Annotated in this window: 43 protein-coding genes and 2 pseudogenes (1 of these 45 running past the window's edge); 34 read left to right on the top strand and 11 right to left on the bottom strand. The window is 46.9% G+C overall.

The features are described from left to right. A protein-coding gene (locus AC58UW_RS29050; RefSeq protein ID WP_497424045.1) for a stalk domain-containing protein crosses the window boundary here: on the bottom strand, positions 1-190 show its 5' portion. Its footprint begins 452 nt before the window's first position; 190 of the gene's 642 nt are visible here — the first part of the coding sequence; the start codon lies at positions 188-190; its stop codon lies beyond the left edge, outside the window. A 334-nt stretch (positions 191-524) separates the two neighbouring features. On the opposite strand from AC58UW_RS29050, the gene AC58UW_RS29045 reads away from it, so the two are divergent. From AC58UW_RS29045 to AC58UW_RS29030, 4 genes are all read left to right on the top strand, one after another. After that, positions 525-6,299, top strand: coding sequence for an S-layer homology domain-containing protein (locus tag AC58UW_RS29045; RefSeq protein WP_497424044.1), 5,775 nt, complete (start codon positions 525-527; stop codon positions 6,297-6,299). A 197-nt stretch (positions 6,300-6,496) separates the two neighbouring features. Beyond that, entirely contained in the window at positions 6,497-7,036 is a 540-nt protein-coding gene (locus AC58UW_RS29040; protein ID WP_497424043.1) for a GNAT family N-acetyltransferase, read from the top strand. Between the two features lie 439 nt (positions 7,037-7,475). Then, positions 7,476-10,625, top strand: a complete 3,150-nt coding sequence (locus AC58UW_RS29035) for an alpha-mannosidase (RefSeq protein ID WP_497424042.1) — start codon at positions 7,476-7,478, stop codon at positions 10,623-10,625. 39 nt (positions 10,626-10,664) lie between these two features. Then, positions 10,665-11,666, top strand: coding sequence for a phosphotransferase enzyme family protein (locus AC58UW_RS29030; protein WP_497424041.1), 1,002 nt, complete (start codon positions 10,665-10,667; stop codon positions 11,664-11,666). A gap of 138 nt (positions 11,667-11,804) precedes the next feature. Here AC58UW_RS29030 and AC58UW_RS29025 read toward each other — a convergent pair whose 3' ends face one another. Then, a complete protein-coding gene (locus AC58UW_RS29025; RefSeq protein ID WP_497424040.1) occupies positions 11,805-13,091 on the bottom strand; it encodes a galactokinase in 1,287 nt (428 codons plus the stop codon). Between the two features lie 186 nt (positions 13,092-13,277). Between AC58UW_RS29025 and AC58UW_RS29020 the strand changes: the two are divergent. Then, a pseudogene (locus tag AC58UW_RS29020) lies at positions 13,278-13,589 on the top strand (DUF4256 domain-containing protein); the annotation flags it as partial. A gap of 159 nt (positions 13,590-13,748) precedes the next feature. Here the strand turns inward: AC58UW_RS29020 and curA are convergent. The 3 genes from curA to AC58UW_RS29005 all read right to left on the bottom strand — a co-directional run bounded on the left by curA (position 13,749) and on the right by AC58UW_RS29005 (position 16,113). Next, entirely contained in the window at positions 13,749-14,762 is a 1,014-nt protein-coding gene (curA, locus tag AC58UW_RS29015) for an NADPH-dependent curcumin/dihydrocurcumin reductase (RefSeq protein ID WP_497424039.1), read from the bottom strand. A gap of 385 nt (positions 14,763-15,147) precedes the next feature. Beyond that, the gene (locus AC58UW_RS29010) at positions 15,148-15,345 is read right to left on the bottom strand and encodes a hypothetical protein (RefSeq protein ID WP_497424038.1); all 198 of its coding nucleotides are present in this window, start codon (positions 15,343-15,345) and stop codon (positions 15,148-15,150) included. 126 nt (positions 15,346-15,471) lie between these two features. Then, on the bottom strand, positions 15,472-16,113 hold the full coding sequence (locus tag AC58UW_RS29005) for a sterol desaturase family protein (RefSeq protein ID WP_497424037.1): 642 nt from the start codon (positions 16,111-16,113) through the stop codon (positions 15,472-15,474). 174 nt (positions 16,114-16,287) lie between these two features. Between AC58UW_RS29005 and AC58UW_RS29000 the strand changes: the two genes are divergently transcribed. The 13 genes from AC58UW_RS29000 to AC58UW_RS28940 all read left to right on the top strand — a co-directional run bounded on the left by AC58UW_RS29000 (position 16,288) and on the right by AC58UW_RS28940 (position 28,674). Continuing rightward, the gene (locus AC58UW_RS29000) at positions 16,288-16,893 is read left to right on the top strand and encodes a TetR/AcrR family transcriptional regulator (RefSeq protein WP_497424036.1); all 606 of its coding nucleotides are present in this window, start codon (positions 16,288-16,290) and stop codon (positions 16,891-16,893) included. 77 nt (positions 16,894-16,970) lie between these two features. Continuing rightward, entirely contained in the window at positions 16,971-17,294 is a 324-nt protein-coding gene (locus tag AC58UW_RS28995) for a DUF5713 family protein (protein WP_497424035.1), read from the top strand. Positions 17,295-17,445: 151 nt separating this feature from the next. Further along, positions 17,446-19,077, top strand: coding sequence for an ATP-binding protein (locus AC58UW_RS28990; protein WP_497424034.1), 1,632 nt, complete (start codon positions 17,446-17,448; stop codon positions 19,075-19,077). A 113-nt stretch (positions 19,078-19,190) separates the two neighbouring features. Then, positions 19,191-19,475 carry a YjcN family protein gene (locus AC58UW_RS28985; RefSeq protein ID WP_497424033.1) on the top strand — a complete coding sequence of 95 codons (285 nt, stop codon included), beginning with the start codon at positions 19,191-19,193 and terminating at the stop codon, positions 19,473-19,475. Positions 19,476-19,946: 471 nt separating this feature from the next. Further along, entirely contained in the window at positions 19,947-20,375 is a 429-nt protein-coding gene (locus AC58UW_RS28980; RefSeq protein ID WP_497424032.1) for an NUDIX hydrolase, read from the top strand. Positions 20,376-20,500: 125 nt separating this feature from the next. After that, positions 20,501-20,830 carry an HIT domain-containing protein gene (locus tag AC58UW_RS28975; RefSeq protein WP_497424031.1) on the top strand — a complete coding sequence of 110 codons (330 nt, stop codon included), beginning with the start codon at positions 20,501-20,503 and terminating at the stop codon, positions 20,828-20,830. A 313-nt stretch (positions 20,831-21,143) separates the two neighbouring features. Continuing rightward, a complete protein-coding gene (locus AC58UW_RS28970; protein ID WP_497424030.1) occupies positions 21,144-22,343 on the top strand; it encodes an ROK family transcriptional regulator in 1,200 nt (399 codons plus the stop codon). Next, a complete protein-coding gene (locus tag AC58UW_RS28965; RefSeq protein WP_497424029.1) occupies positions 22,336-23,325 on the top strand; it encodes a Gfo/Idh/MocA family protein in 990 nt (329 codons plus the stop codon). The genes AC58UW_RS28970 and AC58UW_RS28965 overlap by 8 nt, the downstream gene beginning before the upstream one ends. Next, on the top strand, positions 23,322-24,317 hold the full coding sequence (locus AC58UW_RS28960) for a Gfo/Idh/MocA family protein (protein ID WP_497424028.1): 996 nt from the start codon (positions 23,322-23,324) through the stop codon (positions 24,315-24,317). Before AC58UW_RS28965 ends, AC58UW_RS28960 begins: the two co-directional genes overlap by 4 nt. A 65-nt stretch (positions 24,318-24,382) precedes the next feature. Next, positions 24,383-25,351 (top strand): ABC transporter permease, encoded by a 969-nt coding sequence (locus tag AC58UW_RS28955; RefSeq protein WP_497424027.1) that lies wholly within the window; start codon positions 24,383-24,385, stop codon positions 25,349-25,351. A gap of 15 nt (positions 25,352-25,366) precedes the next feature. Then, on the top strand, positions 25,367-26,248 hold the full coding sequence (locus AC58UW_RS28950; RefSeq protein ID WP_497424026.1) for a carbohydrate ABC transporter permease: 882 nt from the start codon (positions 25,367-25,369) through the stop codon (positions 26,246-26,248). Positions 26,249-26,282: 34 nt separating this feature from the next. Beyond that, positions 26,283-27,908, top strand: coding sequence for an extracellular solute-binding protein (locus AC58UW_RS28945; RefSeq protein WP_497424025.1), 1,626 nt, complete (start codon positions 26,283-26,285; stop codon positions 27,906-27,908). 22 nt (positions 27,909-27,930) lie between these two features. After that, positions 27,931-28,674 carry an endonuclease/exonuclease/phosphatase family protein gene (locus AC58UW_RS28940; RefSeq protein WP_497424024.1) on the top strand — a complete coding sequence of 248 codons (744 nt, stop codon included), beginning with the start codon at positions 27,931-27,933 and terminating at the stop codon, positions 28,672-28,674. 627 nt (positions 28,675-29,301) lie between these two features. Here AC58UW_RS28940 and AC58UW_RS28935 read toward each other — a convergent pair. Beyond that, positions 29,302-29,919, bottom strand: coding sequence for a TVP38/TMEM64 family protein (locus AC58UW_RS28935; RefSeq protein WP_497424023.1), 618 nt, complete (start codon positions 29,917-29,919; stop codon positions 29,302-29,304). Between the two features lie 305 nt (positions 29,920-30,224). Between AC58UW_RS28935 and AC58UW_RS28930 the strand changes: the two genes are divergently transcribed. Both AC58UW_RS28930 and AC58UW_RS28925 read left to right on the top strand, forming a co-directional pair. Beyond that, positions 30,225-30,764: a hypothetical protein gene (locus AC58UW_RS28930; RefSeq protein ID WP_497424022.1), complete on the top strand. Its 540-nt coding sequence runs from the start codon at positions 30,225-30,227 to the stop codon at positions 30,762-30,764. A 168-nt stretch (positions 30,765-30,932) separates the two neighbouring features. Continuing rightward, a pseudogene (locus AC58UW_RS28925) lies at positions 30,933-31,118 on the top strand (GNAT family N-acetyltransferase); the annotation flags it as partial. On the opposite strand, the gene AC58UW_RS28920 reads toward AC58UW_RS28925, so the two are convergent. Next, positions 31,053-32,402 carry an MATE family efflux transporter gene (locus tag AC58UW_RS28920; RefSeq protein ID WP_497424021.1) on the bottom strand — a complete coding sequence of 450 codons (1,350 nt, stop codon included), beginning with the start codon at positions 32,400-32,402 and terminating at the stop codon, positions 31,053-31,055. The pseudogene AC58UW_RS28925 and the gene AC58UW_RS28920 overlap by 66 nt on opposite strands. A 185-nt stretch (positions 32,403-32,587) precedes the next feature. Here AC58UW_RS28920 and argC point away from each other — a divergent pair, with 185 nt between their 5' ends. The 10 genes from argC (at position 32,588) to AC58UW_RS28870 (ending at position 41,517) form a co-directional block, all read left to right on the top strand. Next, positions 32,588-33,295, top strand: a complete 708-nt coding sequence (argC, locus tag AC58UW_RS28915; protein ID WP_497424020.1) for an N-acetyl-gamma-glutamyl-phosphate reductase — start codon at positions 32,588-32,590, stop codon at positions 33,293-33,295. 71 nt (positions 33,296-33,366) lie between these two features. Further along, entirely contained in the window at positions 33,367-33,954 is a 588-nt protein-coding gene (locus tag AC58UW_RS28910; RefSeq protein ID WP_497424019.1) for a glycerol-3-phosphate responsive antiterminator, read from the top strand. Positions 33,955-34,167: 213 nt separating this feature from the next. Beyond that, positions 34,168-35,490, top strand: coding sequence for a sugar ABC transporter substrate-binding protein (locus AC58UW_RS28905; protein ID WP_497424018.1), 1,323 nt, complete (start codon positions 34,168-34,170; stop codon positions 35,488-35,490). A 73-nt stretch (positions 35,491-35,563) separates the two neighbouring features. After that, on the top strand, positions 35,564-36,493 hold the full coding sequence (locus AC58UW_RS28900; RefSeq protein WP_497424017.1) for a carbohydrate ABC transporter permease: 930 nt from the start codon (positions 35,564-35,566) through the stop codon (positions 36,491-36,493). Next, complete coding sequence (locus tag AC58UW_RS28895; protein WP_497424016.1) at positions 36,490-37,461, top strand: carbohydrate ABC transporter permease; 972 nt, start codon at positions 36,490-36,492, stop codon at positions 37,459-37,461. The genes AC58UW_RS28900 and AC58UW_RS28895 overlap by 4 nt, the downstream gene beginning before the upstream one ends. Positions 37,462-37,481: 20 nt before the next feature. Next, a complete protein-coding gene (locus AC58UW_RS28890) occupies positions 37,482-38,855 on the top strand; it encodes an alkaline phosphatase family protein (protein WP_497424015.1) in 1,374 nt (457 codons plus the stop codon). Next, entirely contained in the window at positions 38,833-39,711 is an 879-nt protein-coding gene (locus tag AC58UW_RS28885; protein ID WP_497424014.1) for an HAD-IIA family hydrolase, read from the top strand. The genes AC58UW_RS28890 and AC58UW_RS28885 overlap by 23 nt, the downstream gene beginning before the upstream one ends. A gap of 68 nt (positions 39,712-39,779) precedes the next feature. Further along, on the top strand, positions 39,780-39,917 hold the full coding sequence (locus tag AC58UW_RS28880) for a hypothetical protein (protein ID WP_497424013.1): 138 nt from the start codon (positions 39,780-39,782) through the stop codon (positions 39,915-39,917). Between the two features lie 206 nt (positions 39,918-40,123). After that, on the top strand, positions 40,124-40,657 hold the full coding sequence (locus AC58UW_RS28875; RefSeq protein WP_497424012.1) for a TetR/AcrR family transcriptional regulator: 534 nt from the start codon (positions 40,124-40,126) through the stop codon (positions 40,655-40,657). Positions 40,658-40,836: 179 nt separating this feature from the next. Next, the gene (locus AC58UW_RS28870; protein ID WP_497424011.1) at positions 40,837-41,517 is read left to right on the top strand and encodes a YjgB family protein; all 681 of its coding nucleotides are present in this window, start codon (positions 40,837-40,839) and stop codon (positions 41,515-41,517) included. A gap of 57 nt (positions 41,518-41,574) precedes the next feature. On the opposite strand, the gene AC58UW_RS28865 is transcribed toward AC58UW_RS28870, so the two are convergent. After that, the gene (locus AC58UW_RS28865; RefSeq protein WP_497424010.1) at positions 41,575-42,615 is read right to left on the bottom strand and encodes an S-layer homology domain-containing protein; all 1,041 of its coding nucleotides are present in this window, start codon (positions 42,613-42,615) and stop codon (positions 41,575-41,577) included. Positions 42,616-43,117: 502 nt separating this feature from the next. Between AC58UW_RS28865 and AC58UW_RS28860 the strand changes: the two genes are divergently transcribed. Together AC58UW_RS28860 and AC58UW_RS28855 are read left to right on the top strand one after the other, a co-directional pair. Continuing rightward, the gene (locus AC58UW_RS28860) at positions 43,118-46,429 is read left to right on the top strand and encodes a S8 family serine peptidase (protein WP_497424009.1); all 3,312 of its coding nucleotides are present in this window, start codon (positions 43,118-43,120) and stop codon (positions 46,427-46,429) included. A gap of 45 nt (positions 46,430-46,474) precedes the next feature. Beyond that, positions 46,475-50,701, top strand: a complete 4,227-nt coding sequence (locus AC58UW_RS28855; RefSeq protein WP_497424008.1) for a S8 family serine peptidase — start codon at positions 46,475-46,477, stop codon at positions 50,699-50,701. Between the two features lie 214 nt (positions 50,702-50,915). Here the strand turns inward: AC58UW_RS28855 and blaOXA are convergent, their stop codons facing one another. Beyond that, entirely contained in the window at positions 50,916-51,707 is a 792-nt protein-coding gene (gene blaOXA / locus AC58UW_RS28850) for a class D beta-lactamase (protein WP_497424086.1), read from the bottom strand. A gap of 147 nt (positions 51,708-51,854) precedes the next feature. Between blaOXA and AC58UW_RS28845 the strand changes: the two genes are divergently transcribed. Then, a complete protein-coding gene (locus tag AC58UW_RS28845) occupies positions 51,855-53,234 on the top strand; it encodes an aminotransferase-like domain-containing protein (protein ID WP_497424007.1) in 1,380 nt (459 codons plus the stop codon). A 70-nt stretch (positions 53,235-53,304) separates the two neighbouring features. Here the strand turns inward: AC58UW_RS28845 and AC58UW_RS28840 are convergent, their stop codons facing one another. Then, entirely contained in the window at positions 53,305-54,675 is a 1,371-nt protein-coding gene (locus tag AC58UW_RS28840; protein ID WP_497424085.1) for a catalase, read from the bottom strand. Between the two features lie 529 nt (positions 54,676-55,204). Here AC58UW_RS28840 and AC58UW_RS28835 point away from each other — a divergent pair. Next, complete coding sequence (locus AC58UW_RS28835) at positions 55,205-56,815, top strand: extracellular solute-binding protein (RefSeq protein ID WP_497424006.1); 1,611 nt, start codon at positions 55,205-55,207, stop codon at positions 56,813-56,815. Between the two features lie 274 nt (positions 56,816-57,089). Here the strand turns inward: AC58UW_RS28835 and AC58UW_RS28830 are convergent. Continuing rightward, on the bottom strand, positions 57,090-57,671 hold a 582-nt coding region (locus AC58UW_RS28830), incomplete at its 5' end, for a transposase (RefSeq protein ID WP_497424005.1).

The following is a 57,671-nucleotide window of genomic DNA, read 5'->3' as shown; positions in this document are numbered from 1 at the left end:
GAGCACGTACCGGTAAATAAGAAGTGCCGTCTACAACAATAGCCGGGGTTGTCAGAGTTTTGCCTTCGATCTGGAGGGGGAAAGCTCCCTGAATCTTTCTTCCTATTAAACTAGTGATTTCTTCAGCATGTGCAGATAGTGTTGTAGCTAAGAGAAATCCTGCGATACCGCCGATTATATACTTTTTCAATTGATGCACCGCCTTTTATAAAGATTTAATAATTCTATGATTAATGATACGCTATGTTGTTTTTGGCTTGCAACTGTCGAAAAAACTGGACGAAGGTAAGCCATGCGGTACGTGACCTTCCAGGTTGTGACCGTGTGGCTTTTTACCATTTCGTACCGGATGCCGGAGTATCCAATTGATTGAAATTTTCAAAATATTAACAAATAACTTGATTGTTTCTTACAAAATGAAAATATAATTTATGAACAGACGCGGAGTGTGAAATAAAATTACAGAAAATTCGACATGGAAGCGCCCCGACATGAACCCAAAGAAACAGGAGGTAAGCGACAGAATGAGCAAGACAAACCGAAAAATTCTCCATGTACTGCTTAGCTTAAGCATGGTCTTTGCCATGTTGGTGCCGCTGCAGATGGTACAAGCAGAGGGCAGCGACCCGTCGACTGCGCAAGTACTGGACACAAGAAGTATGGAAATTGCACCGAACGCAACCTACAACTGGTACAGTATGAAGATGCCAAGAGGATTGGAGAAGGTCCACAGTGTGGAGTTCAGCCCGACTGATCCAAATTTGCAGTTGATAGCAGGCACCAAGGGTGGAAAAGTATACGGGATGCAAGGGGTCACTGATATGGCCAAATATTACGACAAACCCGGTCAAAGGGTAATTGCAGGCATAAATGGCGATTTCTATGATTTGACCGACTACGGAACCGGGGTCCCTGGCGGATTGTTCATGGGCGATGGCAAAATCCTTAATACGCCGGACTCGAACTACGCTGTCTTCCTTATGGATTACGACGGTACGACGCGTTATGTGCCTAATCCGAAGCTGACGCGAACGGTAACCATTAATGGAACGACAAGCAACATTACGCATATTAATCGTTACCGCGAGAATAATCAGCTGCAACTATACACGTTTGACTACGCGGATTCAACGAAGACGAACGAGTTCGGCGACGAAGTAGTGCTCGATGTGCTCGAAGGGGAAGTAAAGAGCGGGCAAACAATGAAGTTGAAGGTTGCGGAAGTGCGGAAGGATGCGGGCAACACTCCGCTCGCAGTTGGCAAAGTCGTATTGTCTGCAAGCGGAACGGCAAGACCCGTTCTTGCTGGGCTCAAAGCCGGCGATGAGATAACGGCGAGTTTCAGCTTTCCGGCAGGGTTCGAGAACGTGAAAGTCGCCATGAGCGGGTACCTGCTTATGCAGAATGGCGAAGTTCTGAGCAACGTCGCGCCTGCGGGTATTCACCCGCGAACTGCGATTGGCTCTAAAGCGGATGGGACTATAGTGATGATTGAGATTGACGGACGCCAACCGGGCTTTAGCGAAGGGGTGGAGACGTCAGAGCTCGGTGATATCATGAAGAACATGGGTATCGTGAACGCGATTAACCTCGACGGTGGCGGCTCCTCGACTTTCATCGCCAGACTGCCTGGTGAGTCGCAGTTCAAGCTGCTCAATACCCCTTCTGACGGTGGCGAGCGGCAAACCGGCAACTCACTGCTGCTCGTGAACAAGGCATCGGAGGGTGCGGCGGCCAAGCTTGTCGTGCAGCCTCAGCTAGAGCGCGTACTGGCCGGCACGAAGCTGCCGTTGAAGGTGGCGGCGGTTGATGCAGCAGGTCATCCTGCAGCCATGCCGGCGGGAACGCCGACCTGGTCTGTTGATCCGCAATTCGGAAGCATTGACGAGGCAGGTGTGTTCACCGCAAGCACGAAGGCAGGCATGGCGCCCGTCCAAGTGGCGGTGGGTGGCCTAACCGGTTCTGGCAATGTGGAGGTTGTCACGGTGCTGACGGAGCTAGCGTTTCCAGATGTGGAAAAGGCCGTAGATACGGCAGCCTCCGTCCCTTTGAAGGTAAAGACACTCCGCAATGGACAGCAGATCCTGGCCGAGAATCGCTTGCTCGAATGGAGAGTTGAGGGCGACATCGGTACGATCGATGCGAACGGTGTATTAAAGACGACAAATGAGAGTGGCAAGAACGGTAAAATTTTCGTCAAATATGGTTCGTTAGAAACCTCCATGACGGTTAACGTCGGCACACCGCCGGTCATTTTGGAGGATTTCGAAGGGGGTCTAAGTAAGTATTTGACGACGGCAGGAGCCAGCTATAATAAAGCTATAGCCAGCATTACGAACGAAGATGAATTTGTGCGCTTCGGGGCGAATGCGTTGAAGCTGGAGTACGATTTTACAGGTAAGCCAAGCACTTCAGGGGTGTACTTGCAGTCGACGAATGCGTCGAACTACATTGATATTCCTGGCTATCCGAAGAAAATCAGCATGTGGGTGTACGGTGACGGCAGCGGCTACTGGCTGCGATCGCAGCTGCGTGCAAACAAAGGTGCCGCGAGTGGTACGCCGATCAACTTCACGGACGAAGTGACTGGCGTTAACTGGAAAGGCTGGAAATATGTCGAGGCGGATGTACCTGCCGGATTATCTCCGGGACTTAAGCTGGACATGCCGGTTCGTCTAATGGCCACGACCGCTAAAGTAAAGGGAGCAGGCGCTATCTATGTCGATAACATTCAGGCGCTTTACGGACCTTCGACTGACGACATCGATCCTCCTATTATCAAAAATTTAGAGCCCGCAGAGGGCAGCGCCATTACTACGAATCTTCCGAACATTCGAGCAATCGCCGAAGATTTCGGGTACGATCGAACACAGCATCCGGGTACGACGCTGATTGATCCTGATAAGATTGCCTTTTTCATCGACAACAATCAAGTGACGCATACGCTGTATCCTCCTGAAGGACGGATTACTCACAAGGTTGACGTACCGCTGGTGGACGGCCTGCATAAGGCGAAAATCCAAGTTCGAGACTTATCCGGGAATCGCACGGAGAAGGAATGGACCTTTAACGTTGATACTGGCTCGGCCAAATTCCTATACAGCGCACCTGCGGTAACGAATGCCGGAGGCACGTATTCGGTGGACATCAAGGGCAGCAATGTCGGACTGATCGGAGGAGGCGAACTGCAGTTCAAGCTCGATCCTTCTAAAGTAGAGGCGCTGCAATTCATTCCAGGCGGCAAACTGACCGGGGGCCAGGCACAAGCGACTGTGGATTCGGTTAACGGTACGGCCAAAATTACATTTACAGGACTGAATAGCGTTGCGCTAACGAGTTCCGATCTGCTCGGCAGTTTGCAATTCCATGTGAAGTCGGATGCAGTCGGCAAGCATATCATTCAGTTTCAATCGGGCACGATCACGCTGGCGTCGGATCCGAGCCGCTCTTGGCCATTCTTCGGACTTCCGCTCGAGGCAGATATTCAGTACGGTCTGCAGGTTGGGTGGGATGAGCTCGGAGTCGTTCAAGGTAATCCGACAAATTTCACGGTCACGAGTGCATCCGGGACGGCGGCTCCCGGGGCTACACTATTGGTAGACGGAGTGGACCGGGGTACCGTGGACGGTGCAGGCAAGCTGACGCTGACCGACCTGACCGGTACGCTGAAGACGTACAGAATTCAAGCGGTTAAGGATTCCGTTTACAGTCAAGTAATGACGCTGGCGGTATCGAAGCTTTTCGGCACGACGACGCCGTACAACGTGAACGTAAGTATGGGCGCTGATCCGAAGAGCGAGCGCGGCTTTACGTGGCATACGCATCCGAGCGTTGAGGGCACGGTAGTCGAACTGGCAAAGAAGGACGGGTTTACTGGTTTTGATCAAGCAGGTGTTACGAAAGTGGAGGGCGACAGCTCGCTGTTCGTCACGTATGATATTGGTACTGTTCGCGTGCATAAAGCGGCGGTAAGCGGTCTGGAACCGGGAACGACGTATGTGTACCGGGTTGGCAATGGCAACGGCAGCGATGTTAGCGGCCAAGGCACATTCACAACAGCGCCGGAAAGCGGCGATCATCTGAAGTTTGTATTCTTCGGCGACTCACAAGCGGCGGACAGCGCGGGTTACGACAAGTGGGCGGCCACCTTGAACAAAGCGGTGGCAGAGCATCCGGATGTCGATTTCCTAGCACATGCCGGTGACATGGTAGATTCCGGTCACTTGGAAGCGCAATGGAATATGTTCTTTGACAAGGTAAAAGATCCGCTTATGAAGACAACATTGGTGTCTGTTCTCGGCAACCATGAGGTGACGGGAACGAAGGGCATCAGCGATTTCATGCAGCATTTCAATCAGCCGAGTAATGGGCTCAATACACTCAAAGGGACTCATTTTTCCTTTGATTATAAAGATGCGCACTTTGTTGTTTTGAACAGTGAATATCAATTTGAAGAGCAAAAAACATGGCTGCGCCAAGATCTCGCGGCGACAGACAAGAAGTGGAAAGTTGTTATGTTCCACCGTGGTCCCTACGGCAGCATCTATGATACGGTGGAAACGCGTGAGCAGTGGACGCCGGTATTCGATGAGTTTAAGGTTGACTTGGTACTGAACGGGCACGATCACATTTATTTGCGCAGTTACTTGAAGAACAACCAGCCGGTAGCTGCCGGTGAAGGTACGGCTTATGTGACGGCAGGTTCGACGGGGCCGAAGTTTTATGATTTGGTGCCGAAGCCTTGGACACAATTCACCGATGGTGAACAAACGCAAATGTACGTAACAGTAGAAACGAATGGCGATGAAATGTCGGTTGTGACGAAATCAGTCGGCGGCCGTCTGGTGGATTGCTTTACCCTGCCTCGGAAGGCAGTGGCTAAGACACTCCAGGTACACGGACCATCGGAGCTGGAAGTTGGCAAAAGCGGGTTTTCCGTAACGGAAGCAGTGTATGCCAATGGCAGTGTCGAAGTGTTGACGGAAGGGGTAACGTATGAGAGCAGTCAACCGGAAGTCGCTTCCGTTGACAGCCAACTTGGTATCGTCAGGGCCCATGCAGAAGGCAGCACGGTCATCACGGCCACTTACGGTGAACTGAAAGCGGCGTATACCTTGAGGGTTACGAACGACGAACCTCAACAGCAACCGGGCACCGTTAGCCCGCCAGTGAAATCCGACGAGCAGAAGAAGCTTGAGGAAATGCTGCAGGCTGGTGAAACGATTGAACTTAAAGGTGACAATTCGAAATTGGAACTGCCAAGTTCCGTTTTAGAGCTGCTACAATCGCATCCGTTTGTGACGGTGAAGAACGAGCAAGCGTCAGTCAATGTTCCTAAGGCGGTTTTGAGTAAGCTGCTCGAGCTCATACCCCAGGAACAGCGAGCGGATAGCACGATATTGTTGGGTATTGCTTCTGTGCCGGTAAGCGGGGTGCAGACGACGTTGGATCAGGCGAGCAAGCAAAATGGTGCATCCATCGCAACAGCCGGCGATGTACTGGATTTTACCCTTGAAGTGAAGACGAAAGACGGTAAAATCAGCAAACTGCCAAGCTTTAACGAGCCGGTTACGGTGACGTTGGATGTTGCGGGCACCGCTGATCAAAGGTTGGTCGGCATCTACTACATCAGCGATACAGGTGAACTGACGTATATCGGCGGGAAATGGGAGAACGGGCAGCTTGTCGCTTCAGTGAACCATTTCAGCAAGTATGCCGTGCTTGAATTTAAGAAGTCCTTTGCAGACGTAGCGTCAAGCCACTGGGCAGCGGATGAAATTCAGGTGCTGGCGGCCAGACATCTGGTAGAGGGCGTGAACGAGCGAGATTTTGCACCGACGAGGAACGTCACTCGGGCTGAATTCACCGCGTTGATCGTTCGCCTACTCGGGTTGACGGATGAAGCTGGCAATACTTTTACAGATGTAAAGGCGCAGGATTGGTATGCTCACGACGTGGCCAAGGCTGTTAAGGCAGGCATCGTGAATGGTGTCACAGCCGATAGCTTCGCTCCTGAAGCTAATATCACCCGCCAAGAGATGGCGGCTATGATCGTAAGGGCGCAGCGTATAGCAGCAAGCGTCGCTACTGGCGAATCTGTGGCTGCAATGAAGCCAGCGTTCACCGACATGGCGGATAAACCAGCTTGGGCGCAGGAGGCAGTGCGAGCTGCGTACGCGCTCGGTCTTATCCAAGGCCGTACGAATGAACAATTTGAACCGCAAGCTGCGATGAACCGCGCCGAAAGTGCGCAAGTCGTTTACAACTTGCTGCAGCTTATGGCTAAAGAGCCGAAATAGGTGTAATGAACGAAAAGAAGACAAGAGGCACATGCTCTTGTCTTCTTTTTTTTAATGGTAAAATGCACCATTTAAATATAGCGGTTATATAAATTTACATAAAGTATATGTAGAATTTATATAATCCCCGAACTCCTTTTATATACTTAAATAGTGTTTGATATAGCGAATCATAGGGACTAGGGTGGTAGAAAACAATGATAAAAAAGCGTAATTTGCAAGAATGCCATTCTCTTTATAACTTAATTAATGATCCTGAGGTTTTTCCTTATATTCGTTATAAATGTCAATCTTATGAAGAATATTTGTTTATAACTAAACAGTTAATGGTTGAAGAAGATCAGGAGACATGTATTTCTAGAACGATTCTCGACGAGTTAGGACATCCTATTGGTACCATTGATCTATATGACATTGTGAATAAAGCAGGTTTCTTGGCGACATGGATTGGAGCTCCTTATTTTGGCAAAGGCTATAATCAACGAGCGAAAGAATCCTTCTTTACGGAACTCTTTCTAGAACATAACATCGAAACTGTATTTTTGAAAATCCGGAAACAAAATATACGTTCAAAGAAAGCAGTTGAAAAACTGCCGTATGCCAAGTTAGGAAATGATCTAAACCCGCAAATCTATGCATCTATCAATCATGCAGAACAGATCTATGATTTGTATCAAGTGGGGCGGTCAGACTTTTTGGAAACTAGTGAAGGTATGCAGCATGAGGTTGCTACATAAAGGGAAAAGGGCCGTTACTCCGATGGGGTAGCGGTTTGTTTTTTTTTAGGGTACTGGGATTAACCTAGGGAACTATGATCCGCTATTTACTATAAAAGGAACAGCTTGGAAACTAAAGGGAACTACGGTCTGCTATTTTGTGAATTTCTCTTATAAAATGCACCATGGAGGCGAAATAGGGCCCTGTAGTTCCGCTTAGAAAGAAAATTGCTCGTTTTCCTCGAAATAGAGGACTCCAGTTCCCTGAATGAAATCTTAGCTGGATTCCTGCTAGTTTCCTAAGTAAATCCCACAGTTACCCCCTACGAATCATAAAATGAGATTACCTATCACCTAATAGGCTTAAAAGCGTTAAAATAGACATATCCATCCCTCAGGGATATAGACTTATATAAAATGTTAACGGTAACAATATCACAGGTTTGAAAGGAGCATGTAGATGTTTTGGACAGTTGAGAAATTGTATGCGCGAATCAATGAGCTGGACTCTTTTCGCTACCGTGATGCGAGGGTTATAGATACTTTTCGAATTAAACTCGATAGCGAAGGCGCGATTGGAGCTTATCCGACAGAAGACGGCGAATGGAGAAGCATTCATATCGGAGAGCGTTGGAAAGGCCGCGATGTCTACTACTGGTTAGCCGCGGACCTTGTTATCCCTTCCGAGTGGAAAGGAAAGAAGGTCATCGGCCGATTTAATTTAGGCCAGACTGGAGGCGGAACGAACAGCGGGTTTGAATCGCTGCTTTTTTTGAATGGGGAACCGTATCAGGGAGTGGACTCAAATCATGAGGAAGTATTTTTCGCTGAAGAAGTGATAGGTTCCACGATACAGCTTCGCTTCCGCTTGTGGTCTGGACTAGGCGGCTATCAAAGCCACCTTGAAATGGAGAGCCGGCTGGAAATGGCAGCCTTGTGTTGGTTAGATGAAGCATGCGACGATCTGTACTATACAGCCAAAGCTTTGCTGGAAACGGTTCGCATTCTGGATGAAAATCGCCCGGAACGGCACCAGCTGCTGTCTATGCTGGATCAAGCTTTTCTGTTACTCGATTGGTCAAGGCCGGGTAGCGATGCTTTTTATAACACAGTGGCTAGCGCTCAGGAGCAGCTTCAAAATGCTTTGTCATCGATGCCCAAGCTGCACTCGGTTGTGGTTCAATGCATCGGACACACGCATATCGATGTCGCTTGGCTTTGGCGGCTGAAACATACACGGGAAAAGGCTGCGAGGTCTTTTTCAACGGTGCTGCGCTTAATGGAGCAGTACCCGGAGTACATTTTTTTACAAACACAGCCACAGCTATATGCGTACATCAAGTCGGATTATCCGGAAATTTATGAACGCATCAAGGAACGTGTACAGGAAGGACGTTGGGAAGCAGGCGGTGCGATGTGGCTGGAGGCTGACTGTAACTTAGCTTCTGGGGAATCGCTTGTGCGGCAGCTTTTGTATGGAACCCGATTCTTCCGTGATGAATTTGGTGTTGATTGTAAGTACTTGTGGTTGCCTGATGTGTTTGGATACAGCTGGGCGCTGCCGCAGATTTTGCGGAAGTCTGGTATTGAATCTTTCATGACGACGAAAATCAGTTGGAATCAATATAATCGGATGCCTCATGACACTTTTATGTGGAGGGGGATTGATGGCACAGAAGTTCTGACTCATTTCATTACAACGCCGGATTCTGGTTCCTCCGAAGGAGCCTTCTATTATACTTACAATGGAAAAGTGACGCCATCCTCTGTGCAAGGGATTTGGGACGCCTATCGTGATAAGTCGCTCAATTCGTCTTTACTGCTTGCCTACGGGTACGGCGATGGCGGGGGCGGCGTAAATCGGGAAATGCTTGAGATGAGGCGCAGGTTAGATCAAATACCTGGTATTCCCGCGGTGAAGACGGGGCGCGCGGATACCTATTTTAACCAGCTACAGCAACAGGTTTCAAATACAAATTCCTACGTGCACACTTGGGACGGTGAGTTGTATTTGGAATTACATCGTGGCACCTATACAAGTCAAGCTTATAACAAGCTTATGAATCGTAAGCTGGAGCTCTTATATAGGGAAACGGAATGGATGCAAGTCATGAGCAGCCTATTGAATGCCAGCGCACATGCAGGGAATGGTGAAACCTCGCTCCTTCTGTACGAAGGCTGGAAAATTATTTTACGAAACCAGTTCCATGACATTATCCCGGGTTCGTCGATTCGTGAGGTCTACGAGGACAGCAGGGTTGAATACAGCGAAGCGCGTGCCATTGGAGAGAAGGTGTGGAATCAATCCGTTTCGTTTTTAACAGGCGATAAGCAGGGGCGTGAAGTCTTGGTGTTTAACAGTTCGCCATGGGAGCAGACGGATATCGTATGCTTGCCCCTAGGGGAATCGCCGGAAGACTGGTTGGATGCCTATCATTGTCCGCTTGAAGCCCAACTTGTGGATGGACAGCAGTGGGTTAAGGTAGACAATGTTCCATCGATGGGCTATGCGGTGATTCGTCAATCTGAACGAGCTGATACGGTTATGCAAAAGGTTATTGAGATTCCTTTCAAAAAGTTGCCTCAGGGATTAATTACTCCTTTTTACGAATTGGAATGGAATGCTAATGGTCAGATTGAACGACTCTATGATCGCACCCAGAAGCGGGAAATAATCGCCGTAGGTCAGCAAGGCAACCGATTTGAGGTGTTTGAAGACAAGCCGAAGGGTCGGCACGAGGCGTGGGATATTGACATTTTTTATACGGAGAAAAAACAGGAAGCGGCTTGTGTGACTCGAATGGAGGTGACGGACACGGGAGCTTTGGCTGCAATTGTCCGTTTCGAATGGTCATACATGGATTCAACCATTGTACAAGATATGGTGCTCTACGCGCATAACCGCAGAATAGATTTCAAGACTCACGTCAATTGGAATGAGCAGCGTAAACTGCTGAAAGTAGCATTTCCTGTGCGAATCCGGGCGACAGAGGCGACATACGATATTCAATTCGGCAATGTAAAGCGACCTACGCATTGGAATACAAGTTGGGACTATGCACGGTTTGAGACAGTTGGTCATCAGTGGGCTGATTTGTCTGAACGGGGATATGGCGTCAGCCTCTTGAATGATTGCAAGTACGGCTATGACATTAAAGATCATGTGATGAGACTCACGCTGATCAAGTCCGCAATGGTTCCTGACCCTACGGCTGATCTTGGTGATCATCACTTCACGTATTCGCTGTTTCCGCATAATGGCGATTGGTACGACGGTAAGACGATGCAATCCGCATGGTCACTTAACAATCCGTTGACGTATGCGTCTGGCGCGCCTGATAAAGCATCATTCAGCCTGTTCCATCTTTCCTGTGATCATGTCATGATTGATGCGGTTAAACAAGCTGAGGATCAAGATGCGGTTATTTTGCGAGTACACGAGTTCGCGGGTATAAGTGGGCTAGTGGAAATTAGGAGTGACGCCCAGATTGTGTCCTGGCAGGAATGTGATCTGCTCGAACGCCTTGAAGGCGAGCAGCAGCATGAGGCTCGGATAAGTGTTCGGATGAAGCCTTATGAGATCAAGACATTTTTGATCCATTTTAATTAAAAATGTAGACTCCAAAAATGTTAACAGTGGGAGGCATATATGTACGAGGAATTAATCAAGCAGTTAGTAAGAGAGCATTATTTAATAGATGCTGAAAAAGTAGAACTATTATCTCATACCAGTAAGATGGTATATAAAATCCGCTCGACAACCACTGAAGAATACATTTTTGATATTTACCTGGAGATCAACACAGCGAGCAAAGCTGATGCAAAATATTTTACCCGTGAGGCTATCGAATCTGAAATGAGAATTTTACATATTTTAAGCGAGAACTACCCGGAGCTCAAAACACCATCCCCAATAAAAAATAAGCATGGCCAATTATTAATATCCATTCCGATTTACGGTGCAGACGTGATATGCATGCTGAGAAAATATATACCTGGAAAAGAGCTGGAGAAAAGCTTATCCAAGGAATATTTACAACAAGCTTACCAAGCAGGCATTGTTACCGCGAAGATCCATCAGTGCTCTAACCGATTTTTTAATGAGGAGTACATCTCCAGACCTGTCCATAAACAGCAATATGTAAAAAAAATAATAGATACAATTGAGCTTGGAATAGACATAGGCACAATTTCATCCGTTCAATTTGATATCGTAAAACGATCATTGGCATTTATCATGAAAAGAATGGACGAGATGGATACAGACGCTCATTTTTATATAGGGATTGTCCATACAGATTTGCGTGATGCAAACTTGTTGTTTGATGGTGAAGATGTGATTCCGATTGATTTTGGAAGATGTGTACAAGGATACCTCTTATATGATCTGGGAGAAATGTGTGCCCATATGGGTGGAGACGTAGCACAGGAAATTATTAGAGGATACCATTCCATTCGCAATCTTACACAATATGACATTATTACGATTGAAGCATTCATGATGCTGTTTATTTTAAGTGTTGTAGCCGAGCAAATTATGCAGAAGGACAATTCATACGTGCTAAATACATTAAAAAGCTTAACCGAAGCAGATTTAGTCCATTTATTGTCGGGTAATCCTGTCATTCAAGGAATTAGAGATGTAATATAACTGAGGCAGCTATTGTTTTTGTGTTAACTAGGAGCGTTAGCTAAATAAACCGCCTTTACAGGCGGTTCCAGATTGTTGAAAAATGACCGGTGCCTTTCGTATAGGGGAAGCATACAATTGACGATTAAGTCATCGAACCTACAAGAGCGTATTCAAGCAGACGGCTCCGATTTCGCGTATGCGGATCTTGAACAGTTCCGTGCCAGTCGTACGCCCGATTAGTTCACGGTATTCCGCCACCGCCGCATGTGGCAGAACGGCGAGAATGACGCCCGCGAAACCGCCGCCGTGTACTCTGCAGGCACCGTCGCCCAACCGGTCGATGAAACGTTCGGTAATGGCGAGTGTAAGCGCAATCCCCTGTTCACGTGACACCGATTCTTGGTAGATGTTCTGCAGCCATTTCCACGAGGAATTACCTGAAGCGGTAATATACTTCAGCACGTTCTGCCACTTGCCGGCCTTAATTGCCTCTACTTGCCGCCCGACGCGGTCATTTTCATCCAGATAATGGAGCGCTCGCAGCACCGCTCGATCTCCGGTGGTTTCGCGGAGTTCCGCGAGCCGGCCGTAGATCATCTCTGCCGTCAAATCGCGACATACCTCTGCACCGAAGGCTTGTGCCACCGCCCGCATCTCGTTCGGAATTGAAGCATAATCCTTTGTCAGGTCAGCGTGGTTACCGCCGGTGCTGACGATGACAAGGCTGTAACCTGCTGCTTCGAAGGTACCTGGAATACGCTCGATTTGAGGCTCTGCCGGCTCCTTAAAGTCGATTGTGATCATACCGCCGTACGAGCAGGCCATCTGGTCTAGCATTCCTGATGGCTTGTTCCAATAAAGATTTTCGGCATACTTGCCGATGCGCGACATCATGATCGCATCCATTTCTCCGTTGTTATACAAAGTACTTAGTATCTGGCAGATCAGAACTTCGAAAGATGCAGAGGAGCTGAGTCCTGACGCCGGAAGCACGTTACTGGCGACGTAAGCATTAAATCCGCCGATTCGGTACCCATGCTGTTGGAAACCGTGTGCAATACCGCGGATCAAAGCAGCCGTTCCGCCCTCGCCTGACTGAGGTTCTAGATCATCTAGATTGATGACTGACATGCCTGGATACCCTTCGGAAATTACGGAAATAACTCCGGTGTCCACAGCTGCTGAAGCCGCAATCGTATCTAGCTGAATACTAGCCGCCAACACCTTTCCATTGTTATGGTCCGTGTGATTGCCGCCTATCTCTGTGCGACCCGGAGCACTGAAGTATTTCAACGACTCTGTATTTCCATATTGCGCACTGTATTCTTCCCTGCACCTCCGGTACCTGTCGATCTGTTGCTCTCGTTCTTCGCTGCCGTACATCTGGTCCAGTAGCTGTTGTGTCTGAGCCGAATCAAAGAACTGCTCGAATGGATCGTTCATTTTGAATGTTCCTCCTGGTTCTAACTGTTTGAGTAGTAGTTATTATGTCCATTGTACCGAAAGAAAGCGCTCACAGATAGGATATTTATGAAGCCTCACAGACTTTAGGAAACAGGCAGCATTAGATAAACTTAAACCAATATGAGTAAAACAATAAAGAGGAACTAATATGTCAAATTACAATAAGGTCGCAGAAGTGTTTGTTACGACCGTGAAGCATTGGATTCGAGGAAAGAACATAAACCGGAAAATAATGCAATGGATATGTCAGCTGCCATGGGCATTGAGCTTTTAACGGAAGGACAATATCGGGAACTGCAGAAACTTGGAAACTTCTTCGATCTGAAAACATCAAGCTGGGTTCAAACACCTGCTAGTATTAGAAAACTCGGCGGGGCTATCTTTTGCGACCGTCGTTATGACACTGTCTTTGTGAACCACAACGGAGCAGAATCCTACTATGCTGCTAGAGGGTTTCGTGGCTCGCTAAGCCTCTAATATTTGAAATTATGAAGTTCAATACCGACCTGGCAGGCGATTTCGGCGCTGGTGACAGGCACTGGACCCGGCGGCTGCGTGAGCACTAAAACGAACCCCCCGCTGCCAGCACCTATGCAGGCAGCGGGGGTTCTGTTTTGTGCGCGATCGCGGCCCTTGTTAAACCGGGTCAGCCATCTTCACCAACTGCTTGCCTTTGTTTTGGCCCTTCAGCATGTCGATAAAGGCCCGGGGTGCGTTCTCTATGCCCAGGGCAATGTCCTCCTGATACTTCAGCTTGCCCTGCTGTAGCCACTCGGCCATTTGGCGCAGCGCTTCGTCGGCCCGCTCTGCAAAATCAAAAGAGAGGAAGCCCTCCATCCGGAGCCGCTTGGCGATAAACATGGGCAGCAGGCGAGGACCCAACTCGGGCTGCTCCAGGTTGTACAGCGCGCTCTGACCGCACACCGCGATCCGAGCCCGTATGTTCAGGACCTGAAAGACTGCATCGGTGATCGAGCCGCCTACGTTGTCAAAGTAGACATCGACTCCCTGTGGGCAGAGTTCCTTCAACTTGGCCGTGTAATCGGTCTCGGTCTTGTAATTAAAACCGGCGTCGAAGCCGAGTTCCTCCACCAGGTATCGGATCTTGTCGTCGGAGCCGGCTATGCCCACGACGCGACAACCCTTGATTTTGGCGATCTGACCCACCACGGTGCCCACGGCGCCTGCCGCCCCGGAGACCACCACCGACTCGCCTGGCTGGAGGTTGCCAACGTTGAGCAGCCCAAAGTAAGCCGTAATGCCCGGCATGCCCAGTATGCCCACCGCCGTGGAGATCGGTGCGAAGCTCGGGTCGACCTTGCGCAGTCCGGTACCATCCGACAGCGCATGCTCCTGCCAGCCCGACTTGCTAGTGACGATGTCACCGCGTTGGATGCATGAATGGTTGGACTCCACCACCTGGCTGACGGTCTCCCCCTGCATCACTTCTCCGAGAGGTTGTGGCGGGCTGTATGATTTAGCCTCATTCATGCGTCCGCGCATGTAAGGGTCAAGCGACAGGTAGAGCGTTCGCAACAGCACCTGGCCAGGTCCTGGGGTGGGAATAGGGCTCTCGACCAGCGTGAAGTCGGTCTCTTTGGGGTAACCTGTCGGGCGAGCAGCCAGGATAAATTGCTTGTTCATTGCCATTTTGTATCCTCCAATACCAACATCGATGATAAAGACCTTTTGCTGCAGATTGCACAAGTCCAGCATGACGAGGCAACACTAGTCTGCCCATACTTTCAGCAACTTTTTCATTGAATGTTTATCATGCTAACTGCTACGTTAAACAGTACTGTGCTCGATTTTTATCCCAAACTTGCCAAAAAGTGATAATGACTGACTGGACACGGGTTACAGATAGAGAAATGTCAAGTTGCGACTGTTTTAACGTCTTTCAATAAAGGGAATGCTAGTACAATCGGTAACAGCATAGTTTCCCTACGAAAATCAAAGAACCCTTGCTTTCCGCAAGGGTTGCCATGAAGTCACCTACCTACCTTCTAAGCGGTCCTCTCTGTACTGTGATTGCTTAGCTAAAGTAAGGAATGATAAAGGCCATTACGCCAAGAGCAACCGACCACCACGCTAGTCCCTTTTTCGGGGTAGCTAAGCCTATGAGTCCGAGAACAACAGCCATGCTGCCCATCCATACAGGTGCATAGAAAAAACCGATAACTGCTAAAACGATTCCGATCCAGCCAAGCCATTTTCCTGTTGTTACTTTCATGTTCAAGACCTCCATGAAGTTAGTTTTGTATTATCCAGCAGGTGCCTTCAAAAAGACAGTTCACTTATAAAAAACATAAAGGTAGGTATGTGACTTCATGGCAAATAGATGGATATTGAAATTAGCCTAGCCTTTGTAAGATAAGGGTAGTTCTTTGTCATGATAGGAAGGTTGCGATTTGGATGATTTAGACGACGATTTAGGCTGGTTTGTCCTCATCACGATATCCAACATAGGATTGGTTACGCTGTATAATGATTTCTCATCCAAATGATGATGCAGCAGATGCCTTTTCTTCATCCATTTGCCCCAAGGGGTCAACGGTTTGATGGGGCGATGGGAAATATAGTGCTTCCATTGATAATAAACTTGAAAGCCGGATGCACCGAACACAACGGCCAACGCCAGATGCCAATCAAACCCCGTCACCATAAACGCTGTCCCGTAAATGAGCAAATACGCAAAGATATCAAAAGAGACGGGGCCGAACAAAAACTTCACGTCATTCGGAGAATCATGATGGGCAACATGTCCCTTATACGCTATGGGAACAATCCGCGGGAATTCATGTAGAAGGTATCGGTGAACCATATATTCGATAAAAACAACAAGTACGGGACCTACACACATTGCTACGACTGACCGGAAAGTGCCGAAAGTCGCGATGACCCCACAACCGCTAAAGAGACAAAGAGAGAATAGGAACAAAATAAGACGCTGTCCCATAAATTCTTTTATATATTGAATAAATGGCGTTTCCGATCTCATTGACATCTCCTCCTATTTAATGAACTTGGTGTTGATTAATGCTTACACAGCTTATTATAATTAGTTGGAGGTTAAATTCAATGATCAAGATACCTTCAAAAGTCGCTTACCCGACACGCTGTATAACGTATGTTCATTAGTTCAATAAATAGTTCATGGAAGAGGCGGAAGTGCATGCAGGACAGGACGGATCCTAGAATCATTCGAACGAAGATGTTGCTTAGGAATGCCTTAATTGACCTAATCGATGAAAAAGGCTTTGAGGGCACGACCATCCGGGATTTGATGCAGAAGGCCGGCTTGAATCGGGGTACATTTTATTTGCACTACCGCGATAAATACGATCTACTCGAACAAAGCAAAGAGGATATGCTCAACAACATTTTAAAAATAGTTAAAAACATCGACCCTATTCAAATTATGAATTATGCTTCACGTAACGAGCCTCATCCAATTTTCCTGAATTTGTTCGATTTTTTTACCTTGCATACCGGATTTTTCAAAGTTCTCTTGGGATCCAAAGGTGATCCGGCCTATCCAGGCCAAGTGAAACAGATTATGGAAAAGCATCTCTATAATAAGCTGTCCCTGCTTCAATCTGAGCATATTTCGGCACCGCGCGAGTACATGATCTCTTATTTGGCATCCGCAAATTTAGGGATGATTCAGCACTGGCTGGAAAGCGGTATGCAGCTTTCACCGCAAGAGATGGCGTTGCTGTTAACCCGTATGACTACTTTCGGTCCTTTACAGACCTTCGGACTGAAGGGAAAGACATAAAAGATCTGCCAACGATAAAGTGAGGCTCCGTCAAGTTCGCGGCAGCAACAAAGCTTCATTTTTAGGGAGGTAGCGAAATGGCAAAGTTTAATGAAAGACTATATTTAGTTGATATGTATAATGATCCCTATTTTCCAAATCATTTAGTGGACAAAGTTAAGGTGCTGTTGGTAGATGTCGTTGATTATTTAGAATCCGGGGAACATCGTATTGGCGATATCCAGTTGAAATTTGATGAAATGACAGATTCTATAAATGAATTGCAAGCGGATTTTTATGAAGACGACAGTGAGATTGAGACGGCCGCAAGGGATTCTATTGGAAAAACCGTTGAAGAAATTTTGAAACATTTTAATATTTGTTTAGACGCAGAAGAAGCGATTCGAAACAGGGAATGGTAAGCACAATCTATTCGGGGTATCCGTTCTTGTGACATTCCCGTCTCTTGCCTGTCGAATGACTTGTTATTTTGCTGGTAGAAACTCCATAGTTGGTTTAATATATTGAGTATACCTTATTGAACTAAAGAATTTTAACACAAGTGAGGGCGTTATGATTTTATTTGACTTTATAGTCAATATTGCTATATTTTCACTGCTTGTCAGTACGCCATTGGTCATCCGCTCATTTATTCACCAAGCCCCGATTAAATATTTTAATTTTTTGGCGAGCATTTATGCTGGGTTTGTTTCAGTCATTCTCGTCATCCTTTCTGTTAAACAACAAGGGTATGCTTACGATATTCGATATGCGCCTGTTATTTTAGTTTTTGCTTATTTTGGCCCGATCCCTGGCGTAATAACCGGGGTATTCTCGCTGCTTACAAGACTTTTTTCTAGTGGAAATTGGCTCCCGGCAATCGTTGGCTGGATAATCAATATGCTTATTTTGTGCGTTGTACATAAGTATATTTCTCGCAGCTCGCGATTCAGAAAAATTGGTTCTCTTTTTTTGGCTTATGTTGCGGGATATTTAGTAACGATCCTATCTTTTCATATCTTATTGAGCAAGCCGTTATTTCATCTGCAATATGTCCTGTTTGTCATGTTAGGCGTCGTATTGGGCGGCTTGCTGATCGAATCGAATGATCGACTTTTAAGAATTATTAAGGAAAATAAATATATGGAAGCGACGCTGGAGAAAAGCGAATCGAAGTACAAGCTGATCGCTAATAACACTTCTGACTTGATCATGGTTATGGATCAAAATCATACGGTGAGTTATTTTTCTCCCTCCCATGAGATTGTGTTGGGGTATGAACACCATGAATTAGAAGCAAATCTATTGTGCATGTTGGTTCACCCGAAGGACTTGGAAATCTTTAATCATACGATTTCGACGATGTTTGGGGAGCAGGAGGGCTATTCATTAGAAGTTCGCCTTAAACACAAAGAAGGACATTGGAAAGAATTTGAATCACGTTGTCAGCCCGTCAAAGGTAGTGAATTTGTCGTCATCATCAGCCGCGATATCTCCGAGCGTAAAAAAGCAGATGAAATTCTATTGCAGTCAGAAAAGCTTTCTATTGTCGGAGAGCTTGCAGCAGGGATAGCGCATGAAATTCGAAATCCTTTAACGACAATAAAAGGCTTTCTTCAAGTATACAAAGAAGGAAATTATTCCAGGAAACATAATGATTTGCTGCTATCCGAATTGGAACGTATTGAAGCCATCACTAGCGAGTTTCTTTCATTAGCCAAACCTCAGTTGACACAACTTATAGTCACAGACCTACTTGATATAGTGGAATACACTGTAGAGATTTTATCCCCGGAGGCACTTCTAAACAATATTGAAATCCAATTGAGATATGAGGCTATACACTTCCCAATTACAGGGGAGAAGAATCAGTTAAAACAAATGTTTCTTAACATCATCAAGAACGCGATGGAATCTATGCCTGAAGGCGGAAAGATTCAAATTTGGTTGCGAAAAGACGGAGAGAGTGATTGTGTGATTTCCGTCAAAGATGACGGTTGCGGGATTCCGGAGGAGCTATTATCAAAGTTAGGGGAGCCTTTTTATAGTTTAAAGGAGAAAGGAACTGGACTCGGTTTAATGATTTGCAAGAAGATTATTAAACAGCATGAAGGAGATATTACTTATTCAAGCAAGATGAATGAAGGGACTTTGGTAGAAATTCGTTTACCATTACTTCAAGATGTGAACGGACTAACAATATAAGTTCAATGACAAAAATCTTATCCCATTGTCGATTTTGACAAGAACCTTATCTCATCAAGTAAACGATAATTAAGCTAGTAACCAGGATACTAATGTACGAGAGGAATGATACAATGTCGATTTCAAAGAGAAAGCAGATTTGGATTATATCCATCGCGGCATTGTTAGTTGTTTATTTGGTTTTCTTTCCCAATCCAACGGCGGAAATAGCGGTTAGGAAGCATTTATTCTTCTCTCTCCATCCAGTAGAGGCCTTCAGTGTTCAAGTTAAGGTGACAGGAAGCACATCGTTTGGTGGAGCTGAATTATTCTTTGTTAATGAAGTTTCAAAATCATATATCTGGGTTAAGAAAAGTTGGTTAGGTTATCGTGTGATTGCTGATGGAACAGGACCATGATTTTTTCGAACAAACGATAGATCAAATAATGGAACAGATTGCCGCGAGTCGGTAGCTGTTCCTTTTTTATCTGCTACATGCGCCAAATCAGTGCCCGTAGCTTGCATTACGCTATACACAACGAAGGCCGGAAGTAAGGTACTATTACATTTCGTCAGCGTTCTTTCGATTGGTCGCAGGAGCTCGCTGATTGTATACATGTTTTCACCGCCCGACCTGTAACATGATTCCGTTCCTCCGGTCGTCAAACCACTTCTTAAGCAGAGGTAGACAGCTGTACCAATAACGCGTGTTTATTAAGCTCCTGTAGCAAGGCCATACGGGCTCTGGACTGATGTAGAATGAGGTCGACCAGAAATATCTGGTAACCTCATAATACGAAAGGGCAGATTAGCGTGGTGAATTTAAAAACTATTTCCACTTATTTCCGTCTATAAATAAGCAGTCAATAATCATAAGGGGGGCATCACTTTGCCTAAGTTAATTGGTGCAGCAGCAGTTATTTCGGATTCTGAAGGTAGAGTATTATTGGTAAAACATAGCTATGGAAAAAATAATTGGGATCTGCCTGGAGGAAAAGCTGAGGAAAATGAGTCAGCGGAGGAAACTGCAAAAAGAGAAGTTCACGAAGAAGTAGGGTTAGAAGTCGGTATTGGGCAATTAACGGGTATATACTACGATCCGAACTATGACATGCATCATTTTGTTTTCATTGCGAATAACGATACTAATCAAATACCTCAGCCAAGCTCGCCTGAAATTTTAGAATGCAGATTCTGCTCAAGAGATGAACTTCCTAAACCGATTAGTGATTTCACTTGTAAGCGTATTGAGGATGCATTAAATCATGAAAGACAGCATCTTTTCCATACTGTGGGACCAAGACAGTGGATTGAATAATGGATTGTTCAACTAACGAAAGAGCGATTGCCGCAGCAGCTCCCTGTTTTCATTGATGCAACAGGCAGGATGCTGACAAAGGACTACGAATAACAATCTGGACAACAAATACGGAGGGGATAAGTTTGACCGAGGATTTTTATTGTGAAGAGGTATTAAGTGGTCGTACTTCTGTGCAAAAGGTATTTGAAACTGATCATGTACTTGCATATCATCATACTCGCCCTTATTATCCCGTTCATATTGTTACGATTCCGAAGAAGCATATATCCTCTCTTCTAACACTGGAAGAAGACGATAATGAACTCTTAATTGAGTTGGTAGACGTTGTTAAAAAGGTAGCATCGCAGGTGCATACTGAGCATGGAGCCTGTCGGGTTCTTACAAATTTAGGGGAATACCAAGACTCAAAACATCTTCATTTTCATGTGTTTTACGGCGATCCAATACGTTAATCCACGAAATAGAAGAGGTCCATGCTAGCATGCAAGGACCTCTTCTATTTCGTTTTACCGTGGTTTGGCCTGCAGTTTCATGCCCCATGGAGTTTCAGCCTAAAGGCAGGGAGGAGAACCCCAGAGGGGTCAGTCCGAACGGACCGTTGGATAAGCGAAGTTTATGGAATGCTTTCTTTCATAATTTTCAAAAAATTAATATATGATTCGAGAAATATGTGAAGGAATTTTCAAAATTACATTGAATATCTTTAAAATACTTAATTTTTTCATTGGAAAAAGTAACTGTAAATTGGAAGGGGCTAAGCTATTGATGAATACGGAAATGGCTCGGACCGGGAATCTCCAGCTAATGAAAGAAATTAATCAGGCATTGATATTTAATGCCATTCGGGAGAAAGGGCCGTTGTCCCGTTCCCAATTAGCAAAGGATTTGCGGTTAAGCCCGAGCACGGCAACAGTGATCGTGGATCATTTCATTGCCAATGGTTTCGTAGAAGAAGTAGGTAAGGGAGATTCCAGTGGAGGAAGGAAGCCAATACTGGTCAAGCTGGCGAAGGACGCTGGGATGGTGGTCGCCATAGATCTGGAGCAAAGCCGTGCTGCCATCCTCAATATGGATGCCGAGTTCCTGATCACTAAACCGATTCCTGCCGTCAAGGATGGAGACCTTATCGCGATCCTGCTTGATGTTATTCACGAGATGGTCCGAGAAGTTCAAGGTCCGCGTTTGCTTGGTATTGGCATTGCCGTACCGGGTATCATCGATCCGAATAAGAGCAGGGTCATAACCGCCACAAGCTTGAATATTAACCATTTGTCGCTGAAAGAGGAGCTGGAAAGGCATTTTAAAGTTCCGACTCTGTTGGAGAACGATGCAAATGCAGCCGCTTATGGAGAGTTTCTTTATGGCCGAAGTCAGAATGTACATAATTTTCTGTACCTTCACGTGGGCAAAGCGGTTGGAGCCGGGCTGTTTCTCTCAGGTAACTTGTTTACGGGAGGTGCTGGAGGTGCTGGGGAATTCGGGCACATTTCCGTTGACGAATCCGGTCCTTCTTGCCATTGCGGCAACACGGGGTGTCTTGGGAAGCTGATTGGGGCCGAGATGTTGATGAACCAATGGCGCAGCTGGACTGGCAATGAAGATGTTCCCTCACTAGCGGAGCTAGCTCGGCTTAGCAACGAGGGGGAGCTCCATGCAGTGCGCTTGATGGATTATGTGGGAGAGATGCTGGGAAGAGGGATTGTGACTCTCGTACATTTGTTTAATCCTTCATTAATTCTAATAGGAGGTGAGCTTGCATTAAATAACGAGCGTTTGTTCGATCAGGTGAAAAAGCATGTGAAAACGCGCAACATGCGTGTGTTTTCAGAGCACGTACAAATTGAGGAATGTTTGACCCGTCTGAACGCCGGAATTATCGGCGCGGGGTCATTAGCGTTAAACCATTTTTTTCAAAATGTCAGTTTCGAAATGGGAGACAGAACGGAGAGGGCGCCTCATGTTTAAAATAGGCTTGGTGGGAGCCGGTACGATGGGCAACACGCACAATCGGGCGTATAGGCAGCTAACTAACGTAATCATTAAAGCAGTTTGCGATGTAGACGCAGAAAAGGCTCAGAAGATTGCCGGCGGATGGAACGCCGAGATATACAGCAGTCTGAAGGATTTGTTGGAACATGCAGACATTGATGCAGTCGATATTTGTCTGCCCACCGATCTTCACCGTGAGGCGGTAGAGCTTGCAGCCGAATATGGCAAGCATGTTTTCTGCGAGAAGCCTATTGCGCTTACAGTGGATGACGCTACGGCAATGATTGAAGCCTGCAAAAAGGCAGATGTGACACTGATGGTGGGCCACGTCGTTCGTTTTTTCCCGGAATATCGCTCGGCAAGAGAGCTGCTGCAATCCGAGAGGCTAGGCAAGCCGGGCGTTGTGCGTACGATCCGCTCCGGCGCGTTTCCCAAATGGTCAACCTGGTTCGGTGATTATAAGCGAAGCGGGGGACCGATTATCGATCTAGCCATTCATGATATTGATTATTTGCAATGGTGCTTCGGGCCAGTCCGCCGAGTATTCAGCCGAACGCTCGGAGGGGAATACGAAAAATTCGATCATTCGCTTACGCTGATTCGCTTCGAGAGCGGCGTGATGGCGCATGTAGAGGCAAGCTGGGCTTACCCGCAGGGCGCGCCTTTCCAGACTTCACTGGAGATCGCGGGCACCAAAGGAATGGTTCAATACGATAGAGACAAATCAAATTCTATCGTTCAGTTCAGCGCCACTACATCGGAAGCCGGCGTGCCGGATAGCCCGCTAGCAAAAAGCCCTTATGCCCTTGAACTGGAACATTTTATTCACTGCGTAAAGAATAAGGAAGTTCCACTCACTTCAGGCGAGGAAGCTTTGGTGTCGCTTAAGATAGGACTCGCCGCCTTGCATTCCGCACAAAGCAACAAACCAGTCGATATGGAGGTTGGTTATCGATGAGCAAACTGAGGATCGGAATGATCAGTTTCGCCCACATAGGTCATGCTAACAGCTATGCGGCAGGGCTCCAGACCATTGAGGGTGTAGAAATTACCGGAGTCTATGATGATGACACGAAGCGTGGACAAGAAGCTGCCAAACGCTTCAACACTACATTTTACCCTGACTATAAACAGCTCTTACAGCAGATTGACGGAGTCATCATATCTTCCGAAAATAAAAAGCACTATCCTTTGGCTATCGAAGCGGCTATTGCGAAAAAGCATATTCTGGTCGAAAAGCCGATCACCACAGACGGGGGGGAAGCCCGCGAGCTGATTGACTTGTGCGCTAAGCTAAATCTCGTGCTGCAAACCGCCTTTCCCGTACGTGAGAACGAGTCGGTAAAAAAAGTCAAACGCCAAATCGACTCCGGCGATATCGGCGATATTGTTGCCATTGCGGCGACGAATCACGGGAAAATGCCTGGAGGCTGGTTTATCGACAATGCCTTGTCCGGCGGCGGTGCGGTTCTCGACCATACAGTCCATGTTGTAGACCTGATGAGATGGTTCCTACAGAGCGAAGTGAAGGAAGTATATGCAGAGGCCGATACGCTCCTGCACGATATCCCGGTCGACGATTGCGGGCTGCTTTCCATGATCTTCGATAACGGTGTAATCGCTACTTTGGACACGAGCTGGTCAAGGCCGGAATCGTTCTCCACTTGGGGCGACGTCACCATGCGGATCATCGGCAAGAAAGGCGCCATTCACTTGGATGCATTTGCGCAGGCGGGCAGCTTATGGGAAAACGGTTCCACCAATTCACATAAATATGTGAACTGGGGCGACAAGTCCAACACTGCTCTGGTTGCGGAGTTTATCGCCAGCATTCGTGAAAACCGCCAGTCCAGCATCACTGGTTTGGATGGACTGCGTGCCGCCGAAGTGGCATGGTCTGCTTATGAATCTGTTGAGCAAGGCAAGACGATACAGGTAAAGCATTACTGATCTTCCAGAACCCTGATGAAGACAAGGGTACGATATCTTCTAAATTGTGCTTTAGGAAGAGGTGAATGTTTTTGCAGGATACTTCATTGCCGCCGCAAAGGGTTATTCAGACCAAAACGAGAACGCGGACGATCTTGAGGCCTTACCTTAGAAACTGGGAGCTATATGTGCTCATTTCCCCGGTTCTAGCTTACTTTATCATCTTCGAATATATTCCGATGTACGGTGTTCAAATCGCTTTCAAAAACTTTGTCGCCACCAAAGGGATATGGGGCAGCTCATGGGTAGGCATGAAGCATTTCGAGCGTTTCTTCGACAGCTATTTCTTCTGGCGGCTCATTATCAATACGCTGGGAGTGAGCTTGTATCAGCTGGTAGTGGGGTTCCCGGTGCCAATTATTCTTGCTTTAATGATTAATGAAGTCAAGCAGTCGAGAGTGTTATTCAAAAAGGCAGTGCAAACAATTACATACGCGCCGCACTTTCTCTCCACGGTTGTGCTCGTCGGCATAGTCGTTATGTTCCTCGCTCCAGAAACTGGCATGATCAATAAGTTAATCGTGCTTTTCGGTGGACAGCCTATTTCGTTTATTACGGAGCCGGCTTGGTTCAAAACGATTTACGTCGGATCGGGTGTGTGGCAGCAAATGGGGTGGAGCTCGATCATTTACCTTGCGGCGCTGGCGGGCATCGATCCTCAGCTTCACGAATCGGCCAAGGTAGACGGGGCTACCCGGCTGCAGCGCATCTGGCACGTCAATTTGCCGGGGATTATGCCAACAATTATCATATTGCTGATTCTAAACATGGGATCAATCATGGGTGTTGGCTTCGAGAAAGTTTTTCTCATGCAGAACGATCTTAATTTAGAAAGCTCCGAAGTTATTTCCACATACGTGTACAAAAGCGGTATCATCCAGGCACAGTACAGCTTTTCCGCAGCGATCGGCTTATTTAACTCAATCATCAACTTTACTCTTCTCATACTTGTTAACTTTGCAGCCAAGCGAATGAATCAAACTAGCCTATGGTAATGGAGGCGACACCACATGGATAATAGCCGGGGAGACCGGGTGTTTGATGCCATTAATACCCTATTACTTGTACTAATTACCGTTATCGTTTTGTATCCTCTTGTGTTTGTACTAAGCGCGTCCATCAGCGAACCCTCCGTGGTAGCCAGAGGCCAGCTCTGGCTGCTGCCCAAGGGTGTCAACTTTGTCGGTTACGAGCGCGTCTTTCAAAATAAGGAGATATTGACAGGGTACATGAATACGATTGTGTACACCCTGATCGGTACGGTGATCAACCTCGTGCTGACAATATGCGCAGCATATCCGCTGTCGAGACCGGACTTCCGCGGACGCAACGTTATTACCGCAGTTATCGTATTTACGATTTTTTTCAGTGGCGGATTGATTCCGTCGTATTTGCTAGTGAAAAATCTGGGCATGCTCAACAGCATTTGGGCGCTGATTATTCCGAGTGCGATTTCGGTATATAACGTGATCATCATGAGGACGTTTTTCCAAAGCAGCATTCCTCAAGAGATACAAGAGGCGGCTTCGATTGATGGCTGCAACAATTTCCGGATTTTACTGCGCGTGGTGCTGCCGTTGTCAATGCCAATCCTTGCGGTCATGGTTCTGTTCTACGCGGTCGGACACTGGAATGCGTTCTTTAACGCCTTAATCTATTTATCGGATCGTGCCAAATACCCGCTGCAGCTCATATTGAGAGAAATATTAATCCAGGGGCAGATGGCGGCCATGATTGATATGGCTGATGATTCACTGGCGAAGAAGCTCATGGAAGTCGAAGTCATCAAGTACGCCGTCGTCGTCATTGCCAATTTGCCAGTGCTTTTGCTGTATCCGCTATTACAAAAGTATTTCGTTAAGGGTGTAATGATTGGAGCCCTTAAAGGATAGATCCATGTTTCAAAACAAACAGGGAGGTTTATCAATGAAATCGAAAAAATGGATATCTTTAATCCTGACAACGGCGGTATCCGCCGGACTTGTCGCAGGCTGTGGAGACAGTGATGCCGGATCAGGCAATAAGAACACGACTGCTCCCGATGGGAACGACAAGCTTAGTGCTACCGGGTTTCCGATCGTGAAAGAGCCGATCAAGCTGACGATGATGGCCGGTAAAGCTCCAACAACGGCCAACAATTGGAATGAAACAATGCTGTGGCAGGAATATGCCAAAATGACCAACATTCAAGTGGATTTCCAGCTCGTACCCTTTGACGCGCTGACGGAGAAGCGGAATTTGATGATGGCAGGCGGAGATTACCCCGATGCGGTTTACCTGGGAAGATTTAGCACTGACGATTTAATGAAGTACGGCGGCCAAGGTGCATTAATCAAACTGAACGATCTGATTGACAAGCATGCGCCTAACTTGAAGAAGATCATGGATCAATATCCTGAAGTTAAAAAGGCGATCACGATGCCGGATGGCAACATCTACAGCTTCCCGAACATGCTCTCTCCTGACTTCCCGTCCGTTCGTATGGGCGGCAAACTATGGCTGAAAAAAGAATGGCTTGATGCCTTAGGGATGCAGGAGCCGAAAACGACCGAGGAATTTTACAACTATCTGAAAGCAGTTAAAAACACCGACTTGAACAAAAACGGCAAGCAGGACGAAGTTCCAATAAGCGCACCTAAACTGAAGGATATATTAGTCCACTTCAAGGGGTACTTCGGCCTTCAAAACCGTGGATCGAGCCATCCTTTCGTCGATATGGGAGAGAACAACCAACTGCGCTTTATCCCGACAGACGATCGCTATAAGGAACTCCTCACTTATTTCAATAAGCTGTGGAGTGAAGGGTTGATCGATAAGGATATCCTGGTAAACGAAAAGGACCAAAACAAATTTTACGCCAAAGGGGCGGAAGGCGTGTTTGGCGCCATTCGCGTAAGCAGCCCGTTAACTCTGATGAAGCAAACCGGTTATATCGGCTCTCCTTCACTCGCAGGTCCAAGAGGTGATAAACTGCACTCTGAATACCGCCCGGCCGTTGCGAATCCAGGAGCTTTCGTGATTACGGACAAAAACAAAAATCCGGAAGCGACCGTTCGTTGGATGGATTACTTCTATAGCGAAGAAGGCAACAAATTATTTTTCATGGGATTCAAAGACAAGAGCTACATTGAGAAGCCGGATGGGAACGTTGAATATACGGATGAAATTAACAAGAACCCGCAGGGCTTGACCTTTGAACAGGCTCTTGTCAAGTATGTGACATGGCCGGGCGGCGGTTATCCGGGCATCGTGAGAGAGAAGTACTTCAAGGGAGCGGAAAGCTTGCCGGAATCTCTGGAAGCCGCGAAGAAAGTTGCAGCAGAGCTGCCGAAGGAAGTTTGGCCGTCATTCAGCTACACGGAAAAAGAAACCGATAGCATGCAGGCGTTGAACACCGATATTACTGCATATGTAGATGAAATGACAACCAAGTTTATTACCGGCGCAGTGCCATTATCCGATTGGAACAAGTATGTCGACACAATCAAGAAAATGCGTCTCGACGAATATATGAAAATTTACCAAGCCGCATACGATCGCTACAAGAAGTAATTGAACAAAGGAGAAAACAGACTTGCATGTTCCTATTAAAGTAATGTCATATAACATTCGTCACGGTGCCGACCCGTTTGAAAATTACAGTCTGGAAAGAATAGCTGATGTCATTAGGCAGTCCGGCGCGGAGATCATCGGACTGCAGGAAGTGGACCGCTATTATTCCAGCCGCAGCAACAACGAAGATATGATTCAAAGATTGTCCGATATGCTTGGGATGCAGTTCGCGTACGGGGCTAATCTGGACCATCCGTCGTCACAACCGGGGCAGCCTCGTAGCCAATATGGCACAGCTGTTTTGAGCAAGTACCCAATCTTGCAGAATTACAACTATCTGCTGCTGACGAGCTTAGGTCAGGAGCAGCGTGGGTTGCTTGAGACGACCATTGACATTCAAGGGGTTCAGCTAAGCTTCTATACTACTCATATGGGACTGGATGCCGGTCAGCGCAATATCCATGCGGATGAAATCTTAGACATTATGGCGAGGCGAAGCGGACCGAAAATTCTTGTAGGTGACTTCAACGCGAGACCCTATGCTCCGGAAATGACCAAATTTACGAACGAATTTCAGAATCAATTCGCAGACCAACCTGACGCGTTTACCTTTGATTCGTTCAATCCGCACGCTACAATTGATTATATTTTAGCATCCAGTGAAGTAATGCTCGGCAAACGTGAGAATGCCCGCGTTATTCAGACGCAAGCATCCGACCACTTCCCGATCATCAGCAACTTGTATTTGGAACGGCAATTATTATAGATTACGCAAGATTGGACCGATTGGAAGGCAGTCATTTGTCAGCAGAGCGCACTGAAAGCCACGGGAACATACATCAGTGGATGAGTCTAAAGATGGTATGAGCAATGTGCAGCACGTAGAAAACGGAAATCTATAGCTATACAAACATCAGGAGAAGGCTGCCGAAACAATGGATCGGCAGCCTATTTGTACACTTCTTACAGCAAATGTCAAATTAATGGAGCTATTATGAAAGGAGCCTCCATGGGAGGAACGACTCCAACTGGCTTGGCTTAATATTGCTGCAGTAACGCGTAATTTGCTTCGGCACGGGTTAGATGTGGTTATCGATTTCGTTTAGGGCATATTATTAACTTTATGTAAATGACTTCTTTGATGATTTAATAATTTGTTGCGAAAACTATATCTTGAAGCCGTGTGTGTAACTATCTGTTTTCTGTCAAGACCCTCTTCAATGACTATTCGCATGGCAATTTAGGCTTGATCCGCACTGGGGAATATACCATCTCTGTATTTAATATGGCGATAAGTGAATTCATCATCGTGCTCTGTATCAATTCAAGAAACGGACTCAATAATGCTTGTCAAGTAACAGGCAGGAACTTGAAATTGAAGAAGCATAGCTGCTCAAAGCCAACGCTTCTTGAGCCAGAGGCGGTAAACGACGTAGACGGACGCCAAAAAAAGGACATACACGCCGACGGACAAAACGAGCTTGCTGGTGCCAGCAAACAGATTACTGCCGATGAACGCAAACAAGAGCATTGCAGGAATTTTGCCCAATGCGGATGCAACGGCGAATGTAACGACCGGGATGGAAGTAATGGCAGGAATGACATTAACGACAGCCTGGGGGATAACCGGGATCAGTCGAGCCAATAAAATAGTTAGGAACGGATTTTTTTCAATCGCGGCTTGGAGCTTTTCCAGCTTCTCGTACTTGGACAAGTAAGCACGGCCCTGCTTTTGAAACAAGTAGCGTGCCAGCCAAAAAACAATGACAGACGCGACAGAAGCGGCAGTCCAACTGATCAAAGCGCCCATCAATGGACCGTACATAAACCCGAGCATGCCGATAACTATTTTGTAGGGGATGACTGGAACGATAATAAATCCGAGCGCAGCCGCAAAAATAAGCAGAACGGGCGCATCCCCATACTGCATCCAATGCAAAATTGTATCCTTGAAAATATAAACAATAAATATGAGCACGAGATACATGCAGATGGTGTACCATTTCTTCATTTGGTAGGGTGTCTCCCTTGGTCTGAGTCTTTCTTCTGGCCGTGTTGATCATACTTAGTGTAGACCTTACTTAGTGTAACACACAAACATTCTTCATTGGTGTACAGTGTCAACTTGACGATCAATAAATTTATACGAGCAGATAAATGAAAGACTAAGGGGGGGAGGGGGACGTAAACCTGAAATGTGGTCGCTCAGATTAGTAAGTCTTTTACAAAAACGAATATGACAAGCGTTGACCCCCTAATTGTTTCCATACTAAACTATTCCAGTGACATATAAGCAAGGTGGGGAGATGCATCATCATGAGTCAAGTCAAAAAGCCAATTTTTAAAAAGTGGTGGTTCTGGGTTATCGTTGCAATCGTAGTAGGTTCGATTAGCAATATTGGAAAGGATCAATCGAAAGAACAAGCAACGTCCGTATCATCAGAGAAAACAGCAGCGACTACCGTTTCAGCACCTAAGCAGGATAAACCAGCTGCCTCATCACCTGTAGTACAGGAGCCTGCTAAAACAATGCCAATTCCTAAATATGAAATTGCGACGAAAGATGACATTAGCGTTGGTGCCAATAAGCGTTATAGATTCGAGGTTGTAGTTGGTGACAAGTTAACAGAAGAGGGTTTGAAATTGATAGCATCTGAGATGGTTGAGAAAACAAAAAAGGAAACACCATTTAATGCTGTTGTTATATTTTTCCACATTGATTCGAGTTCGATCGGAAAAGGATTTACAGTAGGTAAGGCTGAGTACGCCCCTAACGGTGTACTTGGAGAGGCGATGAATGTAAAAACAGGCGATTATAGCAAGCATAAATACAAATATGAATTTACTAATAAATAAAAATGTTATCCGATGGTACTATAGCACAATAAGCAAGGAGCAGATTGCCTCGGCAACTGCTCCTTGCTTTTCAATCAAGAAATCATTAATGAATTATGAACGAATTGTTGAGTGAACATTAAACAAAAATACCGGGTGCAATAAACATGCAAATAAGAAAGTTAATTCGGCAAACAGCTAGTGAAGCATGCCATAGAGATTTCCACGGGACTAGGTTTTAAAACAATTGAAGTTGGTACAGGAAACTCCAGTGTTGGGCAGCTTGCCCTTTATCAGAAATGCGGCTTTCTAGACCGCTTCCTCCTTGCTCACCAACACTTTTTTCTCCCATGCCCGACTTCTCCAACGGAATAATAATAGAAGCCCTCTTAACCCTTCGTCCATGATGAATACGCCCCACATACCTACCAGCCCGTACCTCAGGCGGATTCCTACCCAATACGTTAACGGGACGCACAGCCCCAATATGACACATACGCCAATTAGGAGAATATAACGTGCATCGCCCGCAGCCCGGAGGGCTTCTCCTATTACAATGTTCAAGCAGCGAATGGGCTCTAGAAGGAATCCAAATGTCAGCAGAAAAGCCCCCAATGTAATGATTTCGACGTTGTCTGTAAACATACCGATCAACTGTTTCCTGAACAAAACGGTCAATGTGACCGCGGCAAGTGAAAGCAATAAGCTGATTAATAAACTGCGAAATAACTGCTTGTAAGCCTCATCCTTTTCACCGGCGCCCACCAGTCGACCAATAATGATTTGAGTCCCCCGTCCCAATGAAACGGCCAGCACGATTATGAAGGTCATGATATTTTGGGTATAAATCCGTGTAGAAAGCATTTCAGCACCCAGCTGAGTGATAAAATAGGTCGTCATCAGTTGGCTAATGGAATACACAAGCGAGCTCCCGGCCGTCGGAATGCCGATTGTTAATATCTTTTTCAGATCTGCGAATCTTGCTTTGTAAAGGTCACTGAAGGATAAGTTCAATCGAACGATTCTCTTTAAAATGATGCTATACACAATCAGTCCGATGAATTGGCTGAATATGGCCGAGATGGCAACGCCGGGAACGCCGAGTTTGGGAAAGCCGAGAGGACCGAAAATAAATAAGATACTACCGGTTAAATTTACGAGATTGATGCCCAAGCTGACTGCCATTGTATATCTAGTATAACCATGCACCTGCGTTATGGCTGCAATGGTCAGATTAACGGCTTGAATAAACAAGGAACCGCCTACGATAGATAAGTAAACGCGCGCCTGCTCCAGTGTACCTGGTTCCAAGCCGAAGGGCTGAAGCAGCTGTTTGCTGAAGCAAATGATACACAGGCTTATTAGAAAGCCGAATAGGCAATTAAGTGAAATTGCTCCAGCGGCGAACTTCTTGACATCTCTGCTTTTATTCGCACCCAAATATTGAGAGATGACGATGGCCGAACCGGTTGAAATCACTTGCAGCAGCAAAAATAAAAAGATGATGAGCTGATTGCTTACGCCAACCGCTGCAAAGGCTTCATCCGACACATGACTCACGATGAACGTATCCGAGGTTCGCATAAACACTTGCAGCGACGATTCAATATATATAGGCCACGTAATGGCAAATAGTCCTAGTTTCTTTGGAATGGTCATGGGTAAAGAGCTCCTTCGATACAACCTAGATATGGATCTACTCTTTATCTTGGGGGATGATGAAACCGTTTTCTTTGCAAAATGTGGGCAAATAATGGCTTATATTGACTCCAAATGCTTAATTGAATATACATACAATAATATGTATAATTATACATAAATTAAAAATACTAAGGGGTGGCAAATTGAAGCATATAATATTTGTAGATGGTCAAGAGGGTACTACAGGTTTAAAAATACATGATTACTTATCTAAGATTTCTAACATAGAAGTAATCAAAATTGAGTCGGATAAGAGAAAGGATTATGAAGCTCGCAGGGCTTTCTTAAATGAAGCTAATCTCGTATTCCTTTGCCTCCCAGACTCCGCTTCAAGGGATTCTGTATCTATGATTAGCAATCCTAAGACGAAAATCATTGATGCAAGCACGGCGTTTAGAACTGACCCGACATGGACCTACGGATTACCGGAATTACATAAAGATCAAAGAAATAAAATATTAAATTCATCTAGGGTATCTGTCCCAGGATGTCATGCGACAGGCTTTATTTTAGCTATACAGCCATTGGTTGCTGAAGGGATTATACCGAAGGATCATCCTACGTCTTGCTATTTGCTTACTGGATACAGTGGTGGAGGTAAAAAACTTATATCTGACTATCAGAACTCAACGAGAGATCAGCTTTCTGCACCAAGACAATACTCCCTCGGTCTTAACCATAAGCATCTTCCAGAAATGCAGCTATTTTCCGGGTTAGACGAAGCACCTCTTTTTACGCCAATAGTCGCAAATTATTACCAAGGTGATGCGGTTACTATTCCTCTTTTTCCAATGCTAAGAAGCAGCGCTTTGACATGGTGCGGAGTTTACAAAACCTTATTACTTAGTTAACACAAATAGGCGAAATGAAATGTTACAATGGTCGTGTTATGATTGTTCCAAGATAAAAAGGGGATTTGGCGATGACTCTGTTACATGTGATCGGCAAAAAGCCGGTGATCGCTGCGGTGCGCAAGATGGCTGATTTGAACAAGGCGCTGGACTCGGAAGTCGACAATGTCTTCTTCATGGGAGGCAATGCCGCAGAGATAATCCAAGCCGTTCGATCTACGCATGAATCTGGGAAAAACGCGTTCATTCACCTTGATCTGATTCGTGGGCTGTCCAGTACGGACAAGGAAACGATCGACATGGTGACCCAGTATATCGGCGCCCGAGGTATTGTCACTCCGAAGAGCCACATGGTCAAGGCAGCTAAACAAGCAGGTCTGTTCGGCATCCTTCACCTGTTCGTGATTGATACGCTGGCCGTAGAGAATGGCTTGAAATTGTCGGAATCAGTGGAGCCTGACTGCATCGAACTAATGCCTGGTGTGATTCCGAAAGTGATTGAACGGTTTGCAACAGTGAGCGAGCATATTCCGGTAATCGCGAGCGGCTTGATTCATACGATGGAAGAGGCTAAGATGGCATTGAATGCCGGGGCCACATCTTTATCCGTCACCGAAGCGAGTTTATGGTCAAAAAGTTTTGAAGATATTCTTCAATAATTGCATATCAAACCAAATGAGTTTGTGAGATGAGAGAAAGCTCAAAGGGTTGCAGATTTCCGATGACATCGGAGGCTGGACTCTTTGCGTCTTCTCTCATCTTTTTTTGTCGCGAGAGGAGTGATGCTGCCAATAAGATTGGCATTTGCAGTGAATTTGTCCCCATGTTGTGCAAGCCCTACTACAATAAAACTTTTGGAGGTTTTCCCTACTATGATGATCCGTCGATTGTCTCGACTGTTATGCCTTTCTCTTATCGTTATCTTGATTCTGTCCGCCTGCGGCCGTACCGCATCGACGACAGGCGTCACCCCGACTCAAGCTCCTGCGTGGACAGGGGAGATTACCGTGTGGGACGGCCCTCGTTGGTCCGATGCTGCCAACACGAATAAGTATTTCTGGCTGGAGCAAAAGAAAGCAGAGTTTGAAGCCAAACACCCTGGCGTTACGATCAAAATCGTGCAAGTACCATGGGCTGAGATGGAGGACAAGCTGAATGTCGCGATTGCTGGCAAGGCTTGGCCGGACCTGGGTTACAACATCAGCAACCGCATTGCAAGCGTTAAGAACATTCAGCAAGGGGTCATTGAACCTGTTGACGGAGTCTACACAAAAGAAGAGTGGAACGATTTCTTCCCAAACACGTTGGCGGAATTCCAATATGAAGGTCACACATATGGGATTCCAGTAAGCTCGCGGGTACATACGCTGCTGCTTAACTTGGATATTTTTAAGGAAAAAGGGGTAGAACCTCCGAAAGATGGCAAATGGACATACGAACAGTTTGTGGAGAAAATGCAGAAATTGACAGGCAACAACAAATTCGGTGTGTCGACCTACATCATGCCGAGCTACTATGAAGCTTGGCCGTTCATCATGATGGATGGAGGAAGACCCCTGAGCAATGATATGAACCAATACACGTTCGATTCTCCGGAAGCGATCAGCGGATTGCAGAAATTTCTTGATCTGAAGTTCAAATATAAAGTAGCTCCTGTCGATATGGGAACAGTCAATGTTGGGGATGCCTGGAAGCAGTTCGCTGCAACGGATAAACGTTTGATGGCTGTACAGCCTTGGAATTCATGGGCGATTGCTTCTGCGCAAAAGGATCCTTATAAAATGAACTTCACTGTAGCGGAATATCCAAGCGGCTCAACAGGCAAGTCCATGACTGTAGGCGACGTATTGGGATGGGTCATGTTCAAACAGAAAGACGAAGCCAAAAGCAAGATGGTTGCAGAGTTCATGAAGTCACTTTCGACGACGGATGAGATTTATACGACGGCTAAATATTACGGCGTATTCGCTTCGCGAAAATCTTCAGCTGAGAAACGTCCGTTCCAGGATAATCCGCAGATGGAGATGGCGCAGAAAATCGCTGAAACTGCTGTAATCATGCCTCGTCATCCGCAATGGGCGAAGATTGACGAAGCGATTCAGAAGGAATTGCAGCTTGCTGTGAACGGCACCAAAACTGCCGAGCAAGCACTGAAAGACGCGCGCAAAGTTGTCGATCCGTTATTGAAGAAGTAAGCCCGAATGCGGCAGGTCGCGGTGCTTCATCGGCCGTGACCTTGCCTTATCTATCTACGAAGGAGGGTTCGGCTTGAATCACATCATGCAAGCTGCAAAGAACAAGCCGACGCTCAGACAGCGTCTGTCCCGCGAGTTTAAGCGCGCAGCGCCGGCTTATGGGTTTCTAATACCTAAGCTGCTCTTATTTGCTTTGTTCACCGTTATTCCTGTGATATGGTCGCTTGTCCTATCTTTTCAGGAGTTTGGGGTTTTCACGACGAAGTGGGTTGGTTTTGCTAATTATATCCAAGCATTCCGCAATGAAATGTTCCAAGTATCGATCTGGAATACGGCACTCTACACGGTTGCTACTGTACCGCTTTCCGTGGCGACGGCACTCATTATTGCCTCCTTGGTATATCCGCTTCGTCCCAAGGCAAGGACGTTCTTTCGAGCGGCGTTCTATATTCCGTCCGTGACCTCAATGGTTGTTATTGCAATGGTCTGGCGCTGGATGTTCAACTACAGGTTTGGATTGTTTAATGACTTTTTGGCTGTATGGGGTCTGGAGCCGATCGATTGGCTAGGGCAGACTTCGATGGCTCTCTGGTCGCTCGTGATTATGAATCTGCTTATCCCGCCCGGGGCGGGGATTATTATTTACTTGGCTGCCATGGGAGCCCTGAATCCGAATTTGTACGAAGCGGCACGCATCGACGGAGCGTCCTCTCTCCAGATTTGGCGCCGCATTACCGTACCTTTGCTGAAGCCGACTACGTTTTATTTGATGATATTGTCCATGATTGGTTCCTTCCAAGTGTTTACTCAGATTGTAATGATGACCGACGGAGGTCCTGGCAATGCCACGGAGACAGTTGTTCATGTCATTTATAAGACGGCGTTCCGTGACTTTGAATATGGGCTTGCCTCCGCACAATCGGTGATTCTTTTCCTGATTATTCTCGCGTTCTCCGTCGTGCAGTACCGCCTATTAGGTGATGAAGGGGGAGGACGCAATTGACTTATAAGGTTCGTAACCAACTGAGCGCGATAGTCATATATGTACTTTTGACGATCGCTGCCTTAATCACGCTGCTGCCGTTGTATTGGATATTCACCACCTCGCTTCAACTGCCATCTTATCAGAATGAAGAGATGACAAGCCCCATTTCCTTTGTCGAGGCTGATCCGCCCAAGATGTATCCATACGGAGTGGTGGAATATGTTTCTCAATGGAATAAGAAGCGCCAGGCAGAGCATCAAGGTGATGCCGTTCAGGTACAGTATCATGCTGCGAAAATGAAGGAAGTGGCTGATTCCACGTTCACGACCTATGTGTATTTATTCAAAAGCACACAGGTAGTCCGTTGGCTGCTGAACACCTTGTTCATCGCTGTGATTGGAGCGGTCGGCAATATCGTTTTCGATACGATGGCGGGGTATGTACTGGCTAAGAAACAATTCCCGGGCCGTATGGCTGTATTCTGGATCATCCTCGCAACGATGATGATTCCAGAGCAGGTCACACTAGTGCCTACGTTCATGCTCGTACAGAAACTGAATCTGTTCGATACCCAATGGGCGATCGTTTTACCCGGATTGGCGGGTGCGTTCGGTGTGTTCTTAATGCGCCAATTTCTTCTGGGCACCCCAACCGAGTTGATAGAAGCAAGCAAGATTGACGGGGCATCGGAATGGCGGGTGTTCGTCAATATCGTTGTGCCGATGGCGCTGCCGGCGATGGCTTCGTTAGGTATTTTCACCTTCGTAGCGCAGTGGAACTCCTTCCTGTGGCCGATTATTGTGCTGAATGACGTGAAGTTGTTCACGCTAACCGCAGGACTTAAGACGCTGCAAGACGCTAATCTAGCCAATTTTAAGCTGCTTATGACAGGCGCTGCTGTGGGGGCGCTTCCGGTTATCGTAATGTTTCTTATGCTACAGAAGTATTTCATCCAAGGCCTGACTATGGGCGGGGTTAAAGAGTAGGGAAGGGAGTTTGATTATATATGGAAGAGAAATTGAGCGTACAGAAGCGCGTTGGAATGCCTAACGTAATGGTCGTAAGCATTGATGGTCTGGGTTATTCGAACTGGGAGCGACCTGAAGTGCCGATGCCGCATCTCAAGCGGCTTGCTGCTCTTGGAGCGAGCGGGAAACTGCGAAGCATCACTCCGACTGCTACCTGGGCGATTCATACAAGTCTTGTCTGTGGAACCCATCCGCGCAAGCACGGGGTGCTGGGGAATTGGGTCGTAGATCGAGAGACGAACCAGGTTGGGGAGCATTTCGGAGAGCGGATGTACCCGAAGGAAGAGTCAGTAGAGGGGCTAACTATCTACGATGCGGTGCACGCGCTCGGGGGGACAACCGCAGCCCTGTGTTGGCCAAAAACTTACGGTGCGACGGGGCTTGATGACGTGATTCCCGAATGCTACGAGCAAGATCTGATGGAAGCGGGCAGCACGGCATCGCTCTGGCAGGAGCTGGTTCAGCTTGGGCTGCCGATGGATCGCTACGCCGCTTGGAGCAAAGACCATGCACGCGGTTCGATGCAAGATTGGCTGACGACCGAAGCCGCCAAACATCTCATCCGGACGAGGATGCCGAACTTGCTGCTCGTGCACTATTTGCTGCCGGACAGCTATCAGCATGACTACGGCACGAAATCGGCTGAGCTGGATTGGGCGCTGAGGTATACAGATGAGCAGATTGGACAGCTTCTGGAGGAGCTGGACAACGCTGGATTAAGCGAGGAGACCTACGTAATCGTACTTTCCGATCATGGGTTCAGCGATGCGACTAAAACATTTTATCCCAATGTGCTGTTCAAGAAGTTAGGATGGTTTCATGCTGATCAACCTGAGCACAGTCAAGTGATGGCGGTATCGAACGGGGGATGCGGCTATGCTTATGTGCTGGAGCAAGATCCTACTCGGCGCGAAGCTCTGTTAGCTGAGGTGCGAGATCAACTGGTGAATACCGAGGGTGTTAGCCGACTGTTGGAGACGGATGCTGATTTTGCTGCTTGGGGGCTTCCAGTCGGGGAAGAGCAGGCTAGATTCAAACCGGATTTCGTATTTGAGATGGAACTGGATTGGTTCGTTAATTTTGGCCATACAGGCGATGAAGTGAAGGCGCAGCGGGCGAAATTCGTCGGCATGCACGGGTATTTGCCGGATCACGAAGCGATGAAGGCCATGTTCGTTATTACTGGACCTGGCGTGGAAGAAGGTCATGTGTTGCCAGAGATTCAGGCGGTTGATGTGGCGCCAACGATCGCGGGCTGGTTCGGTACAGAGCTTCCGGATGCGGACGGTCGACAATTGCAGCTAAGAGGGAAGGACAGAGGAGAGTTGTATGAGCGAGCTGAAGAGAAGTAAACAAGCAAAAACGGCGAAAGCTGCGATGGCGATGCTGGAACAGGCTGAAGCTGTGTTCTTCGATCTGGACGGCTGCATCTATTTTGGAGATCGGTTGGCTCCGGGAGCTAAAGCGGTGTTGGAGCGGCTGCAAGATCGCAAGGGCAAACATGTGCGGTTCGTGACCAACAATTCAACCGATACAGGGGCTCAGGTGGCGTTACGACTGTCCGCGATGGGGCTTGTTGTGAACCCGGAGCACGTCCTAACTGCAACGGAATTGGCTGGGCAATATTTGTTGGAGAGACGTGGCGCATTAACGTTGAAAGCAGTCGGCAGCGACTCGTTGCAGTCGGCTCTTGAGTGGTATGGCCATAGGCTTGTTCCGCTGGATAGTGCAGACTCAGCAGAGGCCTTGGTCATTGGCCGGGACCCGAAATTCGACTACGCGAAGCTGCAAGCCGTCGTAGAAGAGATGGACCGTGGAACGCCAGTTTTTGCGACGAATCCGGATTTGTTCCACCCGGGTAGTCGTGGTGAGAAGGTTCCAGAGACAGGAGCGTTATATAAACCAGCGGAGGCCATCACCGGCCGGGTCGTCGAGTACTTCGGCAAGCCAGCGCCGCATATGTTCCATTTGGCGATTAGACACTGCGGGGTTACGCGTCCCGATGCCTGCGTCATGGTTGGCGACAATCCGCATACCGATATCGCGGGAGGTCGTTCGGCTGGGACCCGCACCTTGTGGTTATGCGGGGAAGCAATGGACTCGCCGGGAATTACAGTGCCGGGCTCAGACAGCGTGTCCGCGTATATCTCTGCGGGCAGGCTCGCGGACTTTGCCGTTGCGGATTTATTCGCGCTTGCGAGCTGCTGATGCTTCGCCATCCATCAAAAAACCTCCTATTCAGCTTCCAAGCGAAGGTGAATAGGAGGTTTTTTTGGATGCTAGCGTTCACGCATGGCTTGTTGGAACTACAGTCCGCTATTTTGCTGAAAAGGCACATTTTTGAGATTCAAGGGGAACTATGGTCCGCTATATTGCCAATTTCACCGGAAGAACATGCCATGGTGGCCAAATAAGAGACTGTAGTTCCCCCTAAGAGAGGAATAGATTGTTTTGCTACAAATAGAGGACTCCAGTTCCCTCCAATCCACATGCCGGAGCTCTCCCCGAGCGGAATGTGCTTGGGTGTCGACGGACAACTACGACGAAAAGCCAAACTTACTGCTTAGTTTCATCATACAACGTTCTTGAACTTCTTATATAAGTAAGATAAAATACCAATATGGAAAATCGAAAAACACAAATTCTTAACCTCACTCTGGATTTAATCAGAGTTAAAGGGTTCGTTGCGATTAGTTACGATGATATCTCTAAACAACTGGGAATAACCAAGGCAAGTATTCATTATCATTTTGAAAAAAAGGAAGATTTAGCGATTGCCGTTGCAGATCGGATTCACCTATATTTGCAAAATTTATCTGTATCTCTTAACGGCGCTTCCATCTCTGTCAAAGAGAAGATCATGAAATTCATAGCTGCGCGAGTTGAACAAGGTGGTAACGGCATCTGTCCGATATCTTCCCTGCAAACCGATTACGAATCTCTACCGGAAGTAGTTCGACAAAAAGTTCAAGAGATAAGTCAGTTAGAGCTATCCATTTTGATTGAAATCCTTAAAGCAGAATATGAGGAAGGCCAAGTTGAAGCTTTAGCAATTGCCATTCTTTCCTGTTTAAAAGGAGCTTTGCAATACAAACGTGTATTGGGGAAAGATATACTCCCGCAAGTCATTTTACAAATAAATCGACTCATATAAGAGAGAAAGGAGTTTTACCTCGTTTACCTATCTACTAGTAGGTTGATTAATTGGCCTATGCGTATGCTTAAAAATTTAAATGGATTTTAGCTGTACAACATTTCTTATGGTCGTATCGTTTAGAAATGGCTAAGTTCGTTTAATATAGTTATGTACTTAAAATTTAAGGAGAAAACACCATGAAAAACTACTTAAGCAAAGTAAAAGTTTATCCGATGATCCTTGTGGGAATGCTAGTGTTCACGGCATGTTCAACGACAGAACAGCCTGCCACAGATACAGCAACTCCGTCAACTAGCGCCACATCAAGCCCGTTCGTTTCAGCTACACCCAGTCCTGAGCCGAGCCCTGTTACATCAAAGCCCGAGTCAACGGCCAATAATAACGGAAATGTAAAACCAGCACCATCTGATTCAAACTCAAGCTCGGTGTCTAAGCAAATTAAAGATATGCTTGAACTTGCGAAGTCAGGTAAAATCGATGGAATTACCTTTGCTGCAAAGACAAGTCTCATCGATGATGTTGAGAAATCGTGGGGGAAGGCTGATAAAAAAGAAGCTGCAGGCAGTGGTTTTTACGCAACTTACGCGAAGAAAAATGCAGATTTTGGTTACAATAAAGGAAGCCAAATTTTTGATGTCCGATCCAGCGATCCGAAGCTCAAGACGATAACTTTGGCTCAGATTGAGCAGGCGTTAGGGAAACCGACAGATACGAAGTTGAATGGTGACGATACAATCTATATTTATAAAGCGTCAGACGTTTTTCAGCTTAAATTTATTATTCCCAAATCAACTGGAAAAGTAGACCATATTTCTGTTTTTGACGAAAAGGATTCAGTCAATAATATGGCTAAATGAGTAAAGCAATCAAAGGGACTAGTCCACTTTGATTGCTTTTTTTTATGTGAATTTATCTTATTTATTAGTCGTTAACTTGTTGACAGCTTCAACAGCTTTTTTTGCAATTTCAGTTGCATCAGCACGCGTAATTTCAGCTTTTGGATTGAACGCACCATCCGAATTTAATTCAACAATATCAAGAGCGATCGCTGTTTGAATAGCACCTGAATTTAAAATATCGATCTGATCATTGTCTTTAATTTCAACAGGAGATACTTTAATCATAGGCAGTTTACCGCTTGTTTGAAGCGTCTGAACGAGCAGATTTGTGAAAGATTCACGCGTCACTTTGGAGTTCGGGTCAATCTTAATGTTAATATCTGTGCCAACGAGTCCAAGTGTTTCAGTAATCAATTTCACGCTATCTGTTGCGGAAAGGGACTCAGTCGGAGCCGATGGTGCTTGGTGCGCTTTTAAGTATTCAATGGCGTTGAATATTTGTTCTGCAGCATCAGCGCGAGTGATTTGAGCTTTGGGATTCATTTTGCCATCTGCACCTAGTTTAATCACGCCGTAGTTAATTGCGCGCTGGATTGAGCCTGAATATTCAATATTTATTTGGTCGTTGTCACTAATATCAACAACAACTGGATTAATTAGAGGCAGCTTGCCAAATGTTTCAATAGCGCGAACAATCTGATGCGTGAACTGCTCGCGAGTCAAGGTTGCATTTGGGTCTAAATCCTTAGGGAGCTCAACATTGTTGACTGCAGCAGTGATTAGCGCATTGGCATACCAAGAATCATTATTTGCCTTAACAAAATAATCGGTTGCTTTTGGCTCTTTAAAGAATCTTACCAAATCTAGGTTAAGCTTGAATGCATTTACGAGCAGTTGAACGCCTTGCGCTTCTGACATCGCAGCTTGAGGAGCGAACAACTCAGCATTGATTCCAGATACAACACCGCTTTGTTGAAGGGCAATGATTTTGTCTTTGGCTGCAACTTTATCCAAATCCGTAAAGCCTGACGTAGCTGCGAAACTTTGTCCTAAAAGAGTTAAAGTAAATACAGCAGTAGCTGCTGATAGAGTCATCATTTTGAATATTTTTTTCATAAGGTTCACCTCATATAGTTTGTTTATCACTTTCACATAATCATTAACGGTTAGCTGAAAGAAAAGGTTGCATCCATGTTAAAATATTTAGATAACTCTGAAACAATAAAATCAGCGCAATGCTGCTTTCGTATATTTGCACAAAAACTCGAAAAATTATAAGGAATTAAACCTATTGACTCTTCAGTTTGAGCAAATATATAATTAGCTCAGAATTTGGAGGAGTAGTGTTAGGTTTAATAACATATTTTCCAAATCGTATTTCCAGTCGTCCGTGGATCATGGGCTAGCCCAAAGGCCGCTCAGCAGATCGTGGGTACGGTGGAAGGACACATATAGAAGAAGGGGGACGTATCAGGTAAAATATTCACATCGTTTCTTTTAGGCTTCACGAAAGAAGTACGTAGTTAAGGATGTGCTACTTACTTACTAGTAGATCAATCCAATTTTAAAGCGCTTTCATTTTTGATTTTAACCAAATATGTGAAGGAAGTGACAAGACTTGACCAGGAAAAGTAAGAACATGGCTTCCGCTCTTCTTTCATCGATGCTGCTATTTGGAGTTGTGACGCCTGCTTTAGCTATGCAACCCCAGCAAAACGATCCGATTAGAAAAAGTCAATGGACAGAAGGACAAGTTTCCCTTGACCCAACGATTTCCGTGGATTCGCACATGAATGCTTCACCGCAGACTTCCGCCCTACAGCCTGCCTTCGCTAGCTCACTGCCTGAAAAGCAGGCATATGCCGCCGATCATGTCATCGTCAAGTACCGATCTGAGAAGGCTTCGGTATTTGCAGAATCGCTGTCAAATCAAGTAATTAGCACAAGCTCGCTGGCTGTTCCCAATGCGAAACTGCTGCAGCTTGCGGCTGGAGCCGATGTTCCTAACGTTATTCAAGAACTTCTCAAGGACCCGAACGTGCTCTATGCGGAACCGGATTACAAGGTGTCCTCCGCATTAAATCCGCAATCGTTCCGTCCGATCGATGGACCGAGCAAATCTATTGTTTCGGCTGCGGATACAGGCGAAAATTCTCCACCATTACCGAATGACCCGCTATTTCATGAGCAGTGGGGTCTGCACAACACCGGTCAAGTTCTCAACGGAGGCGTAGTGCCTGGGGGCACGCCCGATATAGATATGGATCTGCCGGAAGCTTGGCAGATAACCAAGGGCAGCAAAGACGTGACCGTCGCTGTCATCGGCACGGGAGTGAAAATTGACGTCCCCGATTTGGTTGGCCAAATTTGGACAAATGAGAAGGAAATCCCGAATAACAAGCTCGACGATGATGGCAATGGACTTATCGATGATGTGAACGGGTGGGATTTCGCGCACGGCGATAACACCTTGTTCGACACGATCGACGGTCTCAATGATGTCTATGGCACGACGGTTGCTGGTCAAATCGCAGCTAAGATGGACAATGACGAAGGCATTGCCGGCGTTGCGCCTAATGTCACGGTCTTGCCAATCAAGGTGACTTCTCAAGAAGGCGGCTACTTCACGGACATTGTGAATGCCATCCATTATGCCGAAGAGAATGGCGCGAAGATCGCCACACTCGGGATCGTGTACACCTACAGAAGCAAGTTGATTGAAGACGCAATCAATGATTCTGACATGCTATTTGTGGCTCCGGCCGGCGAGAGTTCGGGAGCAGTTTTGAACGCGGATGTTAGTCCGATATATCCCGCTGCTTACCCGAGTTCAAATATGCTTTCGGTCACAGGTGTTAATATTCTAGGTACCATGGCGTTGGGCGCCGCACGCGGACAAGCCTCCGTCGATGTGGCAGCGCCGTCCGAACTCATTATTTCGACGTCGCCTGATGTGAATGCCGGTTATGCAGCTCAGATCGATAACGGCATCTATAAAGCGTACTACAACGGCATCGGATTTGAAGAAATTCCGAACGATACACCGGAAACTGCTGGTCAGAGGCAAGATATGTTCAATCGCGCCATGGACTACCTCAAGCCGGTTAGCGGAGTCGAGCCAAAGATCTTGCTCGTGAACGACAGCCGCCGAAGCGGTGGGGGCGGAGTCGGTCCCCTGTACGAGAGTGATCCTTTTGCCGTCTATAAAGGGCTGCTTGAGAACGCCGGATATACCTACAAAACCTTTGAGACGCCGGATGAGTCCTTTGATGGCCCATCGATTGAGCAACTGAAGCAGTACAATGTCGTCGTTTGGTTCTCCGGCACGGCTTGGAGTGTGAACGATAAAAAGCTATTAACGGATGTCGATCAAGCCAACTTGACCCGTTATCTCACGGATGGCGGTCATTTGATGCTCACAGGCCAAGATTTAATTGACCAAAGTTTAAATTCTAAGTTCGTACTTGATGTTTTAGGAATTAAGCTCGTTAAGGAAGGCGGGTACATATTCAAAACCTGGGGAGTCCCCGGCACCATTTACGACAATCAAACGTATCGATTAATGGATTTCTCGCTGTTTTACGACACTGTCATCAGCAATAAGCCCGAGATGACCAAAGTCAATTTGAAGAATAGCAACGGTAATTACTCTTACTCCCAAGGAACCTTGTACGCTGCTTCCTATGCTGCTGGGGTAGCCGCGCTGGTAGCAAGCCAGAACCCGGCTATGAGCGCCACTGACATCAAACAGCGCGTCGTGAATAGCGGCAAATCGCTCAGTGATCTAAAAACAAATACGGTGAGCGGTAAATTGATAAGCGCTTATCGCGCGCTGTGGAATAAGGACATCCCTGGTATGTCGCTGCTAGATTCATCTATCAGCGCTCGACTCGATCAAGTGAACGATCCGAATCACGTGTATTCGGTTGAGCTGAATGCCGGCGAAGAAGCGACCTTTTCCCTCACTGGCGCAGCAGAAACAGATTTCGACCTCATTCTCTATGATTCTTCTGCTAAGACAGTGCAAAGCAAGGAAGGCGCGGTCGCATTTTCCGAAACCGCAGGCAAGTCTGCTGAATCGATAACGTACCGAGCAACCAAGGTGGGAACCTACTACATCAATGTCTACGCCGCAGCCGGTGCAGGCAGCTATACCTTGAACGTGAAGTACAGTAATGCGTCAGGATCGATCGAAGACGATGACGCTTCGCTACATTACGACGGAGACTGGACTGTGCTTTCGAGCCCATCCTATTCCAAAGGAAGTATCAAACAGCTCACTGGCGATGGTAATGTCCAATTCGGCTTTAAAGGAAATATGTTCGAATGGATCGGTACGAAGAACGACGCACAAGGCATCGGCGAAATCTGGATTGACGGAAACATTGCAGGCTATACCAATTTGTACAGCAAGACGCCGCAGTCGAAGCAGTCGCTTTTCAAAATGGTGCTGCCTAACGGGCATCACGATGTTATCATCCGATCCTCAGGCGGCGGGGAGCAAAAGAAGAGTATCAATGTGGATACCTTCATTTTATCAGGGTTAATCTCACCAACTCATGCTGCGGCCAATTATGTAGGCCCTTGGGCGACCCGTTATGGTGCTAACTATCCCGACGGTGTGCAGACCTACGCAACGACGCCAGACAGCTCAGTTGAGTTCACTTTCACGGGCACAAAGGTCACATTGTGGTCCACGACAGGCAACAACCGTGGCAAGGTAAATATTTACATCGACGGTAAATCCGTGACGCCGGTTCCAATCGATATGTACAGCGAGAGTCTACGTTATCGGGTGCCTGTCTTTATGTCAGACGAGTTGTCAAACAGCGTGCACAAAATCAAGATCGTGCATGCGGGAGAAGCCAATTCCAAGTCGAGCAATAGCATTGTCACCATCGACGGTTTGGACGTCGAGAACTTACGCTAGCCAGCGAGGAATTTTATAATTTGATCCGAAATGGGGTACCTGAACGTGAAACGATCACTTCTCAAAAAATCGCTGTCGCTCGCGATGATCTCAGTGTTGGCCGGGAGTCTCGTCACGACGAGCTTGCCTACCGCACATGCCGCTCCGCGAGATAAGACTACCTTCGTAACCACGGAAGGTTTGCAATCAATCAGCCGTCTGTTGAAGGAAGCTGGGTCTGATGTCGAAGTCAATACTGCTCCGGGCCAAGCGCATGTTTCTGAGGATATTAATACGACTTCTACAGAAGAAATCAAAGTCATTGTCCAACTGAGTGGCCAGCCGGCAGCCGTCGGACAGTATGCCGCCAAACTTGGCTACAAGACATTAGCCGCTGAAGCAAGCGAGATTACGGTGCAATCCGAGCAAGATGCTTTCGTAAGCAGCGCGCAGACAAGCAGCATTCCATTTACAATTAACCGCCGCTTCAACACCGTTCTGAACGGTCTGGAGATCACCATCCGTGCGGACCAGATCCCGCAGTTGGCCAAACTTCCTGGCGTGAAGTCGATTCATAAAAACGTCATTTATTACCCAATTGAAGAGCATGACAGCTATTTAGCTGCAGCTGGCTCGCCTAATTTCGATACGGTTCCGCTCGAACAAATCGGTGTACTGAAGGCATGGGAACGCGGTTTAACAGGCGAAGGCCTGAAAGTTGGCGTTATTGATACCGGCGTCGACTACCTGCATCCCGATCTCGCCGGTGCTTATGAAGATGGCGGTTACGACGCGATCAATCAAGATGATGATCCCTACGAGGATTTGCCGGCAGCTGACTATGAAGGCTCCCACCATGGCACGCATGTCTCCGGAACCATCGTAGGCACGGCTTCGAATCCGACGTCTGATCGTGTGCAGAAGGGCATTGCCTACAAGGCAAAACTGTATGCCTACAAGGTGCTCGGTCCGGAAGGCGGTACATCCGCTCAAATCATCGACGGAATCGAGCATGCTGTCGAAGACAAGATGGATGTCATCAACCTTTCCTTAGGGAGCGATCTGGAAAAGGACCCTGATTCTCCTGATGCGCTTGCGGTGAATAATGCCGTCTTGGCCGGTGTCGTGGCAGTCGTGGCGAATGGCAATGCCGGTACTGGAGCCCATTATTATTATTCCATGGGATCACCGGCATCCTCTCAATTGGCGATCTCCGTGGGTGCAGCGACTAGCGATGGCAATCGCGTCGCGGGATCTGTGTATAGTGCTGTTGTTACCTCAGCTGTGTATGGCGAAGCACCAGTACTCGGCGTTGATGCCAATATGAGCTTGATGAGTTGGACAACGGGACAAGAAAAGTTTAATGAGATGTTCGGAACCGCTCCGATTCAAGGCGTGTATGTCGGTTTAGGGGCGGACTCCAATTATGAAGATCTTACCCCTGATTTCTTGGCAGATAAAATCGTCTTCATCTCCCGTGGTCTTCTCTCTTTCGATGAGAAAGTGAAGCTAGCCGCTAAGCACGGCGCGAAGGCTGCAGTCATTTTCAATGGCAATAGCAAGGAGTCATTGAACGAGCCCGATTTGTCCGACGTAATACCGTCGCGTGACGGACCGGTCGGACCCGTTGGTTTCCTTGGCGACGGCTATGACTATATTCCGACATTCGACATGCCGGGCAAGGCGGGTCGCGCAATAGCTCGTGAGCTGATGGCTCATCCGGATCAATCGTTGAAATTCACGATGAAGAACGACTTCAATACTTATTTCGTTGCAGGAGACCGGATGGCAGATTTCAGCTCCAGAGGACCTAACTCCGATGGTAATTATGGCATTAAGCCTGACTTAAGCGCTCCCGGGGTTCAGATCTTCTCGTCGATACCTGCTTACGGCAAAGCGAATCCTGACGCCAGCTATGACAAAGCCTATGCTAAATTGAGCGGCACGAGCATGGCAGCCCCTCATGTGGCGGGACTTGCTCTTCTGCTCAAGCAAGCGCATCCCGAGTGGACACCGTTCGACATCCGCGCTGCTCTGGCTAATACGGCGGACGAAATCCACAATGAAGACGGAACGCTATACGACGTTTATTCGCAAGGCGCGGGACGGGTCGACGTTATGAATGCGATCGATACGCACGCAATCATCGAATCTCTGGACGAGATCACCATTTATGACAACAAGATGAATCCGGCGGATATCCCGAGTCAAGCGACCAGTGTGAGCTTTGGTAAGCTATATCCTGGTGCTGAAGCGGTGAAGAAGCCGCTACGTGTGAAGAGCATGTCGAGCACCTCGACTACGTACAAGGCGCAAGTCGTGATGCATCCGTCTGTAACATCTGAGCCGAATCATCCGGTTCCTACGCCGGATTCCAGCGCAATCATCATGGGGCTGGAGGGACTCGAGGCTAACAAAATTACGGTGGAACCGGGTGGACAATTCGATTTCAGCCTTACTGGAAAGGCGATTCCGAATGCGACTGCAGGTGTGTACGAGGGTGAGGTTTTACTGGAGAGCGAGGGAGTTCCTTCCCTTCATCTGCCGTTCGTCATTCACGTAGGCGACGATTCTGACGGCAATGAATTCCAGATTCAAAACATGAAACTCAGCAGCGCTACGGTGTCTAAGGACAAGCCTATCGACATCACTGCTAATCTTCCAACCAAAGAAATCAATCATCTGTATGCCGCGCTTTACGATATGAATAGCAATATGATTGGCACTGTCGCCGAGATTTATGATCTAGACGAAGAGAAGGAAGTCTTGAAGACACTTCCGAGCAACATCATTATTCCGGAGTTCGATGGTTCCTTCGCTATTGGCATTGATGAATTCACCAGCAACAAGGTGACTGCGTATCTGCCGGAAGGCCGTTACAAAATGGTTCTCATAGGATCAGTCTATAACGAGAACTATGAGCTCTTGGACCAAGCAGTAAGCTTCAAAACGTTCTACATGAGCAGTGAATCCGATGACAATGCGCCTAACCCTCCGACGCCAGATGAACCGAATGTCCCGTATAATCCGCCGACTTTCGGACCAGGTCCTGTAATGCCGAGCGGAGCGTTGTACAATAAGGAAGTCGCCGCATCGGTGCTTGCGAATGGGCAAACCAGTGTTTCCATCGCGTCGCTCACGAGTTTGGCAGGCACGCAATTGTCTGTATCCATAGCGGATGCAGAACTGCAGAAAGCATTGGATAAGGCAAACCAAACTTCCATTGCGTTAACTATTGGAGCAGCATCCGATAATGCAACCGCTGCTCAGTTGCAATTAACGGCTGCACAAGCGAAGATGCTGAAGGAAGCTGGGCTGAAGGGGACGATTGTCTTCGGCTGGAATGATGCTTCTATTGCTTTACCGATCTCTGTCCTTGAGCAATTGCCTGAAGGGGCGGATATCGTGATCACGGTCAAGAAGGACGAAGGCAGCAAATCCGAATTCACGAAGCAAGTGAAAGAAGCTTCTATTCTTGGAACGCCTTATGTCTTCGAGGCAAGCAGCTTGAAGCACGGCGTTGCCGAACCTCTTAAGTTGAAGGCCGATCAAGTTGTTACCCGATCTTTTCTGATTGAGAAAGGCATTGATGCAAACTCGGCGGGTGCGTTGTACCTCGAGAGCGGCAATGTTTATCCTGTACCAGCAAAAATCACGCCTGCAAGCGATGGGGCATCCATTGTAACGATACGTCGTCCGGGCTTCTCGACGTATGCGGCTGCAGTAAGAAAGGTAACGTTCACTGATATCGATACATCGTGGGCGCATGATAAAATCCAATTGCTTGCGGACAAATTCCTACTGAACGGCACGTCCGACCATATTTATTCACCAAAGGTCAACGTGACGCGCGCGCAATTCGCATCGATGCTTGTCCGGGTACTTGGCTTGCAAGGGCAAATGGAAGTTAGTCCTTTCAATGACGTGAAAAGCAGCGACTGGTTCGCTAACGACGTGACGACAGCGTACAAAGCCGGACTTGTCACAGGCGTTGATGAAGGCCAGTTCAAGCCGGATGAGACCATTACCCGCCAAGATTTGACTGTGATGTTGGCAAGAGCGATTAAGCTCATCGGCTTACAGATTCCTAAACAATCCGGCAATCACGGCTATGCCGATGCTTCGCAGTTTAGCAGTTATGCGAATGAGAGTATCCAAATGGTGACGGATCTCGGATTAATGGAGGGCTTCGAGTCGGAAGGCAGGCTCATCTTCGGGCCATCCGATGCCACGACACGCGAGGCTGCTGCAAAAGTACTTCAAATTCTGCTACAAACGTCCGGGCGGATGTAGTTTTACTCGTCCTGTCCGCATGACTCCAAAGGAACTACCGAGCTGTTCTCGGTAGTTCCTTTTTTAATGGGAAGACCGATTAACCCGCCTTAGCTGAAATAGATGGAAATACTGCCGTTATTCGGCGCTTCTCTCTGGCACAACTAGAACCAATACGAGCACTTGCCGTCCAATAGGTGCTCCAAATTCATGAAATGATTATAATAGAAGAGCCTCATAAAATGTGCAATTGCTTGAGACATTCAAGGGTAATCGTCTTGGCAGTCGTACCACTGCTGTCCACGTTGGTGGCGAATACCCATGAAGTCTTATCGGTCTCCACATAGCCGATGTACCATCCGAGGCCTAGATCAGATAGCCTTGTCCCTGTTTTGCCATGAACGATGTATGCGTCCTGTTCGTTATCGATCATGATACGTTTGACCGTTTTCATCGTTTGTTCATGGAATGGTAGCGTTTCTTCCACGAGATTCTCCATGAATTGAGCTTGCTCTTGTGCGGAGATCGTTAGGCTGCTGTTCAACCAGAACTTATCGATTCCACCACTAATATCTTGATTGCCATACCCTATGCGATTGAGATTGCTCTGCATCCGTTCAGGACCAATGTCCCGAGCCATTGCTTGGTAATACCAGATAGCGGAATTCCTCATGGCGGAAGCTAACGTATGATCCCGATTCCAGACGTCAAATTCCCGAACGATTCCGTCCCAGCGTTTGACTTCGTACTCATCCTCCACAGCATGTTCTTCCAAGCCAATTAGCGCGTTTGGAACTTTGAATGAGGATTCCGGTGTGAAACGCTGATTGCTCCTCTGGAGATTATAGGTGTACAATTTATCCGTCTTCAGATTCTTAATAACGATTGTACCTGAAATCCCATGGAATAATTCTTCCATATGGAGTTCTTTGATACCGGGCGTATCGCTAGCTGAGCTCGCGATACTGGCGAAAGAGCCTGTACTTGTAAGCAGCATGGCAATGAGCAGTAGAACGATAACCTTCATTTTTTTCATCTTGCTTCACTCCTCTTTGGTTTATAATGGCAACAATTTACTTTCTTCACGTTGAGTATACGAGTAATGGCTGAAATGTTACATGGTATTATTCTAGAATTGTACCCTTACAGTTTGGAAGGAGAGGAGAGAAACACCATGCTATATGAAGAGATTGTGGATCAGATGATGAGGCACATCGAGGAAGGAACATTGAAGCCGGGGAACAAGCTGCCTTCTATTCGTGTGTTAACCCAGGAATTCGCTTGCAGCAAGAATACGGTGATGAAAGCTTACGGCGAATTAGAGAAAAGGCATATCATCTATTCTGTGCCCCAGAGCGGTTTCTATGTCGTGGAGGGCTATCGAAGACGGGAAAAGCTGGAAGGAGTGCCCGATACAATTGACTTTCTCTCAGCTGGACCTGATCGACATGCGATGCCCTATCGGGATTTCCAACATTGTATCAATCAGGCCATTGAACGATATAAAGAAGAGATGTTCACGTACTCAGATATTCAAGGGCTTGGTTCGCTTCGAGTTCAGCTAGCCAGGCATTTGCAAGAACTCCAGGTGTTCACCATACCCGAGAAAATATATGTCGTATCTGGTTCGCAGCAAGCTCTGCATCTGCTTGTATCTCTGCCTTTTCCGAGTGGCAAGCGTAATATATGTCTAGAGCAGCCCACGCATGCTGGATTTATTGAATCTATTCGCCAGCATGGTAGCGAGGCTTATGGCATAGAAGTAGGGAACGCAGGAATTGATTTGAAGCAGTTGGAACAGCTTTTCAAGTATAACGACATTAAGTTGTTTTATACGGTCTCTAGATTCCACAACCCGACTGGCCACAGTTATACGAATGAAACGAGACGAAGGATCGTCGAATTAGCGCAGCAATATGATGTGTATATCATTGAAGATGACTATATGGGCGACTTAGACTCAAATGCTAAGGCTGACCCAATGTTTGCATATGATCCTTCTGGCAGAGTTATTTATGTCAAAAGCTTCTCAAAAGTTATGCTGCCCGGTCTCCGACTTGGCGTAGCCGTACTCCCTGAAGTCTTGCGGGAAGATTATCTCCGAGCCAAGTTTGCAGCAGACGTACATTCGCCGATGCTTACGCAAGGAGCGCTTGAGATCTACCTTCAGAGCGGAATGTTCAAGGCGCACATTGAACGTATGAGAAAGCTGTACAGCAGGAAAGCTGCGCTCCTGCAGCAAGCTTTCCAGAAGTGGTTGCCTGCTGTCGCCACCTACTCGGGTTCCTTATCCGGCTTCTATTCCACCATCGAATTACCTATACCGATTAAGGCGAAGCAACTGCAGGAATACCTTAAGCAACAACATGTATTAGTGGATCATGCAGAGCGTATGTATCTCCCTAATTTCGCCAAAGACAACGTGATCCGTCTCAGCATCTCGCAAGTGGATGAGGATTTGATTGAAAGAGGAATTCAGATTATCGCAAGAGGAATAGTAGAGCTGCTCAGCAGACGGACTGAAGTGAGGTTTGTTAGTAAGCAATTAGGTTAATCGCAGGTATCCATGGGGATTTAAAAAGATGACCCCTATAACATAGGAATCATCTATTGTGGGTTTTTAATTATCCTTGTTCATGCTTTTGAACTGTTCGAGCAACCCGTTCTCCTAGTTCAGCTGAAGCATTGTATAGATAGCTTAGAACAACTTTTTGTGTTTCATGGGATATGCCGGACAGGTCGCCAGAGAGATTAGCAACCAAGTGATCTTGCTGCACAGGAGAGAGCGAATCATAATACTGGCCCGCTTGTGTAAAATCATTCTGCTTCGGGATGCCCGATCGCATGAGATGACCATCTACATATCTTCCATTGCCGCTGGTCACTAATGAATCAGGGGACCAGTTTGCCTGATGGTTGACAGGAACCTTGCGGAAATCCGGACCCATTCTCCGGCGTTGAGAATCCCAGTAAATATTGGCACGTCCTTGCAGCAGCTTATCGTCCGATAATTCGGCACCTTCCAATAAATTGGCAGGTGAAAAGGCTATTTTTTCCACTTGCTCCTTATAGTGATCAGGATTACGATTTAGAACAAGTCGACCGACTGGCTGCAGCGGATATTGCCGTTCATCCCACACTTTGGTATCATCCAATGGATCAAATGGAAGAGAAGCTTCATCAGAGGGGTTCATAAGCTGTACATAAAGTCCATATTCAACGGTTTTTCCCGCTGCCAAATGATCGTTTAAATCCTTGCCTGCGAAATCCGGGTTCTCAGCTGCCAACTGATTCGCTTCGCGACTATCTATGTACTGTACGCCAGCAAAAGGAACCCAATGATATTTGACAAAAGTACGGGCGCCTTCTGCATTCTTCCAAACATAGGTGCTAACACTGTGTCCAGGCATGTGGCGGAAACTCTTAAGTGTACCAGCGTCGGAATAGAGCCATAGAAGAAAATGAGTGGACTCAGGCGCTCTAGCTACGAAGCTCCATAATCGTTCAGGATCTGTGAGGTTATTTACTGGCGATGGCAGGGAGGCTTTAATAAACTCTGGAAAGCGCATGGCGTCCCGTACCGCAAAAACGGGGATGTGATTGCACAGAAGATCAAAAACACCTTGTTCCGTATAAAATTTGGTGGAGAATCCACGCACATTGCGGGATGTGTCCGGGGTGCCTTTGTTGCTTACAGCAAAGGAGAACCTTACTGTGACAGGGACCTGTTGACCAGGACTTTGAAGAAAGCAAAGCTGTGTGTATGCCGCCATGGAATGAACGGTCTGAAAGTACCCGAAAGCACCGTACCCTTTGACGTGTACAGGCCTTTCAAGGATTTTTTCATGGATAAAAGTTTCCAGTGTTTCGTGCAGAATGCTGTCCTGTTCCAGTACAGGACCTCGTTCACCGACAGTTTGCGAATGATAGGCGGCGGGTTTAACAGATGACCATAGTGTAGGGGAATGACCATTAGGCTGCTGATCATTTATCATAGGCTGCGATGGCTGGAAGGAAGGTCTTCGGGGAAATTCATTGTTTTCATTCATCAATGTACCTCCTATATCAAATAGTCAATTCTCCCTGATCTATTATTATTTATGTTGAGCATACAGGCACTTATGACAATACTTTGTGGACGAAATCGCTTATGTAGACTGAGGTTGATCTTTATTAATGGTAATTATAAAGTTACAATGTGTATGTTTTGCTCTAGCTAAAGGCTTACAAATATCACATATTCAGTGGCCAGCTTAATGGTGTTGCCGGATCGATCGAAACCATGATGACCTGGACAAGGGGAGATATAAGGTCTTTGACAGCACAAAATCGACATATTTACTAAAATGACTGCGAAGTTTAATCTTCAATTTGTAAGCGCTAGCAGCTTGATTCCCAACGAGGCAGATACGTCTCGCAAGGATATGTTGCAAGCGTGATCATAATTAGTGAAAAGAGCCTGGATCGTTAGGTACATCGTTAATTATGACGGCTTTCAAAGATGACCATAAGGGAGGACATGCAATGTCGAACAGAAAGAAGCAAGTCGTGGCGTCCGCACTCGTGTTAGCTGTATCACTATCCGTATTGAGCGGCTGCGCAAGTAAAAAAGAGACCGAAAGCGCTGCAAGCGGAAGTGGAAGCTCGAAGGCAAGCACAATAAATAAAGAAGGGTTCCCGATTGTGAAGAATCCGATGACCTTATCTATCATGGCTCCGGATATGGGGATTCAGAACTGGAAGGACATGCCGGTTATGCAAGAGATGGAGAAGCTTACGGGCATCAAGATCGATTACCGGAATGCTCCTCGAGACAGCTTCGATACGAAGAAAAACCTTGTTTTCGCAAGCGGCGATTACCCGGACATTTTCTTCGCGTCGAAACTAACGCAGGCTGAAGAGCTGAACTACGGAAGCCAAGGAATCTTGATTCCTTTGGAGAAGTTGATCGATGAATACGCTCCGAACATCAAGAAAATGCTGGCCGATAAACCGGATATCCGTAAGTCGATCACAGCACCGGACGGACATATTTATTCGCTTCCACGCGTCGAGCCGTTTCAGCCGTGGTACCGAAATCCGATGTGGTACAACGGCAAGATGCTGAAGGAACTCAATGTGACTAAGCTGCCTGAGACGACCGATGAGCTGTACGACTTGCTGAAGCGCGTCAGAGATGAAGATCCGAACAAGAACGGCAAGAAGGATGAGATTCCGTTGTCCTCTTCTTCAGGCATTAAGCTGAGAGATATCCGTACCTGGATTCTTGGTGCATATGGAGCGTATGAGGAAGAATTATACGTGGATGATAAAGGAAAAGTTCACTATACACCGGCAGAAGACGCATATAAAGGCTACGTAACGTACCTCAACAAGCTCTGGGCCGACAACCTTCTGGACCACGAGTCCTTCTCTCAAACGGATGACCAGAAGAAGGCTAAGATTAAAAACGATCAGGTGCTTCTGTTCTCTGATTGGCATGCCTACATGTCCCATGGCGGGAAGCCTAACACCGAGGACGTCATGTTCAGCCCGGTTCGCAGTGACAAGGTGAGCACGCCTGCCATTGCTAGGAACAAAGGCTTCTCGACAGGCACGTTTGCGATCTCCAAATCCAATCGTTCTCCGGAAGCGTCGATTCGTTGGGTTGATTATATGTACTCGCAGGAAGGCCAGATGCTGTTCAACAAGGGGCCAGAGGGCATTTTGTGGAAATATACGGACAGCGCCAAGTCCAATATTGAGTACCTGCCTGTACCGAATGGCGAAGACAGAGAAACGTACCGCTCCAAGATTACACCAAACTTCGGTATCGCTTCACCGATGGTCGTACCGGATGAGCCTGTGAAAGACGACTTCTCGAAATGGGTGGAAAATGAGTCCAAGACGAAGCTGTTGGATCGTGGCGCACGCATACCGTTCCCGGCATTGTTCTTGACGGAAGCGGAATCCGGCGAAGTGGCGGCATTGCGTTCCGACCTTACTACGTATGTTGCGCAGATGGAAGCGAAGTTTACCACTGGACAAGAATCGCTGGACGGCTGGGACAAGTATGTGCAAACCCTGAAGAAAATGGGTTCGGATCGTTTCCAAGAGATTTATCAAAAAGCTTACGATCGTTGGAAAAACAGCTAAAGTATGCTTAAATCATAGAAGCGGGCGTAGAGGTGAATTTGACCTTTACGCCTTTTTTTAGTTTATGGCGTTAAGGGAGGGAACTGTAGTCCGTTATTTCCCTGAAATGGAAATCTTTCCGCCTGGGAGGGGAACTACGGTCCGCTATTTTGCCGATTTCACCCGAAAACCGTGCGATGCGGTCCGACCCCCTAATTCCGGAGAGTTACTAGCGAAAGTAACGATGCTCTTAGAAATCCTTTGTTTCTCTCTTCTTTCCGTTCGTTTTCATCTTTTAGACGGCTCGAATGTACTTGGCTAGCTGGTCCGGGTGGGCACTTGCCCACTGCATGAATGCAGCCGGGGATCGTTTACCAAGGTTTTGGTGCATGCGTCGATTGTTATAGAAATTTACGTACGTTTCAACGGCGTCGTAAGCTTCCTGGAATGTACCAAATACCTCTTTCGTTAGTAAATCTCGCTCTAGTGTTGCGTGAAAAGATTCGATGTAGGCATTCATATTTGGCGTCTTTGGCGGTATCCGCTCATGCGTAATCTTCTCCGCCTCACAGAGCTCGCCGAATGCTTTGCTGACGAATTGCGGACCGTTATCCGTGCGTATGACGGGCTTTGCCTCAACATCTGTTAAACGTAAACGTAGTGCAGTTCTTACTACTTGGCAGACCTGCTTCGCGTCGCAGCTAGAACCCAGATGGTAACCTACGATACTACGGTCAAACACATCAATGATGCCTGCCATGTAAAAGAACTGGTCATAACCTGCCACATAGCCGTACTTAATGTCGAGCTGCCAGAGTTGGTTTGAACGTGTAATCGTGTGGTTACGAGCAAGTTTTCGTGGATAATGAATCTTCTT

The sequence above is a fragment of the Paenibacillus sp. J22R160 genome (genome assembly GCF_059692135.1).
The sequence above is the reverse complement of the archived record's forward strand: the minus strand, read 5'-3'. Positions and strand labels throughout refer to the sequence as shown.

Excerpts from the sequence above, each read along its gene's own strand:
- AC58UW_RS29045 (WP_497424044.1), top strand. The coding sequence starts at position 525 with ATGAGCAAGACAAACCGAAAAATTCTCCATGTACTGCTTAGCTTAAGC.
- AC58UW_RS29040 (WP_497424043.1), top strand. The coding sequence starts at position 6,497 with ATGATAAAAAAGCGTAATTTGCAAGAATGCCATTCTCTTTATAACTTA.
- AC58UW_RS29035 (WP_497424042.1), top strand. The coding sequence starts at position 7,476 with ATGTTTTGGACAGTTGAGAAATTGTATGCGCGAATCAATGAGCTGGAC.
- AC58UW_RS29030 (WP_497424041.1), top strand. The coding sequence starts at position 10,665 with ATGTACGAGGAATTAATCAAGCAGTTAGTAAGAGAGCATTATTTAATA.
- AC58UW_RS29025 (WP_497424040.1), bottom strand. The coding sequence starts at position 13,091 with ATGAACGATCCATTCGAGCAGTTCTTTGATTCGGCTCAGACACAACAG.
- curA (WP_497424039.1), bottom strand. The coding sequence starts at position 14,762 with ATGGCAATGAACAAGCAATTTATCCTGGCTGCTCGCCCGACAGGTTAC.
- AC58UW_RS29010 (WP_497424038.1), bottom strand. The coding sequence starts at position 15,345 with ATGAAAGTAACAACAGGAAAATGGCTTGGCTGGATCGGAATCGTTTTA.
- AC58UW_RS29005 (WP_497424037.1), bottom strand. The coding sequence starts at position 16,113 with ATGAGATCGGAAACGCCATTTATTCAATATATAAAAGAATTTATGGGA.
- AC58UW_RS29000 (WP_497424036.1), top strand. The coding sequence starts at position 16,288 with ATGCAGGACAGGACGGATCCTAGAATCATTCGAACGAAGATGTTGCTT.
- AC58UW_RS28995 (WP_497424035.1), top strand. The coding sequence starts at position 16,971 with ATGGCAAAGTTTAATGAAAGACTATATTTAGTTGATATGTATAATGAT.
- AC58UW_RS28990 (WP_497424034.1), top strand. The coding sequence starts at position 17,446 with ATGATTTTATTTGACTTTATAGTCAATATTGCTATATTTTCACTGCTT.
- AC58UW_RS28985 (WP_497424033.1), top strand. The coding sequence starts at position 19,191 with ATGTCGATTTCAAAGAGAAAGCAGATTTGGATTATATCCATCGCGGCA.
- AC58UW_RS28970 (WP_497424030.1), top strand. The coding sequence starts at position 21,144 with ATGAATACGGAAATGGCTCGGACCGGGAATCTCCAGCTAATGAAAGAA.
- AC58UW_RS28965 (WP_497424029.1), top strand. The coding sequence starts at position 22,336 with ATGTTTAAAATAGGCTTGGTGGGAGCCGGTACGATGGGCAACACGCAC.
- AC58UW_RS28960 (WP_497424028.1), top strand. The coding sequence starts at position 23,322 with ATGAGCAAACTGAGGATCGGAATGATCAGTTTCGCCCACATAGGTCAT.
- AC58UW_RS28955 (WP_497424027.1), top strand. The coding sequence starts at position 24,383 with ATGTTTTTGCAGGATACTTCATTGCCGCCGCAAAGGGTTATTCAGACC.
- AC58UW_RS28950 (WP_497424026.1), top strand. The coding sequence starts at position 25,367 with ATGGATAATAGCCGGGGAGACCGGGTGTTTGATGCCATTAATACCCTA.
- AC58UW_RS28945 (WP_497424025.1), top strand. The coding sequence starts at position 26,283 with ATGAAATCGAAAAAATGGATATCTTTAATCCTGACAACGGCGGTATCC.
- AC58UW_RS28935 (WP_497424023.1), bottom strand. The coding sequence starts at position 29,919 with ATGAAGAAATGGTACACCATCTGCATGTATCTCGTGCTCATATTTATT.
- AC58UW_RS28930 (WP_497424022.1), top strand. The coding sequence starts at position 30,225 with ATGAGTCAAGTCAAAAAGCCAATTTTTAAAAAGTGGTGGTTCTGGGTT.
- AC58UW_RS28920 (WP_497424021.1), bottom strand. The coding sequence starts at position 32,402 with ATGACCATTCCAAAGAAACTAGGACTATTTGCCATTACGTGGCCTATA.
- AC58UW_RS28910 (WP_497424019.1), top strand. The coding sequence starts at position 33,367 with ATGACTCTGTTACATGTGATCGGCAAAAAGCCGGTGATCGCTGCGGTG.
- AC58UW_RS28905 (WP_497424018.1), top strand. The coding sequence starts at position 34,168 with ATGATGATCCGTCGATTGTCTCGACTGTTATGCCTTTCTCTTATCGTT.
- AC58UW_RS28890 (WP_497424015.1), top strand. The coding sequence starts at position 37,482 with ATGGAAGAGAAATTGAGCGTACAGAAGCGCGTTGGAATGCCTAACGTA.
- AC58UW_RS28885 (WP_497424014.1), top strand. The coding sequence starts at position 38,833 with ATGAGCGAGCTGAAGAGAAGTAAACAAGCAAAAACGGCGAAAGCTGCG.
- AC58UW_RS28880 (WP_497424013.1), top strand. The coding sequence starts at position 39,780 with ATGCTAGCGTTCACGCATGGCTTGTTGGAACTACAGTCCGCTATTTTG.
- AC58UW_RS28875 (WP_497424012.1), top strand. The coding sequence starts at position 40,124 with ATGGAAAATCGAAAAACACAAATTCTTAACCTCACTCTGGATTTAATC.
- AC58UW_RS28870 (WP_497424011.1), top strand. The coding sequence starts at position 40,837 with ATGAAAAACTACTTAAGCAAAGTAAAAGTTTATCCGATGATCCTTGTG.
- AC58UW_RS28865 (WP_497424010.1), bottom strand. The coding sequence starts at position 42,615 with ATGAAAAAAATATTCAAAATGATGACTCTATCAGCAGCTACTGCTGTA.
- blaOXA (WP_497424086.1), bottom strand. The coding sequence starts at position 51,707 with ATGAAGGTTATCGTTCTACTGCTCATTGCCATGCTGCTTACAAGTACA.
- AC58UW_RS28845 (WP_497424007.1), top strand. The coding sequence starts at position 51,855 with ATGCTATATGAAGAGATTGTGGATCAGATGATGAGGCACATCGAGGAA.
- AC58UW_RS28840 (WP_497424085.1), bottom strand. The coding sequence starts at position 54,675 with ATGATAAATGATCAGCAGCCTAATGGTCATTCCCCTACACTATGGTCA.
- AC58UW_RS28835 (WP_497424006.1), top strand. The coding sequence starts at position 55,205 with ATGTCGAACAGAAAGAAGCAAGTCGTGGCGTCCGCACTCGTGTTAGCT.